Annotated in this window: 53 protein-coding genes (2 of these 53 only partly in view); 19 read left to right on the forward strand and 34 right to left on the reverse strand. The window is 65.9% G+C overall.

All coding sequences use genetic code 11. From position 1 onward, the window contains the following. Positions 1-63: the 5' end (the start) of a preprotein translocase subunit SecA gene (gene secA, locus ACP7AR_RS06465; protein ID WP_426183912.1), read on the reverse strand. Its footprint begins 2,748 nt before the window's first position; the window shows 63 of its 2,811 coding nt (coding positions 1-63); it begins with the start codon at positions 61-63; its stop codon lies beyond the left edge, outside the window. 170 nt (positions 64-233) lie between these two features. Between secA and ACP7AR_RS06470 the strand changes: the two genes are divergently transcribed. Together ACP7AR_RS06470 and ACP7AR_RS06475 are read left to right on the forward strand one after the other, a co-directional pair. Beyond that, on the forward strand, positions 234-848 hold the full coding sequence (locus ACP7AR_RS06470) for a PadR family transcriptional regulator (protein ID WP_426183914.1): 615 nt from the start codon (positions 234-236) through the stop codon (positions 846-848). Positions 849-908: 60 nt separating this feature from the next. Next, positions 909-2,249 carry a hypothetical protein gene (locus tag ACP7AR_RS06475; protein WP_426183916.1) on the forward strand — a complete coding sequence of 447 codons (1,341 nt, stop codon included), beginning with the start codon at positions 909-911 and terminating at the stop codon, positions 2,247-2,249. 48 nt (positions 2,250-2,297) lie between these two features. Here ACP7AR_RS06475 and hpf read toward each other — a convergent pair whose 3' ends face one another. The 5 genes from hpf to mtrA all read right to left on the reverse strand — a co-directional run bounded on the left by hpf (position 2,298) and on the right by mtrA (position 7,912). Further along, the gene (hpf, locus tag ACP7AR_RS06480; protein ID WP_426183918.1) at positions 2,298-2,954 is read right to left on the reverse strand and encodes a ribosome hibernation-promoting factor, HPF/YfiA family; all 657 of its coding nucleotides are present in this window, start codon (positions 2,952-2,954) and stop codon (positions 2,298-2,300) included. A gap of 98 nt (positions 2,955-3,052) precedes the next feature. Beyond that, entirely contained in the window at positions 3,053-3,721 is a 669-nt protein-coding gene (locus ACP7AR_RS06485) for a ComF family protein (protein ID WP_426183920.1), read from the reverse strand. Positions 3,722-3,809: 88 nt separating this feature from the next. Further along, a complete protein-coding gene (locus ACP7AR_RS06490) occupies positions 3,810-5,522 on the reverse strand; it encodes an LpqB family beta-propeller domain-containing protein (protein ID WP_426183922.1) in 1,713 nt (570 codons plus the stop codon). After that, positions 5,519-7,222: an MtrAB system histidine kinase MtrB gene (gene mtrB / locus ACP7AR_RS06495; RefSeq protein WP_426183924.1), complete on the reverse strand. Its 1,704-nt coding sequence runs from the start codon at positions 7,220-7,222 to the stop codon at positions 5,519-5,521. Before mtrB ends, ACP7AR_RS06490 begins: the two co-directional genes overlap by 4 nt. 9 nt (positions 7,223-7,231) lie before the next feature. Further along, on the reverse strand, positions 7,232-7,912 hold the full coding sequence (mtrA, locus tag ACP7AR_RS06500; RefSeq protein ID WP_426183926.1) for an MtrAB system response regulator MtrA: 681 nt from the start codon (positions 7,910-7,912) through the stop codon (positions 7,232-7,234). A gap of 174 nt (positions 7,913-8,086) precedes the next feature. On the opposite strand from mtrA, the gene ACP7AR_RS06505 reads away from it, so the two are divergent. The 8 genes from ACP7AR_RS06505 (at position 8,087) to aqpZ (ending at position 16,548) form a co-directional block, all read left to right on the forward strand. Then, positions 8,087-9,439 carry a glycerophosphoryl diester phosphodiesterase membrane domain-containing protein gene (locus ACP7AR_RS06505; protein ID WP_426183928.1) on the forward strand — a complete coding sequence of 451 codons (1,353 nt, stop codon included), beginning with the start codon at positions 8,087-8,089 and terminating at the stop codon, positions 9,437-9,439. Then, positions 9,436-10,086 (forward strand): DUF4129 domain-containing protein, encoded by a 651-nt coding sequence (locus tag ACP7AR_RS06510; protein WP_426183930.1) that lies wholly within the window; start codon positions 9,436-9,438, stop codon positions 10,084-10,086. The genes ACP7AR_RS06505 and ACP7AR_RS06510 overlap by 4 nt, the downstream gene beginning before the upstream one ends. After that, positions 10,083-11,291 carry a DUF4350 domain-containing protein gene (locus ACP7AR_RS06515; RefSeq protein WP_426183932.1) on the forward strand — a complete coding sequence of 403 codons (1,209 nt, stop codon included), beginning with the start codon at positions 10,083-10,085 and terminating at the stop codon, positions 11,289-11,291. The genes ACP7AR_RS06510 and ACP7AR_RS06515 overlap by 4 nt, the downstream gene beginning before the upstream one ends. A 59-nt stretch (positions 11,292-11,350) precedes the next feature. Beyond that, a complete protein-coding gene (locus ACP7AR_RS06520) occupies positions 11,351-12,274 on the forward strand; it encodes an AAA family ATPase (protein ID WP_259062196.1) in 924 nt (307 codons plus the stop codon). 1 nt (position 12,275) lies between these two features. Next, a complete protein-coding gene (locus ACP7AR_RS06525; RefSeq protein ID WP_426183934.1) occupies positions 12,276-13,583 on the forward strand; it encodes a DUF58 domain-containing protein in 1,308 nt (435 codons plus the stop codon). Positions 13,584-13,654: 71 nt separating this feature from the next. Further along, positions 13,655-14,086 carry a Fur family transcriptional regulator gene (locus ACP7AR_RS06530; RefSeq protein WP_426183936.1) on the forward strand — a complete coding sequence of 144 codons (432 nt, stop codon included), beginning with the start codon at positions 13,655-13,657 and terminating at the stop codon, positions 14,084-14,086. Further along, positions 14,087-15,586, forward strand: coding sequence for a catalase (locus ACP7AR_RS06535; protein WP_426183938.1), 1,500 nt, complete (start codon positions 14,087-14,089; stop codon positions 15,584-15,586). Positions 15,587-15,783: 197 nt separating this feature from the next. Continuing rightward, on the forward strand, positions 15,784-16,548 hold the full coding sequence (aqpZ, locus tag ACP7AR_RS06540; protein ID WP_426183940.1) for an aquaporin Z: 765 nt from the start codon (positions 15,784-15,786) through the stop codon (positions 16,546-16,548). 64 nt (positions 16,549-16,612) lie between these two features. Here the strand turns inward: aqpZ and ACP7AR_RS06545 are convergent, their stop codons facing one another. After that, positions 16,613-17,605, reverse strand: a complete 993-nt coding sequence (locus ACP7AR_RS06545) for a stage II sporulation protein M (RefSeq protein WP_426187664.1) — start codon at positions 17,603-17,605, stop codon at positions 16,613-16,615. Between the two features lie 16 nt (positions 17,606-17,621). Here ACP7AR_RS06545 and ACP7AR_RS06550 point away from each other — a divergent pair, with 16 nt between their 5' ends. Beyond that, complete coding sequence (locus tag ACP7AR_RS06550) at positions 17,622-18,431, forward strand: RDD family protein (RefSeq protein ID WP_426183942.1); 810 nt, start codon at positions 17,622-17,624, stop codon at positions 18,429-18,431. Positions 18,432-18,474: 43 nt separating this feature from the next. Here the strand turns inward: ACP7AR_RS06550 and ACP7AR_RS06555 are convergent, their stop codons facing one another. Genes ACP7AR_RS06555 through ACP7AR_RS06570 form a run of 4 tightly spaced genes read right to left on the reverse strand, consistent with a single transcriptional unit; the run spans position 18,475 to position 21,681 of the window. After that, positions 18,475-19,689, reverse strand: coding sequence for an ABC transporter permease (locus ACP7AR_RS06555; protein ID WP_426183944.1), 1,215 nt, complete (start codon positions 19,687-19,689; stop codon positions 18,475-18,477). Further along, entirely contained in the window at positions 19,686-20,423 is a 738-nt protein-coding gene (locus tag ACP7AR_RS06560; protein WP_426183946.1) for an ABC transporter ATP-binding protein, read from the reverse strand. Before ACP7AR_RS06560 ends, ACP7AR_RS06555 begins: the two co-directional genes overlap by 4 nt. Beyond that, on the reverse strand, positions 20,420-21,346 hold the full coding sequence (locus ACP7AR_RS06565; RefSeq protein ID WP_426183948.1) for an efflux RND transporter periplasmic adaptor subunit: 927 nt from the start codon (positions 21,344-21,346) through the stop codon (positions 20,420-20,422). Before ACP7AR_RS06565 ends, ACP7AR_RS06560 begins: the two co-directional genes overlap by 4 nt. Positions 21,347-21,405: 59 nt before the next feature. After that, positions 21,406-21,681, reverse strand: coding sequence for a DUF3499 family protein (locus ACP7AR_RS06570; RefSeq protein ID WP_426183950.1), 276 nt, complete (start codon positions 21,679-21,681; stop codon positions 21,406-21,408). On the opposite strand from ACP7AR_RS06570, the gene ACP7AR_RS06575 reads away from it, so the two are divergent. Further along, positions 21,680-22,111 (forward strand): hypothetical protein, encoded by a 432-nt coding sequence (locus tag ACP7AR_RS06575; protein WP_426183952.1) that lies wholly within the window; start codon positions 21,680-21,682, stop codon positions 22,109-22,111. The two genes, ACP7AR_RS06570 and ACP7AR_RS06575, sit on opposite strands and share 2 nt — an antisense overlap. Here the strand turns inward: ACP7AR_RS06575 and ACP7AR_RS06580 are convergent. The 4 genes from ACP7AR_RS06580 to manA form a co-directional block, all read right to left on the reverse strand. Then, positions 22,102-23,490 (reverse strand): DUF5719 family protein, encoded by a 1,389-nt coding sequence (locus tag ACP7AR_RS06580; protein WP_426183954.1) that lies wholly within the window; start codon positions 23,488-23,490, stop codon positions 22,102-22,104. The genes ACP7AR_RS06575 and ACP7AR_RS06580 overlap by 10 nt on opposite strands. After that, positions 23,487-26,531, reverse strand: a complete 3,045-nt coding sequence (locus ACP7AR_RS06585; protein ID WP_426183956.1) for a glycosyltransferase — start codon at positions 26,529-26,531, stop codon at positions 23,487-23,489. Before ACP7AR_RS06585 ends, ACP7AR_RS06580 begins: the two co-directional genes overlap by 4 nt. Positions 26,532-26,605: 74 nt before the next feature. Next, the gene (locus ACP7AR_RS06590; RefSeq protein ID WP_426183958.1) at positions 26,606-26,923 is read right to left on the reverse strand and encodes a WhiB family transcriptional regulator; all 318 of its coding nucleotides are present in this window, start codon (positions 26,921-26,923) and stop codon (positions 26,606-26,608) included. Between the two features lie 224 nt (positions 26,924-27,147). Then, positions 27,148-28,272, reverse strand: coding sequence for a mannose-6-phosphate isomerase, class I (gene manA / locus ACP7AR_RS06595; protein WP_426183960.1), 1,125 nt, complete (start codon positions 28,270-28,272; stop codon positions 27,148-27,150). Between the two features lie 68 nt (positions 28,273-28,340). Between manA and ACP7AR_RS06600 the strand changes: the two genes are divergently transcribed. The 5 genes from ACP7AR_RS06600 to ACP7AR_RS06620 all read left to right on the forward strand — a co-directional run bounded on the left by ACP7AR_RS06600 (position 28,341) and on the right by ACP7AR_RS06620 (position 34,670). Beyond that, a complete protein-coding gene (locus ACP7AR_RS06600; RefSeq protein WP_426183962.1) occupies positions 28,341-29,762 on the forward strand; it encodes an O-antigen ligase family protein in 1,422 nt (473 codons plus the stop codon). Further along, positions 29,759-31,060, forward strand: coding sequence for an O-antigen ligase family protein (locus ACP7AR_RS06605; RefSeq protein WP_426183964.1), 1,302 nt, complete (start codon positions 29,759-29,761; stop codon positions 31,058-31,060). Before ACP7AR_RS06600 ends, ACP7AR_RS06605 begins: the two co-directional genes overlap by 4 nt. Before the next feature lie 81 nt (positions 31,061-31,141). Then, positions 31,142-33,115 (forward strand): glycosyltransferase, encoded by a 1,974-nt coding sequence (locus ACP7AR_RS06610; protein ID WP_426183966.1) that lies wholly within the window; start codon positions 31,142-31,144, stop codon positions 33,113-33,115. Beyond that, positions 33,112-34,074: a glycosyltransferase family 2 protein gene (locus tag ACP7AR_RS06615; RefSeq protein WP_426183968.1), complete on the forward strand. Its 963-nt coding sequence runs from the start codon at positions 33,112-33,114 to the stop codon at positions 34,072-34,074. The genes ACP7AR_RS06610 and ACP7AR_RS06615 overlap by 4 nt, the downstream gene beginning before the upstream one ends. Further along, complete coding sequence (locus ACP7AR_RS06620; protein ID WP_426183970.1) at positions 34,074-34,670, forward strand: hypothetical protein; 597 nt, start codon at positions 34,074-34,076, stop codon at positions 34,668-34,670. The genes ACP7AR_RS06615 and ACP7AR_RS06620 overlap by 1 nt, the downstream gene beginning before the upstream one ends. Before the next feature lie 49 nt (positions 34,671-34,719). On the opposite strand, the gene ACP7AR_RS06625 is transcribed toward ACP7AR_RS06620, so the two are convergent. Genes ACP7AR_RS06625 through ACP7AR_RS06655 form a run of 7 tightly spaced genes read right to left on the reverse strand, consistent with a single transcriptional unit; the run spans position 34,720 to position 42,130 of the window. Beyond that, positions 34,720-35,460: an ABC transporter ATP-binding protein gene (locus ACP7AR_RS06625; protein WP_426183972.1), complete on the reverse strand. Its 741-nt coding sequence runs from the start codon at positions 35,458-35,460 to the stop codon at positions 34,720-34,722. Next, on the reverse strand, positions 35,460-36,260 hold the full coding sequence (locus ACP7AR_RS06630) for an ABC transporter permease (RefSeq protein ID WP_426183974.1): 801 nt from the start codon (positions 36,258-36,260) through the stop codon (positions 35,460-35,462). The genes ACP7AR_RS06625 and ACP7AR_RS06630 overlap by 1 nt, the downstream gene beginning before the upstream one ends. A gap of 10 nt (positions 36,261-36,270) precedes the next feature. Next, positions 36,271-37,407 carry a UDP-galactopyranose mutase gene (gene glf / locus ACP7AR_RS06635; RefSeq protein WP_426183976.1) on the reverse strand — a complete coding sequence of 379 codons (1,137 nt, stop codon included), beginning with the start codon at positions 37,405-37,407 and terminating at the stop codon, positions 36,271-36,273. After that, the gene (locus ACP7AR_RS06640) at positions 37,407-38,702 is read right to left on the reverse strand and encodes a nucleotide sugar dehydrogenase (protein ID WP_426183979.1); all 1,296 of its coding nucleotides are present in this window, start codon (positions 38,700-38,702) and stop codon (positions 37,407-37,409) included. Before ACP7AR_RS06640 ends, glf begins: the two co-directional genes overlap by 1 nt. A 5-nt stretch (positions 38,703-38,707) precedes the next feature. Continuing rightward, complete coding sequence (gene wecB, locus ACP7AR_RS06645) at positions 38,708-39,793, reverse strand: non-hydrolyzing UDP-N-acetylglucosamine 2-epimerase (protein ID WP_426183980.1); 1,086 nt, start codon at positions 39,791-39,793, stop codon at positions 38,708-38,710. A gap of 34 nt (positions 39,794-39,827) precedes the next feature. After that, the gene (locus ACP7AR_RS06650; RefSeq protein WP_426183981.1) at positions 39,828-40,973 is read right to left on the reverse strand and encodes a hypothetical protein; all 1,146 of its coding nucleotides are present in this window, start codon (positions 40,971-40,973) and stop codon (positions 39,828-39,830) included. After that, the gene (locus tag ACP7AR_RS06655; RefSeq protein ID WP_426183982.1) at positions 40,970-42,130 is read right to left on the reverse strand and encodes a glycosyltransferase; all 1,161 of its coding nucleotides are present in this window, start codon (positions 42,128-42,130) and stop codon (positions 40,970-40,972) included. The genes ACP7AR_RS06650 and ACP7AR_RS06655 overlap by 4 nt, the downstream gene beginning before the upstream one ends. Before the next feature lie 678 nt (positions 42,131-42,808). On the opposite strand from ACP7AR_RS06655, the gene ACP7AR_RS06660 reads away from it, so the two are divergent. Then, complete coding sequence (locus ACP7AR_RS06660) at positions 42,809-43,558, forward strand: glycosyltransferase family 4 protein (protein ID WP_426183983.1); 750 nt, start codon at positions 42,809-42,811, stop codon at positions 43,556-43,558. After that, positions 43,555-43,974, forward strand: coding sequence for a hypothetical protein (locus ACP7AR_RS06665; protein WP_426183984.1), 420 nt, complete (start codon positions 43,555-43,557; stop codon positions 43,972-43,974). Before ACP7AR_RS06660 ends, ACP7AR_RS06665 begins: the two co-directional genes overlap by 4 nt. Before the next feature lie 3 nt (positions 43,975-43,977). Here ACP7AR_RS06665 and ACP7AR_RS06670 read toward each other — a convergent pair whose 3' ends face one another. The 12 genes from ACP7AR_RS06670 to ACP7AR_RS06725 all read right to left on the reverse strand — a co-directional run. Then, positions 43,978-45,297 (reverse strand): glycosyltransferase, encoded by a 1,320-nt coding sequence (locus ACP7AR_RS06670; protein ID WP_426183985.1) that lies wholly within the window; start codon positions 45,295-45,297, stop codon positions 43,978-43,980. A gap of 421 nt (positions 45,298-45,718) precedes the next feature. Continuing rightward, positions 45,719-47,503: an ABC transporter ATP-binding protein gene (locus ACP7AR_RS06675; protein WP_426183987.1), complete on the reverse strand. Its 1,785-nt coding sequence runs from the start codon at positions 47,501-47,503 to the stop codon at positions 45,719-45,721. A gap of 5 nt (positions 47,504-47,508) precedes the next feature. Next, positions 47,509-48,495: a Gfo/Idh/MocA family oxidoreductase gene (locus ACP7AR_RS06680; RefSeq protein WP_426187666.1), complete on the reverse strand. Its 987-nt coding sequence runs from the start codon at positions 48,493-48,495 to the stop codon at positions 47,509-47,511. Continuing rightward, on the reverse strand, positions 48,492-49,589 hold the full coding sequence (locus ACP7AR_RS06685; RefSeq protein ID WP_426183989.1) for a DegT/DnrJ/EryC1/StrS family aminotransferase: 1,098 nt from the start codon (positions 49,587-49,589) through the stop codon (positions 48,492-48,494). Before ACP7AR_RS06685 ends, ACP7AR_RS06680 begins: the two co-directional genes overlap by 4 nt. Beyond that, a complete protein-coding gene (locus ACP7AR_RS06690; RefSeq protein WP_426183991.1) occupies positions 49,586-50,197 on the reverse strand; it encodes a DapH/DapD/GlmU-related protein in 612 nt (203 codons plus the stop codon). Before ACP7AR_RS06690 ends, ACP7AR_RS06685 begins: the two co-directional genes overlap by 4 nt. Beyond that, positions 50,194-51,426, reverse strand: coding sequence for a glycosyltransferase family 4 protein (locus tag ACP7AR_RS06695; protein ID WP_426183993.1), 1,233 nt, complete (start codon positions 51,424-51,426; stop codon positions 50,194-50,196). Before ACP7AR_RS06695 ends, ACP7AR_RS06690 begins: the two co-directional genes overlap by 4 nt. Continuing rightward, positions 51,423-51,827, reverse strand: a complete 405-nt coding sequence (locus ACP7AR_RS06700) for a DUF2304 domain-containing protein (protein WP_426183995.1) — start codon at positions 51,825-51,827, stop codon at positions 51,423-51,425. Before ACP7AR_RS06700 ends, ACP7AR_RS06695 begins: the two co-directional genes overlap by 4 nt. Then, positions 51,824-52,552 (reverse strand): glycosyltransferase family 2 protein, encoded by a 729-nt coding sequence (locus ACP7AR_RS06705; protein WP_426183997.1) that lies wholly within the window; start codon positions 52,550-52,552, stop codon positions 51,824-51,826. The genes ACP7AR_RS06700 and ACP7AR_RS06705 overlap by 4 nt, the downstream gene beginning before the upstream one ends. Positions 52,553-52,584: 32 nt before the next feature. Continuing rightward, positions 52,585-54,525: a DUF6541 family protein gene (locus tag ACP7AR_RS06710; RefSeq protein ID WP_426183999.1), complete on the reverse strand. Its 1,941-nt coding sequence runs from the start codon at positions 54,523-54,525 to the stop codon at positions 52,585-52,587. Continuing rightward, on the reverse strand, positions 54,522-55,259 hold the full coding sequence (locus tag ACP7AR_RS06715) for an ABC transporter ATP-binding protein (protein WP_426184001.1): 738 nt from the start codon (positions 55,257-55,259) through the stop codon (positions 54,522-54,524). The genes ACP7AR_RS06710 and ACP7AR_RS06715 overlap by 4 nt, the downstream gene beginning before the upstream one ends. Then, on the reverse strand, positions 55,256-56,194 hold the full coding sequence (locus ACP7AR_RS06720) for an ABC transporter permease (protein WP_426184003.1): 939 nt from the start codon (positions 56,192-56,194) through the stop codon (positions 55,256-55,258). Before ACP7AR_RS06720 ends, ACP7AR_RS06715 begins: the two co-directional genes overlap by 4 nt. Before the next feature lie 108 nt (positions 56,195-56,302). Beyond that, positions 56,303-57,671, reverse strand: partial view of a hypothetical protein gene (locus ACP7AR_RS06725; protein ID WP_426184005.1) — the 3' portion only. Its footprint extends 116 nt past the window's final position; 1,369 of the gene's 1,485 nt are visible here — the last part of the coding sequence; its start codon lies off the right edge, out of view — the gene reads right to left on this strand; the stop codon is at positions 56,303-56,305.

Genomic DNA, 57,671 nt, shown 5'->3' on the forward strand with positions numbered 1-57,671 from the left:
GTTCAGGCGGCGAAGGACGCGGCCCTCGCCTGCACGCAGCAGCTTCTCAAGAGGATTCGCCACTTAAGTCATCTCCCTGTTGTGGGTCAGAACCCCGGCCACCCAGATCGGGCTTCAGTACCGGGCATACCTCGCTATGTTACCGGCCGGTGACCTTTGCATCGTCTGGATATCACAACCCCTTTCGCGTTGCCGGGTATGCATATACTGAGAAACCGCTTCAGGAGGTCGCCATGTCGGTACGTCAGAGCCTGCTCGCCATCCTCGATCAGGGCCCCTGCTACGGGTACCAGTTGCGCAGTGAGTTCGATCGCCGCACCGGATCGACGTGGCCGTTGAACGTGGGCCAGATCTACAACACGCTCGAGCGCCTTGAACGCGATGGCCTGGTCGAACGTGGAGACGCGGACGAGAAGGGTCACGTGTACTGGCGGATCACGGATGCGGGATCCGCCGAGGTCGCATCGTGGCTCACGTCTCCCGTTGTGCGCAGCGGTGCGACGCGAGATGAGCTCGCGATCAAGTTGGCCGTGGCGGCGACGCTGCCCGGCGTGGACGTCGCCGCTGTGATCCAGACGCAGCGGACGGCTTCGCTTCAGCGGATGCGGTCGCTCGAGAGCACGCCGTACGCAGGCGCCGAACCCGGCGGCCCGGAAGAGCTCGCCTGGTCGCTCGTCGCGGACTCGATGACCTTCGCGGCCGAGGCCGAGGTGCGGTGGCTGGATCACATCGAGAAGCGGCTCGCACTGCATCCGCGTCACGCGCTCGGTCTCGAACTCGCCACCGAGCGCCCCAAGCGCGGTCGCCCCTCACTGGTGAAGGGCGACGCCCAGGCCGCAATACTATGAGCCCATTGGTGTCGGCTGATGCACAGCCCGCACATGGCGTACGGAAAGTAGGATCGATCCATGGCCGGATTCTGGGGTAAGCGCAAGCGCGAAGAAGAAGCTGCGCGAGCAGCACAGGACGCCGATCTCGCTCGCAAGGCGGAGCAGGCCCTGGTCGCGGCAGATGAGCGCATCCGCACCGCCGGCGACGAACTCGCCTTCGCCGAAGCCGAGTTGGGCCTCTCGCTCACGAAGGATCTGAAGGCGGCGCTGGACGCTGTGCGCACTCATCTGCGCGAAGCGTTCCAGCTGCATCAGCTCAACCACGACGAGATCCCCGACACCGATGAGGAGCTTCGCTCTCGCAACGCCCGCATCGTGCAGCTGTGCGAATGGGCCGAAGACCTGCTGGATGAGAAGACGGCGACGCTGGCCGAATCGATCTCCAAGGTTCGCCGCGCACCGGAGGTGCGGGAGAAGGTGCTCTCGGACGCCGAGACGCTGTCCGCACGCCTGCCGCAGGCCCGCAGCATCATCGAGCGCCTCTCCACCCGTTACGCCGACAGCGCGCTTCACCAGATCCGCAACAGCGCCGATGAGGCCGAGCAGCTCATCGCGTTCGCCACGCACGGCGCCGAGGTCGCGGAACGCCGTCGCGCCGCCAGGCAGAACGAAGAGGCGAATCTCGCCCTGGAGACCGCGACCGAGGCGATCCGTCGCGTCGGTGCGCTGCTGGATGCAGTGGAAGACTTCGAGATCGAGGCGCTGCGCGCCGAATCCACCCTCGCAGAGGTGGTCGCGGATTCCCGAGGCGACATCATCGCGGCACGCACTGCACCCAAGATTCCTGCCGTGACAGAGGCGACAGCCGAGCTCGAGAGTGCATTGGAGTCTCTGGCGCCCGCGGGATCCCGCAACGATCCGTTCGCCGAGCTGTCGCGGTTGCGCACGGCGAACACGGCACTCGACGATGCGATCGCCAAAGCGCACTATCGCCTTCAGAATCCGCTGCCGAGCATCGCTCAGGTGCAGCACTCCCTCGACGACGCCGATCGTCAGCTCGGGGTCGCACGCGGGCTCATCTCCGGGCACCGCGGCTGGATCGGCGCCGATGCACGTACGCGCTTCGCCGAGGCGGAGAGACTGCGCATCGACATCCCCGAGCTCATCGAGGCAGAGGACACGCGTGAGCAGGCACTCGCCGGCGCCCGCCGCGTCGCTCAGCTCGCCGCTGAAGCGCTGCAGCTCGCGCAGCGCGACATCGACTCGGCACGCCCGCAGCAGCAGGGCTGGGGCGACGGCGGTTGGGGCGGCGGAGCTCCCGGTTGGGGCGGTGGACGCCGTGGCGGCGGTGGCGATGTGATGGGCGGCATCATGGGCGGCCTCGTCATCGGCAGCATCCTGGACGGCATCTTCGACTGACACCCGACATGGAAATGGCCCGGCATCAACGATGCCGGGCCATTTCTGTCAGGACGCGAGGGCCTCTGAAGGCGGCGCCTGGGCCGTGAGCGAGATCACGCCGTAATCCCATCCCTTGCGCCGGTACACGACGCTCGGGTGGTCGGTGCGGACATCGACGAAGAGGAAGAAGTCGTGTCCGACCAGTTCCATCCGGTCGACCGCCTCCTCGACCGTCATCCACTCCGCATCGAAGTTCTTGGTGCGGATGACGACGGGCGAGTATGCCGCTTCCTCGTCATTCTGGACCGGCACCGTTCCCGTCGCGACAGCATGCAGGATGTCTGCGGATGCGGGTTCGACGTCGATCCCCTCCAGCGATCCGCTGACCTTCTCGAAATGCGCTCCTCGGGGATGCTGGCGTCCGTCGACGCGCTTCTCCTTTGCACGACGCAGCTGCTCCGACATCTTGTCCACAGCGAGATCGAGAGCCACGAACTTGTCGCCGTCGACGGCCTCAGCACGCACGACCGGCCCTTTACCGACGAGAGTGAGTTCCACTGTCTCATCGGGAACACGTCCGCCTCGATAGGCGCGATGCGTGACCTTCACGTCCAGTCGCTGCGCCTTCGCGGCAAACGGCTGAACCCGGGCGATCTTCTCCTCGACAACGGTTCGGAAGCGATCAGTGATTCCCACTCCGACGCCAACGATGCTTGTTTCCATTGCTGCCTCCTTGTCCCGGTCCTCCCGGCCAAGGGCGGACCGTGGTCGCCTTGTGAACCCCTACCGTAGTCTCCGTTCGGATGGATGTCACCACTCATTCACGATGCGTTTCCCGGGAATCGGCTATGCCGCGGGGTCGCAGCGAGCGTCACAGCTCCGCACACGCGGAATCCCGCTGTTGTGAGAGCGCGCGCGGCTTCGTCGAGAGTGGCGCCCGTGGTGACGACGTCGTCGATCAACAGAGCCTCGTCCGCATCCCGGGCGTGTCGCCCGCGCATGCTGCCCGTCACATTCCTGCCGCGCTCCTCGATTCCGAGTTCCCTCTGATCGGCGGTGGCTCGCACGTTCAGCAGCACCCTGCTCGCCTGAAACCCCGCACGGCGGATCAGCAGCTCCGGCACGCGATACCCGCGGCGACGGAACGCTGACCGCCCCGTGGGAACCGGGACGAGCAGCGGTGCTGGGGCGTCATCGGCGACAGCGTGTGCGATGGCCGCAGACAGCGCCCTGCCGAGCGGTCGGGCCAGCAGCGTCTCACCGTCCTCCTTCAGCCGACGGATGCATCGAGCCGCCACGCCTTCGTAGGCGAGCGCAGCGACCACCGGCAACCCACCCGGCGTCTCTCTGCGCACCGGCTGCGCGACCAGTGCTCGATCGCATTCCTCGCACAGCAGAGTGCCGAGCGCGTCACAACCTGCACAGCATCCGGACATCACGAACGAACCGAGCTCGTCCACGAGAGAGGACCACGCACTGGCATTCGGCATGAAGCAGACTCTGCACCGCTCAGCGCTTCGACGGCAACCGATCACCGCGATCGGTGGAGATCCGGATCAGGTCCTCGATCGTGCAGGGTCACTGACCGGCGTGCGTACCCAGCACCAGCACGTCTTTGAGGCCCATCTGCCAGGTGGTGCCGCGCTGGGCGAACAGCACGCCGTCAGCGTCCAGGATGCGCACCGCCGATGCCGTGCTCCCGCCCGAGATCGAGATCGACGCCCCGGGGGCGGCGGCGAACAGGCCAGTGCCGCCGACGCTCTGCGTCAGCACCACGCGGTTGCCGTCGGAATCCTGCAGAACGCTGAGGTCGTCTTCGGCGACCCAGCTCATCCCCAGAGCCGCACCGTCGAGCTGAGCGACCGTGTGCACTGGTCCGAGTTCGACCGGCGCACGGTCTTCATCCCTGACGATGGCAGCCACAACGAGCCACCTCTGCCCGCCGATCGTCGCCACTGCGGCGATGCGGACGCCGTCCGGAGCGACGCGCAGATGGGAGATGGAGGTCGCGTCCGGGAACGCGTTCGCGATCTTGACCCCTGTCACCTGCGGTTGCCAGGCGGTGAGTGCCCGAGGATTCGACGACGGGACAGACCAGGTGTACCCGTAGGGATCCATTGTCGGCTCGATGAGTCCCGCCCTGGTGTCCAGCTGATCGACACGCCCGTCCGCCACGGTGTAGACCCCGCCGTCGTCCAGCTGTACGGCGGCTCGGGAGTCATCGGCCGCGACATCGACCGAGACCACGGATGCAGAGAGCTCGACCAGCTCGCCGGAGATGCCGGCGTACGGTGCGATCTCATCCCCGAGGTAGAGCCCGAATTCCGATTCGGTGAGCACGACCGTGCCCGTCTCCGCACGCGGTGACTCGATCGTCGCTCGTCCGGCGTTCAGGTCGCGGCCGTTGACGAGCAGTCGAACCTCCGTGATGCCCGCCGGTCGCAGCGTCTCCTCCAGTTGAGTGCGCATACGCGACAGCGCGGTGGCGTCCAGCGACGAGGCGCCGGGAGTCAGTTCGACCGTGGCCACCTTGTCCGTGTCGACCGGAACGGAATCGCGAGCGAGCGAGACGTCGCTGGGGAACGCGCTGCGCACGGCCGGTGCCAGCCAGGCGATGGGCGTTCCGGAGAGCAGCGATTGTGTGAGCGTCGTCACTATCTGACCACGCCGCGGATACCACCTCACATCGGGAAGCAGGTGTGACCAGCTCTGGTCATAGAACTGCAGCGCATAGCTGCGGTAGACCTGCGGGAACGCTTCAGCGTCGAGGATGATGCCGTCGGCGGCGACCGTGATCCGCCATTCCCCGTCGTCGTTCCTGGCGACTCCGAACGACACGACCGATGTGTCCCCTGAAAGCTCTGTGTAGGCGCCCGTCTCATCCACACGAGCGGTCTGATCCAGCAGGACGCGCACATCGCCTTCCTGCGCCGCGTCTTCTGCACCGGTGACGTCGGCCGTGAACTCCCTGGCGGCGGCGCTGGAGTCGACCGTCACCTGGGCGTTGGGACGCCATGTCTCTGCGAGGTCGGGGCTCAGGAACTCGCGCGCGGTCTTCCATCCGTCGGCCGGAGTGAGAGCGGCGTCCATGAAGCCCTCCACGATCTCCTCCGGGCTCGCCCCCTCAAGCGGGCCGGCCGCGATCTGACTGATGTCGGGCGGGAGATCGACCTCGTCCAGAGAGAGCCCTGACTTCACCTCACCGGACGTGGGCAGCCCGGAGCATGCCGAGAGCAGCAGGGAGAACACTGCGATCAGGCCGAGAAGGAGACCACGTCGTGCGCGCATCATGAGCGTTCTTCCTCTCCGGTGGAGATGGAGTCGGTGAAGTAGAGCTCGCGCAGCTCGGTGAGCTGAATCGGCACAGTGGCGGAGCTGACGTCGCCCAGTGCCTCTTCCGGTTCGAGTGACACAGGTGACGGGCCGTCGATGTCTCCCGACTGGCGCGGCAGCGTCAGCACGAAGTTCGTGCCGACGGCGAGCTCCGACCAGACCGCGAGCGTGCCACCGTGCAGCCGCGCATCGCCCAGTGCGATCGACAGGCCGAGCCCGGTACCGCCGAGGGTGCGCTGGCGTGACGGGTCGGCCCGCCAGAACCGGTCGAAGACGCGCTGGGCATCTTCGGGCTCCATGCCGAGACCGAAGTCGCGCACGCCGACGGCGACCGCGTGCTGATTGCTGTCGACGGTCACGACGATCGGCCGTCCCTCACCGTGCTCGATCGCATTGCCGATGAGGTTGCGCAGCACGCGACGCACTCGTCGTGGATCCATGTCGACGGGCGTGTATCCGCCGGGTGCGATCAGGCGCAGCTCTGAACCGCGCCCCTCCGCGAGCGGGAGCATCTGCTCGATGACATCCTCCGCCAGCGTCGCAAGGCTTGTCGCCTCCAGCTCCAATTGCACGGATCCCGCGTCGTACCTACTGATCTCCAGCAGATCCGCGAGCAGTGTCTCGAATCTCTGCACCTGGGTGTGCAGCAGTTCCGCAGTGCGGTTCGTGGTCGGGTCGAACTGGTCGCGCTGGTCGTTGAGCATGTCAGCCGCGAGCCTGATCGTCGTGAGGGGGGTACGCAGCTCATGGGACACATCCGAGACGAAGCGCTGCTGCACGAGCGACAGTTCGCCGAGCTCCTTGATCTGCGACTCGATGCTGTCGGCCATCGCGTTGAACGAACGTGCCAGAGTCGCCAGCTCGTCTTCGCCGTGTACGGGCAGTCGCACTTCCAGATCGCCCGAGGCGAGTCTGGCACTGGTCTCGGCCGCTTCGACGATGGGCTTGGACACGGTGCGCAGCACGACCCAGGAGATGCCGATGATGATCGCGACGAGGATGAGGCCCGCCGCCCACAGCGTGCTCTGCACGAACTGCAGCGTCTGCTCGGAATCGGCCAGGTCGTAGGCGATGTACACCTCGAATGCACCTACGTCCGGCACGAGCAACTGCTGTCCGACGATGATCCCTGGCGCCGTAGACCCGTCCGCCATCGGCAGCGCGACGGACTGCCAGGCCTGACGATCGGCGAACGAGACGACCCGCTCGCGCAGCCCGGGGCTCAGCAGATCGGCGCTCAGACCGCCGATGGTGAATCCGCTCACGCCGGTGCCGACCGGTGGCTCATCGATCGGGAAGGCCGCGATCAGAGCCGACGATGAGACGCGGGGAATCGCCTCCTGCACGTCGCCCCACAGCGCCCTCAGCGCTGATGAGTCGTCCGAGACCTCGGCAGAGTCGAGGGTCTTCTGCGCAGCGCCCACTGCGCTCAGCGCATCGCTGAGCACCTCATCGCGACGGGACTCGAAGAGATTGTTCTGGATGACGAGAGCCATGGTCAGACTCGTCACGAAGATCGAGAATGAGGTCAGCAGCAGTGTGATCGAGATGATGCGAAAGCGCAGCGACCGACGCCAGAGAGTCGCGATCGTCTCCGGCCACCCCCGCCAGTCGCGCCACAGTGCGACGGTCGTGGGCGTCGCGCTCGTGGCGGCCAACGCAGTCCCCTAGCCGATGCTCCCGGCCCGGTAGCCGACGCCACGGACCGTCATGACGATCTTCGGCAGATCGGGGTCGAGCTCGACCTTGGCCCTGAGCCGCTGCACGTGCACGTTCACCAGGCGGGTGTCCGCCTTGTAGTGGTAGCCCCAGACCTGCTCGAGCAGCATCTCTCGCGAGAAGACCTGCTGCGGCTTGGATGCCAGAGCGACCAGGAGCTGGAACTCGAGCGGCGTCAGCGGGATCGGCATCGTGCCGCGACGCACCTCGTGCGCGTCGACGTCGACGACGAGATCGCCGATGCGCAGCACCTCGCTGGTAGCCGAGGTGACCGGACGCAGGCGGGTGCGGATGCGAGCGACGAGTTCCTTCGGGTTGAAGGGCTTGACCATGTAGTCGTCGGCGCCGACCTCGAGCCCCCGGACGACGTCCGCCGTGTCGCTGCGGGCGGTCAGCATGATGATCGGGATGCCGGATTCGGCTCGGATCTGCGTGCAGATCTCGATCCCGTCCATTCCGGGCAGCATCAGGTCGAGCAGCACGAGATCGGGACGCTGTGTGCGCCACTGCTCGACAGCCTTCGCGCCGTCAGCGCAGAACACCGGCTCGAAGCCTTCGGTGCGCAGCACGATGCCGATCATCTCGGCGAGCGCGGTGTCATCGTCGACCACGAGGATCCGTGAGGTCATCTGATCCCAGCCTCATCTTTCTCAGCATGTGCGCGGCGCCCGCGGGTCGCGGTGGAGCGCAGCACTTCTCAGCGTACTTCATGACAACGTTTCGATCACGGTAGCGCCCCCATGGCGTCTTCGATGGGAGGCCGGGGTGTGACACGATGGTTTCGCACCGTAGGAGGGAGCGCTGTGAGCGCACAGGGTTGGACGAACGCGCAGAGCTGGACACCTGCCCTCAAGCGTGGGCTCATCCCACTGCATCCGCTCACCTTCGGCGTACTGCTCGGGAAGCCCTTCGCCACGCTCAGGCACAACCCGAAGGTGCTGTTCGGGTTCGCGATCGTCATCCAGCTCGTGGTGGCGGTCATCACCGCCCTGGTGGTGGGAGCGGTCCTGTTCGCGACCTTCCTGCGGATGGAGTCCCTCTCCCCCAGCTCGCCGGATTTCCTGCCGGTGATGTGGGGCGCGATCGCCATCAATGCGCTGGTCGTACTGGCGATGGGATTCGTGAGCCTCGCCTTCACCGCGATCATGCAGGGCGTCGTCGCCGCGAACGTCGGTCACGCCGCGCTGGGTGAGAAGCCCTCTCTCGGCAGACTATGGCGGTTGATGCGCCCAGCGTTCTGGCGTCTGGTCGGCTGGAGCGTGATGCAGGCCCTTGCGGCACTGGCGCTCATGGCCGTGATCGGCGGCATCATCGCACTCGGGTTCATGGCAGGAGTCGGCGGATCCGCAGAAGGCGTCGGCCTCACGGTCGTCATCGGCATCCTGCTCGTGCTCGGCATGATCCCGCTCTGGGTCTGGCTGAGCACCAAGCTGCTGCTCGTGCCGTCGATCCTGGTGCTGGAGCGTGCGGGGATACGCGTCGCGCTGGTGCGGTCTTGGCGCCTGACCCGAGGCCGGTTCTGGACCGCGTTCGGAGTCATCCTGCTCGTCAACCTGATCATGGGCACCGCAGTGAGTGTGGTGAGCCTGCCGCTGTCGCTGCTGGGTTCGCTGTTCGGAACGGTGATCGCGCCTACCGGCCCCAACGACACATCGGGAATCGCGCTCTACCTCATCACCGCGCTCGCTCCTCAACTGCTCATCTACGTTCTGCAGGCGGTCACCGTCGTCGTGCAGTGCGCCGCCGGTGTCTTCATCTATCTGGATTGCCGGATGCGGTACGAAGGGCTCGATCACCGCCTCATCAGCTACCTGGAGCGTCGCGACCTCGGCGCGAGCGAGGACGAATTGGGCGACCCGTTCGCCGTCGACCCCGCTCGGGCAGTGAGCAGCACCCCACCGCCGAAACCGGTGCCCTCGTACCAGACGGCGCCGGTCGGCTGGGCTCAGTACCCACCGCAGCCGTACCCCGATCAGCAGCCCTATCCCGCGCAGCAGCCCGCGCAGCAGCCCTCGTACCCGCCGCCGGCTCCGTATCTCGCCCCACAACCGCCGGCGGTTGCGCCCCGGCCCCCGCAGAACGCGCCGGCTGCCGCTCAGCCGATCCCGCCGGAGAGCGAGAGCCCCTGGGCTGCTCCCGGATCAGGCAGTGCATGATCCGTCTCGTCATCGACCCCTACGCGCCCGACGGTGACGAAGCGCGGCGATGGGCGGAGCAGGAACTCCAGGACCCGCGCTACGCCGACGCCAAGCCGACCTGGTTCGACTACCTGGCGGAGGACGTCGCGGAGTTCATCGGCAGCCTGTTCTCCCCCGACACCGGTCAACAGGTGGGAAACGTGGCCCTCATCATCGTCACGGTGGTGATCGTCGCAGCGCTGATCACCGTGCTGATCCTCTGGGGGCGACCGCGTGCGTCGCGGCGGGTCAAGCGGCGAGAGACCGACCTCCTCGGAGAGCGCGACCGCCGCACGGCGGCGCAGCTTCGAGCGGATGCCGCGCGGAGCGCGCGTGACGGAGACTGGGATGCTGCGACCGTGCTGCGCTTCCGCGCGCTCGCGCGTGCACTTCTCGAACGCGACATCATCGACCCGGCTCCCGGCGCGACCGCGCAGGCGATCGCACGCGACGCAGCCCTCGTCTTCACTGCGCACCGCGTCGACCTGACCGCTGCGGCCGGGGCCTTCGACGATGTGCGCTACCTCCGCCACCCGGCATCCGAGCAGAGCTACCGCGCGCTCGCCGACCTCGACGATCGACTGGCGTCGCTGCACCCTGCCGTACCCGAGGCAGTGCCGGCATGACGGCGACGGCCCAGACGGATGCCGCGGCACCGGACGAGATGCCCGGCACAGCCGTGCGAGAGAAGGGACGCCTGCGCTCTGCGCTCGGGTGGATCGCGATCGCCGCACTGGTGATCGCGTTCGCGCTCTTCGTGGCGAGCATCACCATGAGCACGCCTGCCTCGCGCGGCGCACTCGACCCGGAGAGTGCAGACGAATCGGGTGCTCTGGCACTCGCCGAGCTGCTGCGCGATGAGGGCGTCGACGTCACGATCGCGCGCACGCGAGTCGACGCGACGGCGGCGCTCGGCGCCGACAGCACGCTCGTGATGGCCGACCCGTTCGCGCTGTCAGACGAAGCGGTGGACGACCTGATCGCACCGGCTGACAACGCGGTCATCCTCTCCAGCGCGAGTCGTCTGCTGCGGATCCTCGGGCTGGGCGAGAATGCGATCGCGACTTCGGACGCCGCGCTGGACGCGCAGTGCGATCTTCCGGAGCTCGCGAACGTCGGCACAGTGCACCCCGACCGCTTCTTCACCCCCGCCGCCGGCGTCACCGGCTGCTACACCGACTCCGACGGTGCCGCCGCCCTGCTCGTCGATGACAGCGACGACAGTCGCGTCGCGCTCATCGAGGGCAGCACGCTGTTCAGCAACGAGCACCTCGCCGAGAACGGAAACGCCGCCCTCGGACTCGCGCTGCTCGGGCAGGGCGAGCACATCGTCTGGTACGTGCCGTCCTTCGAAGACAGCGACATCGAGGCGCAGAGCACCGATACCCTCGCCACTCTCACCCCACCGTGGGTGACCCCGGCCATCCTCCTGCTGCTGCTCGCCGGGATCGTCGCCGGGATCGCCCGCGGCCAGCGCTTCGGCCCTCTGGTCGCGGAGACGCTACCGGTGACCGTCAGGGCCTCGGAGACGATGCATGGCCGTGCCCGACTCACCGCGAAGGCCGGCGACGCCGCACACGCCGCACACGCGCTGCGCGACGGGTCCCTGCGCCGCCTCGCTGCGCGACTCGGGCTGACGGCGAGATCGACCCCGAACGAGATCGCTGACGCAGCCAGCGACCGCCTGCGCATTCCGCGCGGCTCGCTTCACCGACTGCTCGCCGGTCCGCTGCCGGCGAGCGACCCCGAACTGATCGACACCGCGCGGCGACTCGCCGAACTCGAAGCGGCGGTCGAGACCGCCGTGCACGTGGAAAGGAACACACCGTGACCGACACCTCACCCTCCCCCGCCGCCGTCACCACCGATGAGGCGCAGCTGCGAGCGGCGATGCACCGCGTGCGCGCCGAGGTCGACAAGGCCGTCATCGGTCAGGCCGGCACTGTCACCGGTCTGCTGGTCTGCCTGCTGTCACGGGGGCATGTGCTGCTGGAAGGCGTTCCCGGCGTCGCCAAGACGCTGGTCGTGCGCTCGTTCGCCCGGGCGCTCGGCTTGGACACCAAGCGCGTGCAGTTCACCCCGGATCTGATGCCGGGCGACGTGACCGGTTCGCTCGTCTACGACGCGCGAACCGGTGAGTTCGAATTCCGTCAAGGGCCCGTCTTCACGAACGTCCTGCTGGCCGACGAGATCAACCGCACGCCTCCGAAGACGCAGGCCGCGCTGCTCGAGGCGATGGAGGAACGCCAGATCTCCGCAGACGGAACCAGCCGAGACCTGCCCGACCCCTTCCTGGTGGCGGCCACCCAGAACCCCATCGAGCACGAAGGCACGTATTCCCTCCCGGAAGCCCAGCTCGACCGATTCCTCATGAAGCTCGTGGTCGGAATGCCGGAACGCGACGCCGAGGTCACGGTGCTGCGACTGCACGCCGGCGGCTTCTCTCCCCGCGAACTCACGGGTGTCGAGGCCGCAGTGACGGCCGACGAGATCCGCGCGGCACAGGACGCGGCATCCAGGGTCGAGGTCACGGACGAGGTGCTCGGCTACGTCGTGGATCTCGCCCGCGCCACTCGCCAGTCGCCCTCGGTGCAGCTGGGCGCGAGTCCCCGTGCCTCGACCGGACTGCTCGCTGCCGCGAAGGCCTGGGCGTGGTTGAACGGATCGACCGCCGTCACGCCTGACCATGTGCAGACCATGCTCGTGCCTGTCTGGCGTCACCGTCTGCAGCTGCGGCCGGACGCAGAGATGGAGGGAGTGTCGGCGGATGCCGTGCTCGCCAGCGTGATCCAGCAGACTCGGGTGCCGATCTAAGGTGTTCATCTCCGGACGACTCGCTGTTGCTCTCGGGCTCGGCGTCATCCCCCTCGTCGCCTTCACCGCGGCGGGGGCGCCAGTGTGGGCTGTACTCTCCGGATGGCTGCTGCTCTGCACGATCCTGCTCGTCGTGGACGTCGCCTCTGCTGCCAGCGCGCACACAGTGACGGTGACCAGGCGCGTCCCATCGCGCGCCAGGATGGGTGAGCCCGTGGAGGCGAGCATCGCCGTGCACAACCACGGATCGCGAACCTTGAACGCCCTGCTGCGCGATGCCTGGCAGCCCACTGCCGGCGCGAGTCACGCTCGTCTGCGCGCGACGATCCCTGCCGGAGAGAGACGTCGTGTGACCGTGCCGCTGCTCCCCCGCCGTCGCGGCGAGCTGATCAGCGAGTTCGTCTTCATCCGCTCGCGCGGACCACTGGGGCTCGGCGGTCGACAGGCACGTCACGATGTCAGAGGCGCGGTCCGCGTGCTCCCGGCTTTCGCATCGCGCAAGCATCTGCCTTCCCGGCTCGCACGGCTCCGAGAGCTGGACGGCAACACCAGCATCCAGGTGCGGGGGCAGGGCACTGAGTTCGACTCACTGCGTGAGTACGTCCGCGGTGACGACGTCCGATCGATCGACTGGCGTGCGACAGCCAGAGCAGGCACGACGATGCTGCGCACCTGGCGTCCTGAGCGCGACCGTCACGTGGTGATCCTGATCGACACCGGACGCACTGCCGCGGCTCGCGTCGGAGACGGCACGCGGCTCGACGCGGCGCTCGAGGCCGCGTTGCTGCTCGCAGCCCTCGCGACCAGGGCGGGCGATCACGTTCATCTGCTGCTGTACGACCGCGTCGTACGTGCCCGCGTGACCGGCATCGATGGGGCGGCGCTCCTCCCGGCCATGACCGATGCCATGGCACCCGTGCACGCGCGGCTCGTGGACACCGATTGGTCCGGCGCGTTCGCGGCGATCCGCACGCTCACGACGCGGCCCTCGCTCGTCGTCGTCCTCACCGCCCAGGATGCCGCAGAATCCGCCAGAGGATTCCTCGGTGCGTTTCCCACCCCGTCGAGGGCGACGACCGTTCTGGTCGGCTCGGTCACAGACGACGCCGTCGGCGAACTGGCCACGCGCAGAGGCTCGCGTGAGGAGATCTACCTCGCCGCAGCCGCGGAACGCACCCTTCGAGACGCCGAGAACGTGGCGGATGCCGTCCGACGTGCCGGTGGAGAGGCGATCACGGCAGACCCGGAATCCCTGCCTCCGAAGATCGCCGACCGTTACCTGGAGCTGAAGGCCGCCGGGCGGCTCTGAGGTCATCGAATGAGAGATGTTCTGACTGATTTCTTTTTGCGAATGATTCAGAACAATGCCAGACTGGACTCATGGAGATGACGACAGCAGCACCCGAGCGCTTACGCGCTGCAGGGCTGCGCGTCACGGTTCAGCGGGTCGCAGTGCTCGAGGCCCTGAATGCACGCCCGCACGCGGCGGCTGAGACCGTCTACTCCCACATCCGCGACGATCTCAGCGGCGTCGCATTGCCGACCGTCCACGGCATCCTGAACGACCTCACCGCCGCCGGCATCGTCCGCCGTGTGAGTCTTCCCGACGCCGGAAGCGCCCTCTACGAAGTGCAGCATGAGCGCGACAACCACCATCACCTGCAGTGCGTGGAGTGCGGTCGCGTCGAAGACGTCGCCTGCGCCGTGGGGGAAGCGCCGTGCCTGCACCCGTCCCACGATCACGGGATGCGAATCCTGGAAGCCTCTGTGACCTACCGAGCCATCTGCTCCGATTGCGAAAGGAAGAAGTGAATGACTGACAAGACTTTCACGACCACCCAGACCGGCACGCCCGTCGCCAGCGACGCTCAGTCGCTGACCACAGGCACCGACGGCACCACCGCGCTCCACGACCGCTATCTGGTCGAGAAGCTCGCCTCGTTCAACCGCGAGCGCGTGCCGGAGCGCAACCCGCACGCCAAGGGCGGCGGCGCATTCGGCGAATTCGTCGTCACCGAAGACGTCTCGCAGTTCACCCGCGCGGCCGTCTTCCAGCCGGGCGCCAGGAGCGAGACGCTGATCCGCTTCTCCTCCGTCGCCGGCGAGCAGGGCTCGCCCGACACCTGGCGCGACGTACGCGGCTTCTCGCTGCGTTTCTACACCACCGAGGGCAACCTCGACGTCGTCGGCAACAACACCCCGACGTTCTTCCTGCGCGACGGCATGAAGTTCCCCGACTTCATCCACTCGCAGAAGCGCCTGACCGGCTCGGCCCTGCGCGATGCAGACATGCAGTGGGACTTCTGGACCCTCTCTCCCGAGTCCGCCCACCAGGTCACCTATGTCATGGGCGATCGCGGCCTGCCGCGTTCGTGGCGCCACATGAACGGCTACGGCTCGCACACCTACCAGTGGGTCAACGCCGCGGGCGAGCGCTTCTGGGTGCAGTACCACTTCCTCTCCCAGCAGGGCGTAGTGCCGATGTTCGCCGACGAAGCAGAGCGCATCGCAGGTCAGGACGCCGACTACTACCGCCGCGATCTGTACGAGGCCATCGAGCGCGGTGAGAACCCCTCGTGGGACGTCTACGTGCAGGTCATGCCGTACGAAGAGGCCAAGGCCTACCGGTTCAACCCGTTCGACCTGACGAAGATCTGGTCGAAGAAGGACTACCCGCGCATCAAGGTCGGCACGTTCACGCTGAACCGCAACCCGAAGAACTTCTTCGCCGAGATCGAGCAGGCCGCCTTCTCGCCCGGCAACCAGGTCCCAGGCACGGGCATCTCGCCGGACAAGATGCTCATGGCCCGCGTGTTCTCGTACCCCGACGCCCAGCGCTACCGCATCGGCACCAACTACAACCAGTTGCCGGTGAACCAGCCGCACGCCGCCCACGTCAGCAACTACATGCACGAGGGCAACATGCAGTACCACTTCAACACCGCAGAGCACCGTGTCTACACACCGAACTCCTATGGTGCAGCCGGTGGGCCCGAGGCCGATCCGGCACGTGGCGTCGAGGCGAGCTGGGAGAACGACGGTGCACTCGTGCGCTCTGCGGCGACTCTGCACTCCGAGGACGACGACTTCGGCCAGGCGCGCACACTCATCACCGAGGTGTTCAACGACGAGGAGCGTCAGCGCTTCATCGAGACCCTCGCGGGGCAGTACCAGGCCCTCACCGTCCCCGCCATCCAGGAGCGCTTCTTCTGGTACTGGGGCCAGGTGGACCAGGAGACCGCCGACAAGGTGCGCGAGTTGGCGTTGAGCACCGCGGACGCCTCCGCGGATCCGGTCGGCGTCGGCGAGTGACGACACGGTTGTAACGACACGGTTCAGGTGGGGTCGGATGCTTCGGCATCCGACCCCATTCGTTTCCCACCGGGCGGGAATGCGCTGGGAGAACGCTGAGTGCGCGTCGGCGCGCCTCGCGCACCGCACGCATCGGAGCGTGGAAGATGTGCCGTGAATTCGGTCGTCTCCGACTCGAACTGACGAGAGGGAATCCCATGAGTGAATCACTCGCCGAAGCAGCGCCTCCGACGCCGTCGGTCGGCTCCAAACTCACCGCCGAGGCACTCGGCACGTTCCTGCTGGTTTTCGGGGGCGTCGGCACCGCGCTGTTCGCCTCCAACCTTTACACCGACCCCGGATCCGGCTCTGCCGTGTACGTGGCCGTCGCCTTCGCGTTCGGCCTCACCGTGGTCGTCGGCGTCTACGCCTTCGGCCCGATCTCCGGTGGCCATTTCAACCCCGCGGTCAGTCTCGGCCTCGCGGCGGCCGGTCGTCTTCCGTGGCGCGACGTGCCCGGCTACGTCATCGCTCAGATCGTCGGCGGGCTCATCGCCAGCACCGCACTCGTGCTGATCGGCCTGTTCGGTCCTGAGGGATGGCTCACCACCGCGCAGGATGCCGGCTTCGCCAGCAACGGTTGGGACGAGCACTCCCCGGGTGGCTTCGGCATCTGGGCGGCCATCATCATCGAAGTGATCCTGACCGCGATCTTCCTCTTCGTGATCCTGGGTACGACGCACAAGCTGCGTCCCACCCCGTTCGCCGGACTCGCGATCGGATTCACTCTGACCCTCATCCACCTCATCAGCATCCCTGTCGACAACACCTCGGTCAACCCGGCCCGCTCGATCGCCGCGGCGGTCTACGGGGGCGTCGGTCCGCTTTCGCAGCTGTGGGTCTTCCTGGTGTTCCCCATCGTGGGAGCGCTGATCGCCGGGTTCGCGTACAAGACGCTGCTCGACGGCACGAAGAAGTTCTGACCACCGCATCCGTCACGACGCACGATCAAGAACCCGCCTCCGGTTCATCCGGAGGCGGGTTCTCTCATCCTGCGACGAGCTGGGGCGTTCCCGCTTCGTATTCGAGGAGGTCGCCACGTTCTCCGCGGCGGTAGGCGCGACCGCCGACGAGCAGCATGTAGATGAGGAAGACGGCGAGCGCGGCGGCGCCGATGCCGATCTTGATCGGCCAAGGGAGCGACCACCCTGTGACGAAGCCCTCCACCAGGCCGGACAGGAACAGCGCGAACACCAGACCGATCGCCACAGTGGCGAGGGATCGCCCCTCTTGCGCGAGAGCGGTCGCCCTGGTGCGCCGTCCCGGCGCCACCCATGCCCAGAACAGATGCAACCCTGCGGCGGCCGCGACGAAGATGCTCGTCATCTCCAGCATCCCGTGCGGAAGGATGTACAGAACCATCACATCGAGCCTGTCGTGCGCAGCCATGACGGCGGCCGAGACACCGAGTCCGAACGCGTTCTGGGCGATGACGTAGACGGGCCAGATCCCGGTGACGCCGAAGAGCACGCACTGCGCGGCGATCCACGCATTGTTCGTCCACACCATGCCGGCGAAAACGGCGGCGGGGTTCTCCGTGTAGTACTCGGTGAAGCTCTCCTCGGCGTACTGCTCGAGGAAATCCGCCGGCCCGAGCGTCGCGACGAGCGCAGGATCGCCGGATATCCATGCGGCGACGCCCGCGGTGATCGCGATGAAAGCCAGTGCGATCACCAGCGTGGTCCAGCGCAACCGGTACAGCGCTGCCGGCAGCTGATCGGTGAAGAAGCGCGCGATCTGCGTGAGGATGCTGTCGGACGTGCCGGTCAGCCTCAGGCGCGCTTTCGCCACTATCGACGACACGTATGCACCCTGGGGCGATTCCCCGACCGATGTCTTCAGCTCGGCGAGATCAGCGGAGGCCGCGCGGTACCGCACGATGAGCTCATCGACGCCGTCGCCGTCGAGCCGCTGGCGGCTGAGTTCGTCCAGCCGCTCCCACTCGGCACGGCGGGCATCGCTGAGAGCATCGGCATCCACCTGATTTACTGTACTCATGTCCACGCCGATCGACACCGCTGACGAAGTGCTCTCGGGCGAAGCCGTCGCGATCGATGTGCAGCCGCTGAGCTTCTTCATGCGTGCGCTCGGCGCCCTGATCGACATGATCGTCAGCTGGACGCTCTTCCTGCTGTTCCTGTGGCTGCGCATGTGGCTTCTGGGCAGCGGGATCATCGACAGCTCGATCGACGGCATCATGAACGTGACGGCGATCGTCGTGTGCTTCGTGGCGGTGCCGATCGTGATCGAGCTCGCCATGCGAGGCCGCAGCCTCGGGCGACTCGCCGTGGGCGGACGGATCGTGCGACTGGACGGCGGGGCCGCAGGGTTCCGGCACGCGTTCATCCGTGCGCTCATCGGCGTACTGGAGATCTACATGACCTTCGGTGCCGTCGCGATCCTCGCAGGCGCTTTCACTGCCCGTTCGCAGCGCCTTGGCGACATGGTGGCGGGAACGTACAGCCAGCGCGTGCGCACCCCGAAGCTCATTCCGCTCGCCCCCGTGATGCCCCAGGCCCTGGCAGGCTGGGCTCAGATCGCCGACGTCGCGCGGATGCCGGATCGCCTGGCCAGACGCATCTCGCAGTTCCTGCAGCACGCCGAGCGGATGTCGCCACCGGCCCGCGCACGCATCGCGCAGGAGCTCGTCGTCGAGAGCAGCAGATATGTCTCGCCGCAGCCTTCCGCTCATCCTGAGCAGCTGCTGATCGCCATCACCGTACTGCGCCGGGAGCGCGAGCGCCGCGCTCTGGCGATCGCCGACGCCCGCGCGGAGAAGCTGACAGGACGACACGTCGGAGTCTGAGGCCTCTCCGGCTCGAACTCGTTCAGTACGTCTTCAGTGATGCTCAGAACCTGATCGCGTCGATCACCTTCACGCGCAGCGCCACGAGTGCGGGAATGAAGCCAGCCACAGCGCCGACGATCACGGATGCCACAAGGCCGGTGACCGCTGCGCGCATGGGGAACGGCGGCACATCCTGCATCCCCTGGAACATCGCCGGCACCACCCAGTCGGAACGGAGCACAGCGACGACGATCGCGATGCCGATGACACCGGCGACGGTGGTCGCGACCAGACTCTCCAGCAGGACGGACACGAACACCCGCGCGGCGGTCGCCCCGAAGGCGCGGCGCACGCCGATCTCCCGCACCCGCTGTCGCATCGCGACGAGCTGGATGTTGATCAGACTCAACGCGCCCAGAGCGAGGATGAGCGCGGCGATGCCACCGGTGATGAGCTCGAATGTCTTCATGGATTCCGCCATGCCCGGCGTCGCCGCCCAGTCGGAACGGGTCACTGAGACGACCTGACCGTCCGGGAGGCCTGCACGCAGATCCATGGCCAGCACGGGGCCGATCTCGGCGGACTGATCGGCGCCGACCCAGATCTCGTACTGGGGCCACGCGCCATCAGGCAGACTGTCGACGCGCGCGCGATACGAGTCGTAGAGCACGTCGACCCGCAGCTCCTCGTCACCGAATCCCTGACGCGGGACGACACCGATGACCTGGTAGGTGCCGCCTGCGTCGCCGGCGATCGCGATCGTCGGATGCTGATCCATCGGAACACGTCCGATCCGCTCCCACAGCGCCTCTGTCACGATGACCGGAGGCGCAAGGGCCGCCGCGTCGGCCTCCTGGAACCAGCGCCCTTCCAGCAGCTGCTCGCGATGGATCTGCGAGTAGGCGGGGTCGAGCAGGCGCCCGCCGACTTCGACGAGGCCGTCAGGCAGCTGGGCACGGAACATCACGCCCTGCGCGACTCTGGCGGTGTGGCTGAAACCGAACCGCTCGGAGACCCGCTCGAATCGGTCTCCGAAGGCATCGAAATCGACCGGATCGCCGTTCTCAGTGCTGACGCTCACGACGATCGTCGCGGTTCGGCCACCCCATCGGTCGGACTGCTCGGTCTGATACTGCTGCTGGTACTCGGAGAAGGCGATGACGGCAGTGAGCGCTGCGACCGATACGGCGATTCCGATGAGGCTGAGCAGAACGCGCAGCTTGTGCACCCGGATCTCCGCCCACGCGTCGGCCAGCGCACCCAGGAAACCGCTCATGCGCCGCTCCCGAACCCCTGGACGAGCGTGGAGGCCTCGAACGCGCGGCTGAGGTCGGTGGGTGCCAGATGCCCGGCATCCAGTCGATAGTGCCTGCGGGCGCGCGCGGCGACGTGCAGGTCGTGCGTGATCGTCACCAGCGCGGCGTCGGTCTCCGTCGCCACCTCGTCCAGCAGCGCCATGATGGATGCGCCGGTGTCGATGTCCAGCGCACCGGTCGGCTCATCGGCGAGGATGAGCACCGGCTGGCGCACCAGGGCCCTCGCGATCGCGACCCGCTGCTGCTCACCGCCGGAGAGTCGATCGGCGATCTGCTCGGTTCTATGGCCCAGCCCGACGCGCTCGAGCATGTCAGTGGCGATCGCCCGCCGTTTCCAGAACAGGCGGCCCTTCGCGTGTCCGAGCGGCATCATCACGTTGTCCAGCGCGGTGCGACCGGCGAGGAGGTTGAACTGCTGGAACACGAACCCCACATTGTCGCCGCGCACCCGATCGAGTCTTCCGCTGCGCATCTTCCGCACAGGGCGCCCCTCGAACGAGACCGAGCCCGTGGTCGGCGCATCCAGCATCCCGAGGATGTTCAGAAGAGTTGATTTGCCCGAACCGGAGCGCCCCACGATCGAGACATGATCCCCCGCACTGACCGTCAGGGTGATGCCGCGAAGGATCTCGAGTCGTGAGTCGTCGGCGAGAAGGACGCTCTTGGTGACGTCTTCCAGGGCGACCAGAGTCACCAGCTGGTTCCGCTCTCGCACTGCTCGACGCCGGGTTCGACCTCGTAGCAGAACTCTTCGACCGGAGCCAGGAACCCTGGCACGAACTGGCGGATCATCTCGCCCTCTTCCAGCCCTTCGACCACTTCCACCATCGCGCCGTCGTTGACTCCGAGGGTAACGGCACGTTCTTCGGCTTCACCGCCGTCTCCTGCATCCACCCACACGCTGCCGGTGCCCGAGCCGCCCTGCACCGCCGTGACGGGGATGACGAGAGCATCGTCGACCTGGCCGAGCGCGAGGTCCATCTGAGCGGGGAGGCCTGCGAAGACCACCTGATCGGAGGGGATAGCGCAGCGGACGCTCGCCGTGCCCTCTGTGGTGACCTGCACGCGCACGCCGGTGCACGCGAAAGGTGCGGGCCCTCCGGTGATCGTCACTGTTGCATCGGTCGGTGCCCCCACGAGCCGGTACAGCTGCACCGGCTCGACTGTCGCGAGCAGGTGATATCGGGCCGGGGTGAGGGTCGCGACCTCGGACCCGACCGCGAGAGCCTGCCCCTTGACGAGAGCGATCTCGGAGAGCTCCCCCGCCTCGGGGGCGACGATGTCGATGCGCTTTCTCGGATAGTCCTGCTCGACGGTGAACAGCACCTGGCCTTCCTTGACCGCAGCACCGTCGGCGACGTGCACGGCTGTCACCGTGCCGTTGATCTCGCCCCTCAACGGAAAGGAATCGTCTCTTGCGATGTTGCCGCTCAGGGTGAGCGCGTTGACCACGGATCCCCGCTCCACCGCGAGCACCGGATCTGTGACGCCGGCGTCGGGGCTGACGACCGCGTCGGCGGTGTCAGGGAAGAACGCCAGCTTGACGAGAGCAGCCGCGCACAATCCGAAGACGACAACGAGGAGCAGTGGGAAGACCCAACGACGCCAGACGATCACGAAGGCCTTTCCGGTTGCGCCACCGTGACGCGTCCGGGATCAGCATAGCCAGGCGGAACTCAGGCCCGCATCGCCTCGTGACGCACGACGATCCAACCGGTCGGCACGGAGACCCGCTGCGCGTGCTGGGCGCAGAGATCATGCGCGTTCGGGTGGTCGGTTCCCCCCAGCGGACCCAGCGCCGCCATCTGGTCGCCGTAGTCGTAGGTGAGCGTCGCCACGGCCTCACGGGCGCAGGTGACCTTCGAGCAGAGTCGTTCGTCCATCTGGGCCAGCGTAGGACGCCCGGCGGGCCAGGGCCGGTTGCCGCGCGGAACACCATAGACTTTCGTCATGCCCCATCGTCGGTCCGCACGAGGTGCCACGACGCCCCGCCGTGGCGCACGGCACGGGCGCCACGGCCGTCTCGGCCGCAGCGAGGTCGTGCGTCCGCCTCTTGCGCCGCTGGAAGGGCGCATAGATCGCTTCGATGTCACGATCGGCACCGCCGTCGAGTTCCTGCGCGGTACCTGGCCCGAACTGCAGGAAGTGCGCTTCGAGATCGGAGCGCTGCCGATGAGCCCCGATCCGACCGGCATCCCCCGCTGGCAGATCGATCGAGAAGGTCGCCGCATCGTGCTGTTCCGCATCCCGATCGAACGTCTGCTCCCGCCGGGACACGATGACGCGATGCACCGCCGCATCGCGATCGAAAGCGCTGTCTTCCGCGCCGCCGCCGAGTACGTCGGCAAGGACCCGTGGGAGTTCGGTTCGGATCAGGGGTAGACGGTGATGGCGGCCTGAGCGGCTGCACCTGGCCAGATCGGCCAACCGGCCATCTCGTCCGTGCCTGCCAGGGCGATCGCAGCGTGCAACGGAGTGTCGGTCGCCAGCGCGTACGTCGTGCCGTCGCTCACGTCGGCCACGATCGAGCCGCCCGCGGGGACGGTGATCGTCTCCCCCTCGCCCCCCGTGGTGGGAGTGAGGGTGACAGATGCCTCTGTGGCGGCGGAGTTGACCAGGTGGATGCGCGGGTCCGGCCCGTCCGGGACGGCGAAGACGACCTCCCCCGAAAGTTCCGGGGCCGGTGTCATCCACCCGAAATCGGCGCCGGCGCCGATGTCCGTGATCTGTCGGACGGCGCCGACCACAGGCGTGTCAGCCGTGACCTCGACACTGTAGACGCCCGGATCCAGCGCGTCGAGGCTCACTTCTGCGGGGATCGCGGCATCCAACGGCACTGTCAGATCCTGCACCCGTTCCCCCTCGGAGCTGATCGTGATGGTGGCCTGAGCGGCCTGATCCGTCGCCATCAGTCGCAGCACGGTGACGGCGGAGTCGGGGCTCTTGGTCAGCACCTGCACACCGGCGAACGTGAGATCCGTCCGCGGAGCACCCGCGGTGTCCTGCACGTCGATTCCGGACGGATCGAGCGTGCGGATCAGCGAAGACTGCAGCACCGCGCGCAGCGGGGCGCCTGCGGCCGTCACGCGCACGACGGGCTCCTGGAGACCTGCAGCCACAGAAGACAGCGGAACCGCGAGCTGAGTGCCCGCCGGCACGAGGGTCTTCGTCGATGACTGCTCGATGCCGAAGACGGTGATCGTGGCGGTGGCCGGGACGTCGCCCGGGTTGGACAGGATGATGAGGTCGCTGGTGCCGGTCTCCACGGTTCCACCGACCAACCAGGATTCGGTGCTCGGTTCACGACATGCGCTGGCTGCCAGACCGGAGAGGTCATCCGCAGCCAGCGAGACCGATTCGGCCGCGGCGATGGACACGGCCGAACCAGGATCGGGACTGCCGACGAGCTTCAGCGGTCCGGCCGCAGGGCCGCTCAGGTCGACCGTGAGCAGATCGGATGCTGCGAGCTCGGATTCGTCGCTCGCTCCGCTGTGCTCGGCGGTGAGGGAAGGATCGCCGGCCGATGACATCTGGCCCGCGTCCTGGGTGTTCCTGCCGATCGCGCGGAACGAGCCGGTGCACACCAGCGTCGTGTCGCCCGCGGTCGGGGTGACGGACACCTGGGCGGGTTCATTCACGATCTCCGGCCACGGCAGCGCGACGGCAGCCGTGACGCCGACGACGCACCCGGCGGCGATGATCGCTCCCGCCAGCAGCCTTGCGCTCGTGGCGACGACATGGATCGCCCGATTCTGAGTCATCGCTTCTCCTCGGCGTCGGTCGGCTGTTCATCGTCCGGATCATCCACCGCGTCGGGTACCGGCTCCTCGACGTCCACTTCCCGCTCCCGCGGAGCCGAGTCGTCATGTTCGTCTGGATCGTCGCCCTCTTTCGATCCCTCGCGAGCGCGGGTCTCGCCGTCCTGGTCCGCCAGAGACCGTCCGGCCGGATGCTCGTCGTCGAATCGGTCGTCCGCGCGCCTGGGGAGCACGATCGGCTCCTCTGCCGAGCGTCCGACGATGCGCGACTGCGCGCGGGCGGCACGTCGAGAGGCCCTGGTCGGAATCGACAGCAGGAGGGCAGCGAACAGCACGATGAGCTGCAGCGCGGTGACCGCCCTGGCAGTCCCCTCTTGCACGTCATCGAGCGGTGCGCGCTTCGAGGGAGTCGCCTCAAGGCGCCACAGCACGCCCTTGTCCGTCTCACCGACCTTCACGAAACCGGAGCGCTGGTCGAGCGCCGTGATCGCAGCCACTCTGAACGCCCTCGCGGCATCCGACTCTTCGGTGTCGAGCTGATCGAGCAGCACGAAGTGGATGCCGTGCGCGGCGAGTTCGCGCGGTGCGTCGAAGGTGCGCGTCGAGAGCAGATCGACCGAAAGCGCGCTGATGTCGGTTCCCTGCGGCTCTGTCGCGGTGCTGAGCATGGTCGACTGCGCTCCGAGTGTCTCGCTCGCACCCCACACGACCTCTGCTGCCACGCCGCCGTCGTTCTGTGGAGTGAGCACAAGAGTCGCGATCTCTCGGTCGCCCTTCGCTTCGGCGGCCACGAACGCAGGAAGGGTGCTCTCCGGCCCGTCGGTGAGCACTGTGCGGTCGGTGGGGAGGGCGGTGAGGGCAGGAATGGCGCATATCGCGAGTGCGAGGCCGGCGACCGTGACGGCTGCCACACGAAGTCTGGGAAGCGTCACGGCCGTGTCGAGCGTGACGAGCGCCGCGCCGACGATGCCGATCCAGGCCAGGCTCAGTCCGGTACCCGGCCAGATCTCCACCGGCATGCCCTGCGCGAAGCTCACCACCACTCCCACAGCCGCGAAAGCTGTCGCGAGACCCGTCATCGCGACACCGAGCAGCGTGATGCCCGCTCCCCAACGCGGCGCGACCGCCGCGGCAAGCGCCAGCAGTGCGAGCGGAGCGATGAACAACGGAGCCCATGCCGCGATCGCAGGGTCGATCACATCCATCCACCCCGCGAGGTCTGCGGTCGGGAACCCGGTCGCCAACAGTATCCGTCCTGCGCCGTCCGCCGCGACCTGCGGGCCAGCCCACGCCAACCCTGGGTCGGCGAAGAGCGCCCACAGATTGCCCTTGCGCACCTGCCAGATCGCCAGCGGTGCGAAGAGCACCACCGCGGGGGCGAGCATCCAGAGCAACCGGACTGCGCCGTGGAACCACCCGCGGGTCAGCACGATCGCAAGCGCCACGGCCCAGAGCAGGCCGAGACCGGGGGCGAGTACCGGTGCGCACGCGAGCACGGCCGCGAGCACGATGGAGGCGGCGCCGGCAGCACCCCAGGATCGGTGCGCGACGACAGCGGTGTGGAACAGCCACGGCAGCAGCAGATGCAGCAGCACGGCAGCAGGCCGGCCTTCGATGAGGGCGGTGAGGAAGGTGGGCGAGAGCGCCCACGCCACGCCACCGAAGATGCGTAGCCCACCACGATCGGTGATGCGCGTCGCCGCGAACCAACCGCCGAGCACCGCGAGGGGCAGGGCGAGCAACCAGACCAGCACGAGCGCGAACGATGGGGCGCCGCCCCACAGAGTGCCGAGGGCCGCTATCACGCCGGAGAACGGGTCAGCAGGACCGATGACCCCCACGCCGATGCCGCGCTGGCCCCACGCCGCGTCCTCCCAGAGCGCCGCGACGGTGGTGCGCAGCGGAAGCAGGGCTCCCCCGCCGATCGCCGGCCATGCCAGCAGAGTGAAGAAGGATGCCACGCCGACGACAAGAGCGCCCAGCACCGCCCACGCGCCGCCGCCCGAGAAGAAGTTCAGCTCGCTGACGGCACCGCCTTCGCTGCCGTGGCCGTCGTCGAGGCGCCGATGCAGTTGCGCCCGAGTGATGCGCAGCGGGGTGATCCTCGACCAGGACGCCGCACGCGTGGCACGGATGCTCCGCCGCGAACGCGCCACGGCACCGACGCGCACCATCGCCATGATCGCTGCGCCCCACTCGGGGAACACGGATGCCGGACGCTTCGCGATGAGGTGGACGATGGTGCGCCAGAGTGCAAGAGGCAGCAGTGACAGCCAATGCAGCGGCACCGCCGCGGCAGGCGCATACGCGAGGCGCCTGTGCAGCTGCGCGAGCCGTGAGACGTAGGCGCGGTGAGACGCGTTCCTCGGCAGGGCGGCGGGGCCGTCCGGACGCACTGACACTCGAGCGCTCGGCGCCAGCACCACCCGCGCGCCGGCGAGGCGAGCGCGCACGCCGAGATCCAGTCCCTCATCTGCTCCGTGCAATGCGGGATCCGGACGCAACTGCTCGCGCATCTCGCCACGGATGAGCATGCCGCGTACGTCAGCACCGAGGGCGTCGTCGTTTCCGTCGTGCTGACCCTGATCGAGCTCTCCGGCGGCCAACTCGACAGAGCGGCCGAGCGTCGTCATGGTGACACCCAGCGAGACGATCTCACGCTCGTTGTCGGCGTTCACGAGCTTGGGGGACGCGATCGCGGCAGACGGTGAACGCTCGAGCGCACCGGCGAGCTGCGCGAGCGCCTGCGGGTGCGGGGCGGTGTCGTGGGCGAGCAGCCATATGGCTGCGCCGTCGGCCACACGCGAGCGGGCGAGGTCGACGGCTTCCGCGTACGAGGTTCCACCGCGCGCCTGGATGATGCCCTCGACGAGCCGCCCGACGACGTCGCTGGCACGGTATTCGGAGCCATCGCCGCAGACGACCAGGGTGATCGCGTCGGCTCGGCGGGTCTGCAGGGTCAGGGCGTCAAGCGTTCGCAGGAGCTGTGCACGCGCCGACGATCCGGAGCGCGCGACGATGATGGCATGAACTGGGGTAGGCATGGCCTGGTCAGCCTATGCGCTGACTTCGTGGGCCACCGTCAGCGCGCCCGGCGAGCCTGCCAAGCTATGAACGATCAGCCCGCGCTGCGCTTGAGCTTGCGGCGCTCGCGTTCGCTCAGGCCGCCCCAGATGCCGAAACGCTCGTCGTTGTTCAGCGCGTATTCGAGGCATTCGCCTCGCACGTCGCAAGACGAGCAGATCCGCTTCGCGTCACGGGTCGAACCGCCCTTCTCAGGGAAGAACGCCTCGGGGTCGGTCTGAGAACACAGTGCATCTGTCTGCCATGACAGGGCGCTGTCTTCATCAGGCTCCACACGCCTGACCCCGGGAACCCCGAGATTGACCGGATCAACAAACCAGTTCTCGGGAACGTCGGAACGGTAACCCGTCATGTCGCTCTCCTTGCCCTTCAGAATGCCCCCCGCCGGGCCTTGCTGAACTAATTACACCCGTGTCATTCGCTGCGGTCAAGTCGCGGATAGTAAAGCCTCAATCGACTATTGAAGGTTCACGGCGTGTCGACGGCGTGTCGTGTCAGGAGGAACTCAGTACGGCCGACCGTCGGGCGTGTCGTCACTGGTCGAACCGCAGGTTGGATTTCGGAATCCATCGCCGCTCAGTCGCCTGGTTGCGCGATGAACACTTCGCCGCTGCCGCTCAGCGACAACGCCGTCTCATCCTCGGTGGCGAACACCGCTGAGCCGACGGCCACTGCGACAGCCGCCCCCTCTGCGCCCGACACAGTGACCTCTCCCGCAGTCGAGAGCACCATGGCGGGGCCCGCGACTTCAACGGTGACCAGGTCGCCGGTGAGCACGACGCGTCGCAGAGCGAAATCGGGCACGTCGACGTCGTACGTCGTCACCGCACCTGTCGCCGTTGGGGGCAGCACCGGCACCGCTTCGGGAGTGGTGTCGAGGACAGAGAGCAGCTCGGACACATCGATGTGCTTCGGTGTCAGCCCCCCGCGCAGCACGTTGTCACTCGCCGCCATGATCTCCACGCCGAGGCCGGAGATGTAGGCGTGCAGAAGCCCGGCGCGCAGGAAGATGGCTTCGCCACGACGCAGCACGATGTAGTTCATCAGCAGTGCGACGACGACGCCGGGGTCACCGGGGTACCGATCCGCTATCGCTCGCACCGCATCGAGCTCTGCGGCGAACTCCTCCGACGACGACGCGGCGAGCGCCGCGATGATCTCGTCCACCTCCCGCTGTGCGCCGCCGGAGAGCAGCCACCCGACAGCATCCCTCAGCACGACCTCATCGCTGCCGCCCTCGAGGCGCTCGCGAAGCGCACGCACGCCGGAGGTATCGCCCAGCGCTGTCAGGAGACGGAGTGTGTCGGCCACGGATCGCAGGCCGCCGAGCGCCTCGAATCGGTCGCTCAGGGCGACGATGAGCTCGGGCTTGTGGTTCGCGTCGCGGTAGTTGCGCGCGGGATCATCCGCGGCGAGCGCCTCTTCCCTCCCCCACCCGTCCCGCGCCTGTGCGATGGTCGGGTGCACCTGGATCGAGAGCGGAGAAGCGGCTGCGAGCAGCTTCAGCAGATACGGAAGAGTGCCGCCCGTCACCGAATCGAGAGTGGAACCGTCCGCGACGTCGGCGGGGTCGCCAGAGTGGTCACCGAACCACACCTCGGCCTCCGGTGCGCCGGTGGGTTCCCGGCCCTCCAGATCAGCGAGGAGCGAGGTCGACCCCCAGGCATAGTCACGGGGTGCGTTCGACAGACTCAGCAGCATGTAGCCAGCGTATCGATCCCGGCCGTGCCGCAGCGATCCGACGGCGTCGGCGCGGTAGCCTGAACCCGATGGCGCAGTACACGAAGCATCCAGTGAAAGCCCCGCCCACCGCGCCGGATCGCGAGTCGACGGGGCATCTGCTGCTGCGCGGCTACGTCATCCTCGTCTTCATCGTCGCGTTCGCCCACACCGCGCTGTACAACCTCGTCGGAGTGACCGTCGCCGGCGCCGTGATGATCCTGCTCACTCTGGCGGCCCTCGCCATCGGGATTCCGATGATCGCGCGCGCCGAGCCGCATCCGTTCCCGTGGCGGCGCCTGCCGTGGTCGGCGCTCGGATATGTGGGGCTCGCGTTGATCTCTGTCGCGTGGTCGCAGTGGCGGCTGCCGACGATCCTCACCTGGCTCCTGCTCGCCGCCGTCACCGTCAACGGCCTGCTGATCGCGCACGCCCTCAGCTGGCAGGAGATCGTGCGCGCACTCGCGACCGCGTTCAAATGGATCCTCGGGCTGTCGCTCGCGCTCGAGCTGTGGGTGTCGCTGGTCGTACACGGTCCCCTTCTCCCGAACTTCCTGACGCTCCCGGACGGCGACATCGACCCGCATTGGTACTGGGTGCGGGACAACCTGCTCGACGGCGGCCGCATCCAGGGCATCGTCGGAAACTCGAACGTGCTCGCGATCATCAGCCTGTTCGCGATCGTCACGTTCGGGGTGCGCTTCGCACTGCGCGCGCGCTGGCGCACCACCCTCGTGATGTGGATGCTGTTGGCCGCGTTCATGATGCTCAGGGCATCCTCTGCGACGACCTACGTGTGCGCGCTCGCGGCCGCCGTGGTGCTGATGGTGGCGCTGCTGATCCGCCGAGCGCACACGCCGGGGGCGCGAGCCCGGATCTACGCGATCTGCGGCGGGGCCGTCGTCGTCGTCGTGGCCGCGGTGATCGTGTTCCACAGGCCGCTGTTCGATGCGCTCGGTCGCAGCGCTGATCTCACCGGCCGCACCGACGTCATCTGGACGAAGGTTCTCGAGCGAGCTGCCGCTCATCCGGTGTTCGGCAATGGGTTCTCCAGTCCGTGGATACCCACCGACCCCTCGTTCGACGGCTGGATCACCGACCACGGCATCACCGTGTTCCACGCACACAACATGTGGCTCGATGTTCTGATGCAGCTCGGCGTGGTCGGGGTCGTGCTGATGGCCGCGGCATACTTCGGTCTGCTGTGGCGCGCATGGTTCTTCGCCGCCGACCGGCCACGCTGGAATCTCCGCGCCGACCGCCCCTACTCTCCGCTGACCTTGCTGCCGGTGCTGTTCACCGTCATTCTGCTTGTTCAGGGCCTCGCCGAGTCCACCCCGATCATGCTCTGGGGATGGTTGATGCTGGTGCTCTTCTCGTTCAAGATCAAATCAGTGCCGCTGGTCGGCGTCGGACTCAGCGAGCAGTCCCGCGTCACCGAACGCGGCAGCAGGGCCCGGCGCATCCCGTGACCTCTGCCAAGGACCGGCTGGGCCGGCTGCTCGGTTCCGTCGAGATGGCGCGCGCGTACACGCTGGCCGCACTCACCGCCACCTTCGGCTCGTTCATGATCGAGCGGATGACGTCGGCGACCACGTATGCCACGATCATCGTGCTGCTGTGCGCGCTGGGCGTCGCGATCCTGTTCGTCCGGCGTGAAGAGCTGTCCCTTCTGCGGCTGGCGCCTTCGTCGTTGTTCGCGTTCCTCGCACTCGCCCTCGCCAGCGTGTTCTGGACGACGGACCGCTCTGACACCCTCGTCGGATGGCTCTGGACGTTCGGCTTCGCGATCATGGCGATCACGATCGGCCACATCCGCGACACGTTGCAGACCGTCCGCGCGATCGGTGACACCCTGCGGGCGCTGCTTCTCGTCTCACTCGGGATGGAGGTGCTCTCCGGCATCCTCATCGACGTGCCGATCGCGTTCCTCCAGATCGAGGGGAACCTCGCGCTCGGCGGACCGGTGCAGGGCATCTTCGGCACTCGCAACATGCTCGGATTCGTCGCGGTGATCGCTCTCATCACGTTCTTCATCGAATGGCGCACGCAGTCGGTCGTGGCCCCCATCGCGGTCCCCTCGATCGCGCTCGCCGGGTTCCTCGCTCTGGTCTCCGCGTCGCCGACCGTGCTGGTGCTGGCCGTTGCCGTCGGGGTGGCGACGGCGGCCTTGACGATCGTCCGCCACACTCCGGCGGCGCACCGCAATCTCGTGCAATGGGTGCTGGGTGCCCTCACTCTCGCGTCACTCGCGGTCGCGTTCGCGTTCCGGCATCCGATCATCGCCTGGATGGGCGGCGGCTCCGATTTCTCCATCCGCGCCGATCTGTGGAATCAGATCCTCGATTTCGTGGCGATCAGGCCGTTTCAGGGGTGGGGCTGGTTCGGACCATGGCAGCGCGGCGAGTATCCGTTCACCTACATCAACTACCTGCTCGATGATCAGCACCAGACAGCGCTGAACGCGTTCTTCGATGTGCTGCTCCAACTGGGCATCGCCGGATTCCTGCTGTTCCTCATCCTGGGCGGAGTGGCTCTGATCAGGTCCTGGTTGGTCGCGAGCGTGCGGCACTCGGTGGTGTACGCGTGGACTCCCCTCGTGCTCGTCACCCTCGCCGTCGACTCGATGTTCGAGAGCTTCACCCTTGCGGGTGCCGGGTGGTTCATGCTCGTGCTGTGCGCACTCCGCGCCGGACAGTCGAGGTCCTGGCGCGAGAACATCGATGCAGCGAACACCGGGGTCATCCCGACGCTGCGCGCGCAGGAGTGATCCGGGGCCGAGCCGAGTTCCTTGCACAGCAGGATGGGCGCGGTCTGCGGCGTTCCACATGACCGGAAGGTAGGCTACTCCGTGCCCGCTGAACCAGCCGAGCGCCCAGCCGGGCGGGGCGAAGCAATTCCGGAGATCTCGCCCGTGACCCACGTCCTGCAGAACGTCGTCTTCCCGCTCGACCGCGACCCCGACCTCCTCCCGCTGTATGCCGATCCCGAGACCTGGTCCGTGATCGATGAGGAGCCCGTCCGCGTCTCGAACCGCGCGCATCTCGGCAACATCCTGAGCCGGCACAGCGCGCGTATCGTCGCCGGTCGGCGGGTCTCACTCGGCACATACTTCAACGCGTTCCCTGCGTCGTACTGGCAGCACTGGACGAGCGTGCGCCAGGTGCGACTCACTGTGCGCACGAAGGGTCCGGCGACCATCCTCGTCTACCGTTCGAACGGCTCCGGAATCCGCCAGCGCGTGGACACCAGAGAGGTCACGGGTGACGCTGAGACATCGTTCGATCTGGCTCTGACCCAGTACAGCGACGGCGGGTGGATCTGGTTCGACATCGTCGCGGACGAGAAGGCCGCCGTTCTGGAGTGTGCGGAGTGGACGACCGAGCAGGAGCCGAAGCGCACAGGCAAGGCGTCACTCGGCATCACCACCTACAACAAGCCCGATTACTGCGTCGAGACCCTCCAGGCACTGGCCGCGTCGCCTGACGCGCTGGAGTTCGTCGACCGGATCTTCCTCATCGATCAGGGCACGCAGCTCGTGGCCGAGCAGGAAGGCTACGCCGAAGTCGCCGCTGCGCTCGGCGAGACGCTGCAGGTGATCCGACAGCCCAATCTCGGCGGCTCTGGCGGCTTCGCCCGCGCCATGCACGAGACGCTGCAGCGGCCCGAGAGCGACTTCGTGCAGCTGCTCGACGATGACGTACGGCTCGAGCCCGAATCCGTGCGCCGCTCGATCGTGTTCGGCCAGTTCGCGACCAATCCGGTGCTCGTCGGCGGTCACATGTTCGATCTGCTCGATCGTCCGAAGCTCCACGGCTGGGCAGAGGTGCTCGACAAGGTTCCGTTCATGTGGCGCAACCTCTATCAAGAGAAGATGCCGCACGACTTCGGTGCGTCGAACCTGCGCCAGTCGAAGCTGCTGCACATGCGCATGGACGCGGACTACAACGGCTGGTGGATGTGCCTGATCCCTCTGGACGCCATCCGGAAGGTGGGCCTCTCCCTGCCTGCCTTCATCAAATGGGATGACGCCGAGTTCTGCCTTCGTGCCGGCGAAGCCGGCTTTCCCACCGTCTCGATGCCCGGCGTCGCGCTCTGGCACGTCTCATGGGTCAACAAGGACGATTCGATCGATTGGCAGGCGTACTTCCACGCCCGCAACCGCATCGTCGCAGGGCTGCTGCACTCCGAGGTCCCGCATGGCGGACGACTGCTGACTCACAGTCGCCGCGTCGACCTCAAGCATCTGATGATGATGCAGTACTACCCCGTCGCCCTGCGCGCTCAAGCGCTGCGGGATGTCCTGTCGGGGCCGGCGCACATGCGCGAGAACCTGGCGACGGCGATGCCTCGCGCTCGCGCGCTCGCGGCCGACTATCCCGAGACCGTGGTACACCGCGATCCGTCCACGGTGCTGCATTCACGGCATGGTCGTCGGGTTTACAAGCAGCAACCCCGAAACCAGTTTGACAGTCCGACAGGATTGCGACTGCGGGTGTTCACGCTATCGACCCTCATCGCGCACTGGCTGCACAAGCCGAATCCAGAAAACGTGGACCAGCCGGAAGTCGAGTTCGGCAAGGGCGATGCGCACTGGTGGCGCTTGCCCAACTTCGACAGTGCTCTGGTGAGCGCCGCGGACGGATCCGGCAAGAACATCTACACAAGAGATCGCAAGAAGTACCGTCAGATGCTCCGTGACACGGTACGTCTGCACGCCGAGTTGAGGCGCCGCTGGCCTGAACTGCAGAAGCAGTATCGGCAGGCACTTCCGGAGCTCGTCTCCCCCGATTCCTGGCAGCAGATCTTCGAGGAGAAGGCATGACCGCGGCGCCCGCTGCATTCGACCCCGCGTCGGCGACGATCGTCATCGTCACGTACAACCGTTCTCATCTGCTCACACGTTTGCTCGACAGCATCGCGGTCATGGACCCGAAGCCCGGACACGTCGTGATCATCGACAACGCGTCTGCTGACGACACCACAGAGGTCGTCGATTCCTTCCGTGCGCGCATCGGCACTGAGATCGTGTACCGCAGGCTCGAGACCAACACCGGCGGGTCCGGGGGCTTCAGCGAGGGCATGCGCACGGCGTACGAGCTCGGCTCGGAGTGGATCTGGATGATGGACGACGACGTCGAGGTCCTGCCGGACGGCCTCGCGCGCATGGGGAAGTGGACCCCTCGCTTCAAGAGCATCCAGGGACGCCGATACGACTACGACGGCAGTGAGTTCTACTGGCAGTACCGGATCGCCGAGCGGATGGGCATTCCGATCCCGTTCGCGCCGGCCGGGTTCGATGCATCGGGATTCAAGGAGATGAACAGCGGATGCTTCGAGGGGATGTTCATCCACCGCTCGATCGTGACGCAGATCGGCCTCCCCGACCATCGCTTCTTCATCTACTGGGATGACCAGATGTACGGCTGGCTCGCCTCGCGGCTCACCACAGCCGTGATCGTGAACGAGTTCGTGCTGCGCCGCACCCGCGAGATCAAGCAGTGGGACATGGGCGTGCGCCACATGAATGCGTCGAGCAACGCGTACCGGTACTACATCATGCGCAACCGAGCATTCATCAAGAACTATTACCGCGTGCACGGCGTCTATAACCCTGTGCTGTTCGGACTCGGCACCACTGCGACGTTCTTCAAAGAGCTCATCCGGTTGCTCTTCGTCGAACGAACGGTGCGAGGCACGAGCAATCTTTTCCGCGGCATCCGCGATGGTGGCAAGATCGGTCGAGACCGCACCTGGCAGCCCATGCCGGCATTGGAGAAGTGATGAGCGACGAGCAGCAGCCAAGGGCCGAGTGGGTATTCCCCGAGCAGAAGAAGACCAACAAGAAACGCATCTGGCTGATCGTCGGCCTGTCGGTCCTGGCGGTGGCCATCGTCGCGGCACTGCTGTTCTTCCTGCTGCCGCGAGGCGGCGAGCCCGAGCCGACACCCACGCCCACGGATACGGCGAGTTCCTCGCCCACCCCGACTGCGACGCCGACCGACACGCCTACGCCGACCGCCGCTCCCACGCAGGAGCCGGGGACCACGCCTCCGCCCGTTCCTGATCCCGACATACCCACGTTCGCCGCGCAGGTGCAGCCGCGTCTCGACGATGCGTCGACAGGGCTCACGATCGCCGCCGATCTGAGTGGTCAGGAGGCCGCTCAGGTCGTCGAATCGCTGCAGCAGGATGCCGGGCGTCTGTCGGATGCTGCTGCTCCGAGTTCGATCTCATCGGCGTGGTACGCGGGCGTCGGACAGTACAGCGCGCGGCTCGGAGAGCTCCGAAGCGCGTTCGAGAGCGGCTCGAACACGCAGAGCGCGATGGATGCCGCCACCGCCGCTCTGAAGGACCTCCGCGCGCTCGTCGGCCTCTGAAGCTGTCAGAGATCGCGGTTGCCGCGCGTTCTCGACGCGAGCTGCCCGCTCAGGCTGCCGGCATCGAATCCGCGTTGTAGCGGTCGAGCACCTCGTTGATGCCGGCATCCAGCACCAGCGCGCCCTTGTTGAGATAAAGGCCTCGGGTGCAGAAGCGCCGTAGATCTCGCTCGTTGTGGCTGACGAAGAAGAGTGTGCGCCCCTCGGCGAGCAACTCGTCGATGCGCTTGTAGCACTTGTCTCGAAAGGCCTTGTCACCCACAGCGAGAACCTCATCGACGAGCAGGATCGGCTCGTCCAGCTGCGACACGACGGAGAACGCGAGACGCACCTTCATTCCGTTTGAAAGATGCTTGTACGGAGCATCTTGAAAGTCTTCCAGCTCCGCGAATCCGATGATGTCGTCGTAGCGTCGGCTGACCTCCGCCTTCGACATGCCGTGAAGGCCTGCCGTGAGGCGCACGTTCTCTCGCACGGTGAGGTCGCCGACGAAGCCGCCGGTGATCTCGATGAGCGGTGCGACGCCGCCGTTGACCGTGACAGAGCCCTCGTCGGGCAGCAACACCTTCGCGACGAGACGCAACAGGGTGGACTTCCCCTGGCCGTTGCGCCCGACGACGCCGATCGACTCCCCCGGCTCCACCGTGAACGAGACGTCTCGGAGGGCCCAGAACTCTCCCGAAGTCCTGCGGCGTGAAGCGCCTGCGAACAGGTCTTTGAAATTACGCCGACCGCGACGGTTGCGGCGGAAACGCACTCCGAGTCCTGTCACTTCGATTGCAGCCGCCATCACAGCTCCTTCAGCACAGAGCGTTCGAGGGAACGGAACACCCAGAGCCCGAGGACGAAGATGCCGATCGTCATGACGACGCTGATCAGGATCGTCGTGGTGTGCCACTGGTCGGGGAAGAACCCGACCCGGTAGAGCGTGAAGATGCCTGCCAAGGGGTTGAACGCGCCGATCACATCGAAGGGAGCAGGGAGGTTGTTGACGCTGTAGATGACCGGGGACGCGTAGAACAGCGCACGAAGGATCAGAGCGGTGGTGCGCTCCAGATCGGCGTAGAGAACGCACAGCGGAGCGACGAGCAGGCCCAGCCCGACGAGCAGCAGGGTCTGCAGAAGGACCGCGACCGGGAACCACAGCAGCGACCAGCCGATGGTGACCTTGTCGGCGTTGGCGATGACGAACAGCGCGAGCACCGGGATGGCGAAGAGGAACTCCATCCCCTTACTCAACACGATGCGGTTGACCCAGATCGATCTCGGAATCGACGTCGAACGCACCAGTCTGGCGTCCTTGCGGAAAGCTCGGGTGAAGTCTGAGACGGAGGTGTTGAACCAGACCCACGGCAGGAGGGCGAGGATGAGGAAGACGATGTACGGCTCCTCGCCGATGCTGCCTCGCTTGAAGACCTGCGTGAAGACGAACCAGTAGATCGCGCTCATCACCAGCGGGTCCAGCACCGACCACAGGTAGCCGAGCCAACTGGTGGCGTAGCGGACCTTCAGATCGCGGGCCGAAAGCAGCCACAGCGAATGCAGATATCGCCGGGGCGTACCCGGCGCCCCGACAGCAGCGTGACTCACGGTTCCGAGTTTAGGCGAGTGTGTTGTTCCACATGGTCAGCGCCGAGCCGATGGCCATGTGCATGTCGAGGTACTGGTACGTGCCGAGACGTCCGCCGAAGTGGACGTCCGTCTCACCCTTCTGCAACTCTCGGTACGCGAGCAGGCCATCGCGGTCTGCGGGCGTGTTGACCGGGTAGTACGGTTCGTCGGCCTTCTCCGCGAAGCGGGAGAACTCGCGCATGATGACGGTCTTGTCATCCGGGTAGACGTCCTTGCGCTCCGGGTGGAAGTGCTTGAACTCGTGGATGCGTGTGAACGGGACATCCATATCCGGGTAGTTCATGACGGGCGTGCCCTGGAAGTCCCCGATGTTCAGGACCTCCCGCTCGAAGTCGAGGGTTCGCCAGCTGAGCTCGCCCTCGGCGTAGTCGAAGTACCGGTCGACCGGACCGGTGTAGACGATCGGCACCTGTCCGACGAGAGCCTTGCGGTTCAGCGGCTGCGAATCGTCGAAGAAGTCGACACCGAGCTTGACTTCGATGTTCGGGTGATCCGCCATACGCTCCAGCCACGCGGTGTAGCCATCGGTGGGCAGCCCCTCCCACGTGTCGTTGAAGTAGCGGTTGTCGTAGTTGTAGCGCACGGGAAGGCGGCTGACGATGTCGCCGGAGAGCTTGTGCGGATCCGTCTGCCACTGCTTGGCCGTGTAGTCGCGGAAGAAGGCTTCGAACAGCGGGCGCCCCACGAGCGCGATGCCCTTCTCCTCGAAGTTCTGCGCGGTCTTGACGTCGAACTCGCCTGCCTGCTCCTTGATGAGCGCGCGCGCCTCGTCGGGCGAATACGCCGCCTGGAAGAACTGGTTGATGGTGCCGAGGTTCACCGGCATCGGGTACACGACGCTCTTGTGGTTCGTGTAGACCTTGTGCACGTAATTGGTGAACGTCGTGAAGCGGTTGACGTACTCCCAGACCGTCGCGTTGGAAGTGTGGAACAGGTGCGCACCGTAGCGGTGCACCTCGATCCCGGTCTCGGCGTCTGCCTCGCTGTAGGCGTTGCCGCCGATGTGCGGGCGACGTTCGATGACGCTGACTTTACGGCCCGCTTCTGCGGCACGCTCAGCGATGGTGAGGCCGAAGAAACCAGAGCCTACGACGAGAAGATCCATCAGGCGGCCGTTCCGACGACGATGCGGGGCGTGCCGACCCAGCGGGCCGCGTCGGTGGCGTTGCGGCCATCGACAAGCAGTTTCACGCCCGGGAGACGGTCGGGCCCGAGGTCGCGGTATTCGGCGTGGTCGGTCTGCAGGATCGCGAGGTCGACGTCGCCACCGAGCGCATACGGCTCGAAGCCGAGTCCGCGCAGTTCCTCGTCGGAGTAGATCGGGTCGTGCACGACGACCTCAGCACCACGTTCCTTGAGCGCCTGTACGGTCGGGAAGACGCCCGAGAACGCGGTCTCCTTCACCCCGCCACGGTACGCCGCACCCAGCACCACAGCCCTCTGCCCCGTGAGGGAGCCGAGGATGCCCTCCGCCTGCGCGACGAGACGCTCAGGCATCGACGCGTTCAATTGACGGGCGACGCGCACGATGTCGGCATCGGGGTCCGTCGACAGATACAGACGCGGATACACCGGGATGCAGTGCCCACCCACCGCGATACCGGGGCGGTGGATATGGCTGTAGGGCTGCGAGTTGCACGCCTCGATCACCTTGTAGACGTCGATACCGTTCGCTGCCGCGAACAACCCGAACTGGTTCGCCAGCCCGATGTTCACGTCGCGGTAGGTGGTCTCTGCCAGCTTCGCCATCTCCGACGCCTCGGTCGTCCCGAGATCCCATACGCCGTTCGGGCGGGGCAGGTCGGGACGCTCGTCGAACTGCAACACCGCCTCATAGAACTCGCGAGCCAGACGGTTGCCCTCATCAGACAAAGCACCGATGAGCTTCGGGTACTTACGGAGATCCGCGAACACACGACCGGTCAGCACACGCTCCGGCGAATACGCGAGGTGGAAGTCCTCACCCTCGACGAGACCAGAGCCTTCCTCGAGCATCGGCTTCCAACGGTTGCGCGTGGTGCCAACGGGAAGTGTCGTCTCGTACGAGACCAGGGTGCCAGGAGTGAGATGCTCAGCCAGCGACCTGGTCGCCGCATCCATGTACTTGAAGTCCGGCTCCCACGTCTCATCATTGACGAACACCGGAGCCACCAGGACGACGGCGTCCGCACCGGGGATGGCTTCGGCGTAATCGGTGGTCGCGCGCAGACGACCCGCCGGGATCAGTTCGGCGAGGCGCTCTTGCAGGTGATCCTCGCCGGGGAACGGCTCGACACCAGAGTTGATCGTGTCGACCGCCCTCTGATTGACGTCGACACCGATCACGTCGTGACCGGATGAGGCGAACTGGACGGCGAGGGGAAGCCCGATCTTTCCGAGGGCCACGACAGCAATGCGCATGGGTTCTAGTCTATGGGCGCTTCACCTGAGGAAGCACCCAGGAGGGTCTCCACGGCGCGCTCCGCCGCGTGTCCGTCGCCGTAAGGAGCAGCGTCAGTGTCGGCGGGGCGCGGCCTGCTGACTCCTGCAGAGATCTCCTCCGCTGTATTCGCAAGCACGTTCCAGCCCAGCTCGATAGTCTCGACCCACTCGGTTTCGGTTCGGATCGTCGTGCATGGCACGCCGAGCAAGAATGCTTCCTTCTGCAGTCCACCCGAGTCGGTAACGACTCCCGCACTGGAGAGCGCGGCGGCGATGAGGTCGGCGTAAGCGAGCGGAGCATGGGCGACGAGCGATCCTTGGTTCAGATCGATCCCGTGCGACGCAGCTTTGGCGACCACGCGCGGGTGGGCTAGCAGGATCACAGGCTTATCAAGACCGGCGAGCCCTGCTGCGACCTCGGCGAGACGAGCGGGCTCGTCTGTGTTCTCGGCGCGATGAATAGTGGCCACGTAATACTCACCGGACTGGAGGCCGAGCTCCTCCATCAGCATCGACGGCGATCCGGAAATCTCGTCGCGGACTTCGAGCAGCACGTCTGTCATGACGTCACCGACGAGTACGGTGCGGTCGGCAAGACCCTCGGTCGCGAGGTGGTCAACCGCAACCTGGGTCGGTGCGAGGAGCAGGTCGGCCGCGTGATCGGTCATGACGCGGTTGTGTTCTTCCGGCATCCGACGGTTGAAGCTGCGGAGCCCCGCTTCGAGATGCGCGACCGGGATGTGCATCTTTACCGCGCTGAGGGCCGCGGCGACCGTCGAGTTGGTGTCGCCGTACACCAGCACCCAGTCCGGGCGGTGCTCGTCGAATACGGCATCCAACGCTGCCAGCATGGCACCGGTCTGCACGCCATGGGAGCCGCTGCCGACGCCGAGGTGCACGTCGGGCGCACCGATGCCGAGGTCTTGGAAGAAGACGTCCGAGAGCATCGGGTCGTAGTGCTGACCCGTGTGGACGATGACGTGCTCGACACCGGCGGCCTTCGCGGCTTTATGGATGGGAGCGAGCTTGACGAACTGCGGGCGCGCGCCTACGACGCTGACGATCTTCACGCCTGCCAGTCTATGGAACTTGCAACAGGAGGACTCACCCCCCGGTGAGCCTGCGCATGATCCTCTCCGCAACTGACACGTCGCCGTCCGACGACATCTGCTCGGCCACCTCATCCGCTGCACGCTTGAACCCCTGCACCTGTTCCGGTGTCGTCGCGCGCAGCGCGTCCACAAGGTCCCGTGCCTCATAACCGGGTGTGATCAGCCCCAACCCGTACTCGGTGATGAGCCGATCGGTCTCGATCGAGGTTCCGTAGACCATCCCCAGCCGAGCCTGAACAAAGTCGAAGAACTTATTCGGAAGCATCAAACGATGATTCGGCGTATGGGGCGGCAGTAGGAAGACGCCAAGATCGTAAGGATTGAGCGCCGTAGGCAGCTCGTCTGGTGGCACTGCCGCGTGCAAGGTTGTTCGCGGACTACGCGAAATTCGGTTCAGCAGTTGCTGCCAATAGGCATCGCCCTGACGCGACGGGATCAAGAAGAGGTCAAGCGAATAGCCTTCGCCTAGAGTGTCGACGGCGTCGATGATCGCCTCGATATTGCGTCCTGGGACCGCCCCTCCGCTGTGCACCAACCGAATACGGCCATGCTCCGCGGGGCTTGGAGACAGCTCAGGGACGAACGGCCGCGCGTTGCGCACGATCTCGGTGCGGACCCCGAACTGGTCAGAGTACATTTCGGCGATCGAGTTGTTGATCGTCGTCGCGGCATCCACGCGCGGGAGGTACTGCGCGCACACCCAATGCATGAATGGCGCCACCAGCAGGCGCCACGACAGGACGTGGGTCCGCTCCGCGGGTGCCCACTCGTGGAGATCGCACCAGATCTTCGGGGAACCGGCGACCTCGAAGGCGACGGGAAGCGCACGGGCTTCATTCGCGACGACCAGATCGAACTCGCGCTGACCGAGGAGTTCCTTCGCAGACTTCACAGCCGGTGCGTCAAGAACTACGGATGAAAATCTTCGCAGGGCCAGCTTCACGACACCTGGCAGCGTCTGGGGCAGAGACGGGAGGTTGTGATCGATCTCGAGGTGATCCACGGCTGCGTCAGGGCGCCCGCCATAAGACAACGTCGTGACGTCGCCATAGCGAGCCAAGACATCAAGTTGCCGAAGTACTCGCGCGTCGCTGCGGATGTCGGAGAAAGAAATGCAGAGAATGCGCGAACGGGTCATGTTGTCTCCTCGATCAAGTCGCGATAGTGCGCCGAAAGCTCCCGCGCACTTGTTCGCAGGCTCCGCTCGGCGACCACAAACTCGCGTGCTCTCGCGCTCATGGCAAGCCATTCGGTCCGGGGAAGCCGTATAACCGATCGGATGGCGTCGGCCAGTGCAGGAACGTCCCCCTCGCGCACCACGAGCCCGGTGCTTCCCTCATCCAACATCTCAGCGGCGCCGCCGGAGTCGTAGACGATGGCCGGAACTCCCGACGCCTGCGCCTCCAACGAGACAAGGCCCGCCGCTTCGCGGCGGCCGTGAAACTCTCGCGTCGGGAGAACGAAAACGGTCGCCCCGGAGAGCGCAGCACGAACGCCCGTGCGATCCTGGGAACCGCGGACGTCGATGTGCCGGTGTTCTGCCGCGGCCGCCTCTGCGACGGGTCGCAGTGGGCCGTCGCCGACGAGTGTGAGTTCGTGCGGAGTGTTCTCAGCGACGGCGACGGATGCATCCAGTAGATCGCGCACGCCCTTGGCATCAGATAGTGCACCGACGAAAACTACCCGGGCCAGACCGCTGCGTGCATCCGGAGCGGGACGGTACGCCTCGGTGTCGACGCCTTGGTAGTGCACCGCAATGCGACGCGCGTCAGCACCGGCGGCGACCGCCTTGCCTGCGAGGAATTCGCTCACCGCAAGGATACGCGCGGACGCATCGAAGGCCCTTCGTACCGTGCGCTGATGCCAGCGAAGCGTGGGCCGACCGAGCAGACTTCTGTCGGCCAGCGGCGTGAGAGGCACATACACATCCGCCCCGTGCAGGGTGAGCAGCAGCGGCGCACGAGTTCTCTTCGCTGCGGCCACAGCAGGCTGAGACCAATTCGCGAAGTGCTGATGCACGACCGCCGGCTCCCACCGATGGATCTCGCGCTGCATTCGCCCGAACAGCAGCGGCAGCGCGCGCTCCCGCTGCTGCCATGAACGACGCCCAGCGGCGAAGGATGTTCCGGCTGACGCATCGACGATGCGAATCGCGGCTGCAATCTCGGGATCAGTGACTTCGGCTGCCATCGTGAAGAACTGGAAGTCGAACTCGTCGGCGAGTTCCATCGCATGCTGAACCGCGAAATAGGTGGGCGGGATCTTCAATGACCCCTTGGTGATCGCGACGCGCATCCTTGACTCCCTGTCCGTCCATGGTGCTGAACGGCGATAAAGTTGATAGCTCTCATCTGATGCTGACAGGCGGGCGATCTGGAGAACTGGCTGACCATGACTGACACTAATCGACCGCATCTACTTTACGTTGCATGGGGCTACCCGCCGTCCAGGAGTGGCGGGGCATATCGCCTTCTGGCGACGGCGAATGAGTTCCACCGCGCTGGCTGGCGCGTGACGGTCCTCACGTGCGAGCGGGAGGTTTTCCTCCGCTCCACCGGAATCGATTCGTCGCTCGAGGCCCGAATCGACGAGGACATCCGCATCGTGCGGACCGAGTTCCCAGTTCGCGAGGTCGAATCGGATCTGCGGTCCTGGAGTTGGGCGCGAGCGGTTGCACAAGAGTTGTGGAACGGATGGGAGGCCCTTCGCACCCGGAGAGTCTTCCCAGAGCCTGGCTACGCTCTCTGGCGCCCGGTGCTCGAACGCGAGGCCCTCCGCATTCACACCACCGATCCAGTCGACCTCGTGATCGGCTCCGCGAATCCAAACGTGGTCCACACAGCCGGACTGCTCCTCCAGGAGCAGCACGGAGTTCCATTCGTCATGGACCATCGAGACACGTGGCAGCTCGATATGTACAGGGAACGGCGGACTCTGACTGATCGCCATCCAGGTGCTGTATGGGAACGCCGAATGATCTCGGCCGCTGCCGAAGCCTGGTTCGTCAATGAACCGATCGCCCAGTGGCACCGCGAACTCTATCCGGACGATGCCGCCAGGATGCGCGTCGTCCCCAACGGATTCGATCGCGAGTTCGTGGACGCACCTGTGCCGCCCTCCGGATCCTCAGATCGTCAGATCGTCTTCGGGAACATCGGCACGATGACCTCACAGACCCCGATCCCAGAGTTGATCGACGGATGGACCGCGGTGCGCGCACACGGTGGACTGGACGATGCGCGCATCGATCTCTACGGATATCTCGGCCATCAGGGCAACGACGACGGCGGAATCCTGGCTCGCGTCGAATCGGTCCAGGACGAATCCGTCCGTTACTTGGGCCCCGTTCAGAAGGCGCAGATCGCCCAGACGTACGCACAGTTCGACGTTTTGGTCCTGCCGCTCGGCACCAGCAGGTTCATGACCAGCGGAAAGGTCTTCGAGTATATGGCGACCGGCCTCCCTATTGTCTCGGTGCACGACCCGATCAACGCTGTCAGCGATACGCTTCGCGGGTACCCCGGGTGGTTCCCCGTTTCGTCACTCGATGCAGACGAGATCGGGCGGGCGCTCTTATCCGCCGCGCAATACGCCCGTGCACAGACGTTCGAGGACCGCATGGCCTCCAGGGCGTGGGCAGATCGCTACGATCGTCGCAACCTACTTCGACCAATCGCGACGGGCTGGCGCGATCGAGTCGCTAACGCGGGACGCCTGGCATGAGCATTGTTGTGATCCTGATCTCCCGTCCAGGCACCGCGGCCGCGATCGGGGACCTCCACGCCGACACGATCACGGTCATCGGTCCAGGTGCAGTAGGAGTCGATGTCGCGCTTCGCCCGCTCCCCCGCTCAATCGACCGCCTACGGGCACTGGCATGGCGCAGTCCGCTCGGACGCAACCTCGTCCGCATCTCGCCGTTCGACGTTTCCCGCCGACTCTGGCGGGCGCTGCGTCGGAACACCTCGATAGCGGCACTGGTCCACGATGCTGATGTCGTCGTCGCGGGCGACCGCGATGCCGTCTTCAGCGTTTGGCGCATGGCGAGGAAGCCACAGGCCTTTGGGTATGGATGGACTGCTGTGTACGGCTTTGCCGCGGCGCGCTTTGCACTCGACACCAGCCGACCGGAGGACTGACTTTCAGCGTGAGCGTTGAGCCGATCGGTTCTCAACGAGGTCACGAAGATCCGCAATTCGAGGATTAAGTTGTGCGCGTCGCGCGTACCGCGAGCCCCATGCCTGAGCAACAAGTCGTTCCTCCGGCGTCTGCGCGGCCGCTACCGCCGCTGTCGCGGCGAGCGAATCCGCGATATCTCCAGGGTCCAATGAGCGCGCCCCGTGCCAACCAGGCGCGTCCTTCACAACGTCCGTCGCCGCATTCCCGGGATCGTGCACGGACACGATCGGTATGCCGGTCGCGAGGTACTCGAACACCTTCCCGCTCGTGACGTACCGCCCCGTACCAAGTGCCAGGACGAGTGCGTCAAATCCCGCGTACACCTCCCCAATGCGCGACTTGCTCACCGGACCGCGGAACGAAACTCCGTCCTCCGCGGCGGCTTCCAGCATGCGTGCCGCCTCTCCTGTTCCCCAGTGGCCGACGTAACCATGGATCACGAGTCGATCGACCGCTCGGATCCGTCCATCTCGACGGGCCCGGCGCCATGCGGCGACGAGCGGCTCAACAGGTACCTGATCCGACATCGTCCCGATGTACCCGAACACCAGTCCCTGCGCTCTGCCGGAGCGGACCGGTACGGCTAGAGGTGCTTCGTACTCGTCGAATCCATTGGCCACGACATGCATACGATCCGCCCCACCATACCGCTGCGCGTGCCATGCCCGGATCGGCTCGTTCACGAACCACACCTCAGCAGCGCGCCCAAGCAGCCGCCGCTCAGTGCGGACCACGCCTGGGATCCAGTTCGTGACAGGCCTGCCGCTAAAGACGTCGAGCGACCACGCGTCGCGGTAATCCATCACGTAGGGAACGCCGAAGCGCCGAGCAAGATATGCTCCCGTGGCGAAGTCCACGTTCGGATTGGCGGTGCCGATCGCGAGATCGACAGGTCGCGAATGATGGACCCGCGCCGCCGCGCTCTCCAGCGGACGTCGCCAGCGCCCGTATGTGAGTTCAGGAAAACCGCGCAGGTCCCGTAATCTCTCTAGCCCGCGCCACAGCTCGATGTTCCTTGCTCGCAATCGACTCCACTGTCGCAGATCGGTCACATGGGCTTGAGCGCCCGGATCGACTCTGACGATCTCCACGCCGGGAGCCAGTTGGTCTTCCAACGACGAATCTACTCCGGCACTCGCTTCGAAGATGTCTCGCGGAACGGTGAGCACGGTGACATCCCAGCCATCAGCAGCGAAGGCATTGGCTGTCGCCAGTGCGCGGTACACACCACCGGCACGACTGGGCGGGAAGCTCCAGGCGGTGTAGAGCAGATGCGGATTCATCCTGCAGTCCTTCGCAGAACTTCCTTTGTACCGGCGGCGTAGCCGCTCACGGTAGCGATTGGCACCCGTCGAGCTAAATGCCAGCACGCGAAATTGGCGTCACGGTCTCCTGAGACCAGAACATCGGCGCTCGCCAGCAGTGCAGGGATCCGCCCGTCTCGGCGAACCGCGTGCCAAAATCGTGCACCACGATCAAGTGGCGACAGACGCTGGACCATCCGCAACACCGGTCCCCGCTGCAGCACCCGAGACAAGCGTTCCGCCAACCGTGAAAGGAGTCCTTCCGAAACTGCGATGACGAGCACGGCGTCATTCTCGGCCATGGGCTCCCCCCAAGTCACGTGTTGTATCCGGACACCGTCAGGGAGCGGCCCGAGCGGCTCCGCCGTCGCCTCGGGTGTTGTGGTGACGATGACGACGTTCATGCAAGCCCCGCGAGACGCGCCTGATGCGCAAATGCAGGGTTCGTGGCAACGACTTCGTTGAACGTGCCTTGACCTGCGACTGTCCCATCTTGCATAAAGAGGATCTGGTCCGAATCGCGGATGGTGCTCAGACGATGCGCAACAGCGATCACGGTCACATCACCGCGAAGATCACGAATGGCCTCAGCGACGTCGGCTTCCGTCTTGGTGTCCAGCGCGCTCGTTGCCTCATCGAGCACAAGGACTAGTGGGTTGCTGTACAGCGCTCTAGCGATGCCGAGACGCTGGCGCTGCCCGCCGGACAGGCTCAGTCCTCGCTCTCCCACGCGAGTCTCCAGGCCCTCGGCTCTTGTCTCTATCACGCTCCAGAGTTGTGCGCGTCGAGCCGCGTCCTCGACACGTTCACGGTCGAATTCAGAGCCCCAGGAAAGCGCGATGTTCTGAGCGATCGTGCCGTCGAAAAGAGTGACCTCCTGCGGCACGTAGCCGACGTGCGTGCGCCATGCGCCGAGGACGTCTTCCAAGGGCCGTCCGTCGACTCGGATGCTGCCGCCAGTCGGAGTCAACAATCCGAGGAGTAGGTCGACGAGCGTCGACTTCCCCGCGCCGGATGCCCCGGCAATGCCGACGGTGCTGCCGAGCGGGATTCGCAACGACACGTTCTGCACAGCAGGTACATCGCTCGCAGGGAAGGTGAAGGCTACATCCTCAAGCTCAAGAACCCGCGGATCCTCAGGTAGCGCCTCCCTGCCAAGGACTTCCCGATCTGCGAGGAACTTTTTCGACGCTTCGATGTCAGCGATCACCGTCTGCACGTACGGCGCGGAGGTGATCGTGCGGGTGATCACTGATTGAAACCCTGTGAGCGAGGGAACGAGTCTGAACCCCGCGATGCCGAAGAGCGCGACCGCAGATATGGTCGCTTCCATATCGCCACTGTTCGTGACGTAGGCAGCACCTCCCACGACGATGAAGCCTCCGATGATGGCTGCATCGAAGATGAAGCGAGGAACCGCCGAAAGAAAGCTTGAGTTCGCACGTGCCTGCGACGTTCGTGTTCTCGTCTGACGAACGACCTCACTCACCTCGTCCGCCTTATCACGAAGAGTGATCTCCTTTAGAGATGCCACCATGCCGGAGATCAACGCAGCGACGCGGAGCGAGGAGTCTCGCGCCACGCGCGCGGCCTGTCGCGACTTCCCGCTGAGGACGAAGTACTGCAGGATCGCGATACCGCCGAGATACACGATGGTGACCAGTGCGGTGAGCGGCTGGGTGACGACGATGACGGCAACGACTCCGACAGACGTGACCAGCAGCCCGGGCAATGTCGTCACCGGTAGGAGGAAGCCAGCGATGACGCTGGCGATGCCGGTGTCGGACATCTGGACGATCTGTGCACTGTTGCGCGAGATCCGATCGGTCCATGACGACCGTATGTACGCACCGAACAGTTCTTGGCCGACGGCAAGTTCGTAGGATGCGAACCGGCGGGTCGCTATCCACTGCAACCACACATTGGCCGCTGACTTCGCGACGACCACGGCGGCCAGAACAAGGATCAACCAGAGCAGCTGATCTTGTGGGATGGAGCCGATCACGGGGAGATCCACGCCGGATCCCGAAATGGTGCTGGCGAGTGCAAGCGCCAAAAGCATCAGGGCGATGACGTCGACGATCGCCAACAGCGCGGAGACGATCCCGAAAACGATCAGAAACGTCCGCGCAGATGCCGGAAGGAACGGCAGAAGCCGTCTAAGGGTGCGGAAGATATGGAGCATCGTTCTCAGATGACGACGGAGTTGCCGGTACGCGCGGATTCCAGGGCGGCCTCGATGACCGCGAGAGTCCGCTGCCCCTGCGCCATAGTGACGACGTCCGTCTGCTGTCCGAGCACTGCGTCGCGGAAGGCCTCCTGCTCGACGCGCAGCGGCTCACGCTTGGCGAATGCATAGCGCGTGACGTCTCCTTCTGAGACTCCGCGAAAGGACGACACGGATTCCCACTCCAGCGGGATCGTGCCATTGGCGTAGAAGGTGAGATCTCCGGTCGAGGTGTCGGCGACGAACGCGCCCTTCTCGCCCGTCACCACCGTAAGACGCTCCTTCATGGGGCTCAGCCAGTTCACGATGTTGTTCACGATCACACCAGATGCCGTGCGTCCGGTGATCGTGATCATGTCCTCGTATTCGCGACCGCTTTTGAACGCTGTCTGTGCGAACAGGCGCTCGTAGTCGCTCTGCACGACCCAGGCCGTAAGGTCCACGTCGTGCGACGCAAGATCTTTGGCGACTCCGACGTCCGCAATCCGCGCCGGGAAAGTGCCCTGTCTTCGAGTCGCGACCTGGTAGACAGCACCCAACTCCCCCGCCTCTATCCTACGACGAGCTTCCTGCAGCGCAGGATTGAACCGCTCGATGTGGCCGACAGCGCCGATGAGACCGGCGTCAGCGAAGGCATCCACCATTCGCTGACCCGCCTCGAGCGTGTGGGCGATCGGCTTCTCCACAAGCGTGTGCACTCCAGCGGCAGCCAGCTTGAGCGCAGCATCCTCGTGGAACCGAGTGGGGACGGCTACCACGGCGATGTCGATGCCTGCGGCGATCAGCGCATCGATGTCGGGAAGGATCTGCAGGTCGCCGGCGACGCCGTGCGGGTCGCCACCGGGGTCGGCGATCGCTACGAGGTCGACGCCGTCGATCTCGCGCAGCACCCGCGCGTGGTGTCGGCCCATCATGCCGACGCCGAGGAGTCCGGCGCGCAGAGTCATCAGGCCCCCGCCCCTGCGACGGCGTTCACCGCGGCGACGATACGAGCCAGGTCGTCCTGGCTGAGCGACGGGTGCACCGGAAGAGACACGACCTCGCGAGCCGCGCGCTCGGTCTCCGGGAGGTTCAACCCCGGCGCGTACGCCGCCAGGGATGGCAGGCGGTGGTTCGGGATCGGGTAGTACACGCCCGCACCGACGTTATGTTCATCCTTGAGAGCCTTGACGAACCCGTCGCGGTCCTCGAGGACACGTACCGTGTACTGGTGATACACGTGCACCGCGCCTTCTGCCACCGGCGGGACGACCACACCATGCAGGTTGGCATCGAGGAACGCGGCATTGTCCTGACGCGTCTTCGTCCAAGCATCGACCTTGGTCAGCTGCACGCGGCCGATCGCGGCGTGGATATCCGTCATGCGGGCGTTGAATCCGACGATCTCGTTCTCGTATTGGCGTTCCATGCCCTGGTTGCGCAGCAGCTTCACGACCCGCGCAAGCTCATCGGTCGCCGTGGTGACCATTCCGCCTTCGCCACTGGTCATGTTCTTCGTCGGGTACAGGCTGAACATGGCGAAATCGCCGAACGAACCGACCGGGCGGCCGTCCAGCGCGGCACCATGCGCCTGCGCCGCATCCTCGTACAGCGCGATACCACGGGCTGCGGCCAACGCCTCGAGTTCACGCATCCGCGCCGGGTGCCCGTACAGATGCACGGGCAGGATGCCCTTGGTCTTCGGTGTGATCGCCGCGGCGACCGCCTCGGGATCGAGCGAGAACGTGTCCGGTTCGATGTCGACGAACACCGGAGTGCCGCCCGTCAGTGCAACCGAGTTGCCTGTCGCCGCGAACGTGAACGAGGGCACGATGACCTCGTCGCCGGGGCCGACACCCGCAGCCAGCAGACCGAGGTGCAGTCCGGCCGTGCCTGAGTTCACCGCGACAGAGGGGCGTCCCGGCACGAAATGCTCGGAGAACTCCTTCTCGAACGTCGCGACCTCCGGCCCCTGCGCGACCATGCCGCTGCGCAGGACACGATCGACCGCCTCGCGCTCCTCGTCGCCGATGATCGGCCTTGCCGGGGGGATGAACTCGCTCACACGATCTCCTTGCTCAATGTTCCATCTGTCTCGACGTAGCGTGCACCCGTGGAAGGGCAGACCCAGACGGCGTCCTCTTCTGCGGCGACGAGAGGAATTCCAGCCTCGCCTACCCATCCGAGGCGCCGTGCCGGAACCCCTGCGACGAGTGCGTAGGCGGGCACATCTTTGACGACCACCGCGCCAGCAGCGACCGTCGCCCACGTCCCGATCGTGACGGGGGCCACGCACGTGGCGCGCGCGCCGATCGAGGCGCCGCGCTCGATCGTGACCCCGACAGGCTTCCAGTCGTGCGCGCTCTTCAGCGAGCCATCGGCGTTGATCGCACGCGGGTAGGTGTCATTGGTGAGCACGACCGCAGGGCCGATGAAGACTCCGTCGCCGAGGGTGGCAGGCTCGTAGACCAGCGCGTAGTTCTGCACCTTGCAGTTGTCGCCCATCACGACGCCGGTGCCGATGTATGCGCCGCGTCCGACGATGCAGTTCTCGCCCATCGTGACTCCCTCGCGCACCTGGGCAAGATGCCAGATAGATGTGCCGTCCCCGAGGGTGGCTTGGGGCGAGACATCGGCAGAATCGACGATGCGCACGGATGCGGGTTGAGTCACGTTGAGGGCCTTTCGCGTCCGCTTGAGGTGGCTCCGGAAGCGCCTTTCAGCTTACCCGTCCTGCCATGCACGACCTGAGAGATCGCCTCAGCGACACGGTCGGCGACGGCGTTCAAGGACACATTCTCGCGCGCCCATGCCGCTCTGCGGGGACGCATGAGATCTCGCGTGCCGTCCTCGACTTCAGCCAACAGTTCGCGCATCCCGGCCGCCACTGCATCCGGGGAGAACTCAGCAGCACGGCCCAGCGTCGCCATACGGACGAGATCGGCGCCGGTATCAGGCCCGGCAAACAGCACTGGCGTGCCGACCGCCGCCGCCGCATACGTCTTGGTCGGCTTGGCGAAGTCGTACCCGATGCCCGGCACGATGCTCACCAGAGATGCCACCGCTCCCCGGATCCAGCGGGCGGACTCTGCAGGGCTCACGACTCCGCCGAACTCCACACGTCCGGGTACGAGCTCGTCCGCGATCCGGCGGAGATCCGCTTCGACTGCGCCCTGACCGAAGAAGCGCAGCCGTACGTCGGGATGTTCGTCTGCGATCTGGGCAAATGCGCGCACGAACACCTCCGGCTGCTGCCACTCGGACATCGTGCCCGTGTATACGAAGTAACGACCGGATGCAGCGGGGATCGTGTCGGGGGTGAACACGTCGGTGTCGATGCCGTTGCCTACGGTCGTGATCCGTGCCCGATCCGCGCCGAGCGCCTTCAGGCGCTCGGTGACTTCATCAGACACGGAGATGATTCCGGAAGAGCGAGCGAGCACCGTGCGCTCCAGCATCCGCATGATTGAGATGACGAAGCGCGGGGCTCCCATTGAGATCACGCCGTCTGTCCATACGTCGGCGGCGTAGTAGACGACCGGTCTACGACGCAGCGCACCGACCAGCACGGCGATGAGGCCCGTCGTCGGTGGCGATTCGGCGACCAGCACGTCGAAACGCCGACCGATCAGACGGAAGAGCAAAGGCACGTCGAAGCTCATGTACTGCACGTACCCGCGGACGTTCCCACCCTTGTCGCGAAGCACCGGCCACCGACGGATGTCGACGTCACGCGGGTCGGCCGCATCCGGAGCGTGTTTCGGAGGCCGGGTCGTCAGGACTGTCACCACGGAATCTCGACGCGCAAGCGCTCGCGCGAGCGCCCCGAGACGGAAAGCGCCCGCGCTCACCTCGGGTGGAAAGAGGCGTGAGGCGATCAGCGCCCGGACCGGACGGGTCACGAAGCCTCATCCTCGTCGCCCGCGCCCTGCTGGTCTGGTCCCGTGCCGTAAATGCGCCGCTCCAACTCGGCGATGCGATGTTCCTCGAAGGCGGAGCGCTCTGCCAATGTCCGCAACTTCTCCTCGATCCTCGTCAACTCGGCCCCGTACTGCAGACTCACCAGGAACAGCAGGCCGATAGCGATGAAGAAGACCAGGTTCGTCGGAACGCTGATCCCGAGGATCTTTGCCGCCCACGTGAGAGTCTGCGGAAAGACCGCGATCACCAGTGCCAGAACGCCGCCTATGAACCACCAGACGGCGTGGCGTTCGCGCAGGGTACCGCGCCGCATGAGCTCGACAATCGCAACGAGCGCCAAAATCGCCGCAACGATGCCGAACGCATAAGTGACAGGATTCACGACAGATCCTCCAGACGGGCCCGCGGGCGCATCATCGCAAGGCCGAAAGCCGCGCACGCGCGGGTCAGGTATACGGCTGCCTTGAACGGATGATGAGACGGAGCGCCGGCCTGCCGCGCTCGCATCTCCACGGGGAGTTGTCGGATGACCAACCCGGCGCGGGCCGCGATGACGAGCGCTTCGATGGTGTCACCGAGATACTCGGCGGGGAACGTATCGGCGAACAATCGGACCGCGCGAGGGCCCGCGGCCTTGAACCCGCTGGTCACGTCCGTCAATGGGGTCCGCGCGACCTGGCTCATCACCCCGGCGAGCGCACGCATCGCCCACCGTCGGGGGCCACGCACGCCGTACTCCCCGACGCCAGCGAACCGCGCGCCGATCATGAGATCGGCGCGGTCTAATCCCGCGACCAGGTCACGGATCACGGCAGGATCGTGCTGCCCGTCCGCGTCGACTTGCACTACTATCTCGAACCCGTTACTTCTCGCGAAGCGGTATCCGGCTCGCATCGCACCGCCGACGCCGAGGTTGTACGGTAGCGACAGCACGACGGCTCCCGCCGCCTCGGCCCTCGCTGCCGTGCGGTCACTGGAGCCATCGTCGACCACGACCACTCGGGCGTTCGGGATCGCGAGGTGCACATCACGGACCACGTCCGCGACGGAATCCTCTTCGTTCAGCGCCGGAATGACGACGAGAACGGGCAGATCTACCGGACGCATCGTCTGAGATCTTACAGATACCGATTGTCCGGTCACGGTGCGCATCCCGTAATCCGCCACAAGGAGGCGTCACCTCGTTCGGCAATCAAATCGAAACCATCCTGACCGGCGAACTCGGTCATGCCCGGCATCAACCATCGTCCCGCACGCGCTTCCCCGGGCCCGAAGTCGAGCACGTATTGCGGAGAGCCATAGGTCTCAAGCGCATCGCACACCTCGGGGTTCTCGGCCGCGTCGCGAAGGCTCTCCCCAATCAGTGCCCACTCCTCGGTGTTGGGCGGCGACCAGGTCTTCGGGAACACGTCATAGCCGCTGAGCATGTACCCGAAGCCGCTGCCTGTCCCCGGATTGCCAATCACTCGCTCGCCCTCGGGAACGTACTCGCTCAGCGACTCAAGCAGTTCACGCTCGTCCGGGTCGAGGAAGCCGTATCGCTCCGGGTCGGCGGCATATCGCGAATCGAGTTCGAATGTGTTGTCCATATACTGCGGCATCGCCACTGGACGAAACAGCACAAGCACGAGCATTGCAGCGACCGCCACTGTAACCGCGATGACTGTCAACGAGGTCGCGTCGTTGGCGTTCGTCTTCCGCCGCTGGCGTGCCGCCAACCGGACGAGCGCGTCGAATCCGATCGCGGCAAGCGGGATCGCCACGATGGGAGCGAGCGCGGCAATCCGATAGGGATCCGCGTACCAAGCGCCCAATACGTAGTCACGAATGAACTGGTTTTCAACCGCCGCGACCAGGATGTACAGCCCGGAGATCCCTACCCAGGCCACGGCGAACCATCGATAAGCTGCATGCCTGACGGCGACAACCAATCCGAGCACCATCAGCGCGCTCACGCCAAAGGCGAACGGCATCGTCACTTGCCCGTTCAGAATCACGTCAAGGAACACCTCGAGGTTTCCGCGGAACGGATCCCAATGGGATCCACTGGTGCCTTGCGCTAGGTAGGCCCAGATGCTGACGAGCGCGATCCATGTGACGACCGCAACAGTGATGGCGCGTCGCCGCGACAAGCCGCTCGATGGGCCAAGCAGATGGAATGTGAGCCACACTGCACAGACCGCGGCCCACGGTAGGAACGCCGCGGGCTGCGAGAGGAGTAGAGCGGCTACGACGAGCATCACGAGCAGACCGCCGCGGATACTAGCGCGCACGCGGTCGCTGTTCTGGCTCCATCGGGGCAGAGCGATCACCATCGCGACGCCAGCAGGGATGAGCGCGGTGGACAGGGCGTTCGGGAAGAGCACTCCCCACTGAAACATCAGCAACGGGAACGCTTGCAGCGCCCCGGAGAACACCGCCGCGTACGCAGCAACCGTTCGGGACCCCGTGATCTCCCTAGTCAGCCAGGTGATTCCGAGCGGCCAGATCAGCGCGCCGATCACAAGCGTGAGCATATTGGCGGCGACCGTGATCTCAGCACCGGTGATCATCACGATGAGCGACGCAACCCCGTGCCATGCTGCCGGGTAGAAACTGCGTCCACCGATCACGGCATTGATGTGCAACGAAGATGCGTCGGCCGTTTCCAGGGCGAACTGGACGGCGTTCATGTGGAACACCGCATCGTTCGTCTGGGAGATGGCGGAGGGGTCGGAGATATACGCGGTCAGACGCCAGAGTCCGAAAACGATACCGATTGTGAGTGCGACGGGAAGCAACCAACGGGCGCTGCTCGATTTGCGTTCAGGAAGCCGGTGCCCGAGCAGTCGACCGAGCAGCCAGGCGACGACGGCGAGAGCGAGCGCAGCGGCCGCCCAGCTCAGCGGAGACCAGGCGATTCCGAGCGCCCCGAACACCAACGCCGCCACGCCGACGACAGCGACACCGAACACGGGTGCGGCGGCGAGCAGCGCAAGCCCCCTCAGCCCCACGCCCCACAGCGCGAAAACCCCGGGGAGGAACACCACGAGGATCGCAGCAAGCAGCACTGGAGCCTGCGCGAGCCACTCGACGATCATGCGTCCACCAGCGCGATCGCGCCCTGGACCTCACCGTCGTAGATGACTCTGCCCTTGTTGATCACGACGCCGCGGACGCACAGCTCGCGCACCATCTCCATGTCGTGACTGACGACGACGAGGGTCTTTCCCTGCGAGATGAGCTCTTCGAATTTCAATCGGCACTTCTCGCGGAACGGAGCGTCGCCGACCGAGAGGATTTCATCCACGAGAAGAATGTCGAGCTCAACATGGATGGCCACCGAGAACGCCAGGCGCATGAACATGCCAGACGAGTAATGCTTGACCTCCTGATCGATGAACTGCTCGATCTCGCTGAAGGCGACGATCTCGTCGTAGCGCGCCTCGATCTCGTGCCGCTTCATTCCGAGGATCGCGGCATTCAGGAACACGTTCTCGCGCCCGGACAGCTCGGGGTGGAAGCCTGCACCGACCTCGATGAGTCCCGCGACGCGTCCGCGGGTGAGTACCTGGCCGTCGTCCGGCTCCATAACGCCCGAGATGAGCTTGAGCAGCGTGGACTTGCCCGACCCATTCAGCCCGAGGATCGCGACGGACTCTCCCTCTCCGATCACGAGGTCGATCCCCTTGAGCGCCTCGAATTCGCTGGTCAGCTTGCGCCTCTTTATCCATGCGACGACGGTGTCCTTCAGGGAGAAGGCGTGGTTCAGTGTGAAGCGCTTACGAACGCCGTCGATGATGATGCTGGGCTTGACCGCCGTGTGCTCACTCATAGGTCTTGCGCGAACCTTCCTTCGAGGCGCCGGAACACGAGCTGACCGATCAGCAGCGTCGCGACGGCGATGAGCAGCGTCCACAACGTGTTCCAGGCGAGCCCGGGCGGAAGATCCATCAGCTGCACGCCGTCATAGTCTGACGCGGAGATCATGCCTTCGGTGGCCGGACGCCAGAATGCGTAGTGGAACAACTCGACGCCTTGCGTGATCGGGTTGAGCATGTACACCTCGACCAGCCATTGCGGCCATCCCAGCGTCTTGACGACTGCTTCCTGCACCTGAGTCCAGGAGTACAGGACAGGCGATGCCCAGGTCGCCAGCAACAGCATCAGTTCGACGATGTTCTCCGCGTCGCGGAAGCGGACGTTGATGGCTCCGAATAGCAGCCCGAGTCCGAGCGAGAAGATCATGACGATCGCCATGCCCGCGACGATCGCGAGGACTGAGACGATCGTGATATGAGTGATCCAGCCCAGCAGCAGACAGACCACAAGCAGCAGTCCCACCTGCGGGAGGAAGTGCACGAACGCCACGATCACCGCGGAAACCGCAAACAACTGCCGCGGAAGGAATACCTTCCGCACGAGCGGTGCGTTGCCCACGATCGACGTGGTGGCGTTCTTGAACCCCTCGGAGAAGAGGTTGATCACGACGATGCCCGAGAACAGGTAGACCGCGTAGTTGGGGATGCCTCGGTCAAGATTCATGAAGAGACCGAGCACTACCCAGAAGACGAGGAACTGTGCGGCGGGGCGCACGTAGGACCAGGTCCAGCCCAACACTGAGTTCCGGTATCGCGTCGTCACGCCAGTGCGGACGAGGAGGTTCAGCAGATACCGCCAGCGCACCACGTCGATAAGCCCACGGCTCTTGCCAGGGGTATCGAACTCGGAACGCGGGACGTCGGCGAAAGGATCTCGGGTATCAGTCACAGGCCCACTCAATCGGCGCGCGGCGATGGGAGCCTACGCGGGAACATCACCATTCTAGGTCAGCAGGACCTGAATGCCTGGTAGACGCCCCCGTGTCACCGATCCGCATCACTGCCCGCTCCGCTCACGACGACGCTCAGCGAGCCAGCGGGTATACGCCGCGACCGGCTCCGGTGCCCAGATGTTCGGATCAGCAGTGAAAACGGAGCGCTCGTCGGTAGGGGTCTCCCGCAGTCGCGCCACTGTCTCCGCTACGCCTGAGACGCGCGGCCCGAATGCATCGCCGATCACACTCTCGGCGAAGGCGCTGTCTCGAGCGATGACCTGACAGCCGAAGGCCCGCGCTTCGAAAAGAACGGTGCTGGCCTCTCCGATGACGACTGCGGTCCGCTTCAGAGACTCATATACATCGGGTGCGGTGTCGATCGTGATGTCCGGCGTCGCGGAGATCTGCGGATACCTCCGCGATGTCTCCGCGCGCTCACCCGGATGGGGCCTGAAGGAGATCGACCACTCGTCTCCCACGGCCCGGAGGAGGTCGGATACGAACGCGTCGGTGCCGTCAGGGTCAACTCGGGAAGACACCACGAGCAGGCTCTTGGGCCGAGTCGGCGACGCCGCGGCGGCCTGTCGCTCCAGATGCGGCTTCCCGATGGCGGTCAAGCGGCCCGGGTGGCGGATGGACTCCGACCAGTAATTGCCGAAAGTCAGCACTTCGTCTGGGAGGGCGCGCCGCAGCGACGGGTCGTCAAAGACGCGGCCGAAGTTATACGCCGCGTGCGACGGGCCAATCCACCCATGCTGAGGTTCCACGACGTACGCGCCGGCGTCTTTCATCGCTCCGAGCGTCTCCCCGTTGTACGTGTAGGAACCGTTGTCGTAAAACACGATCTTCGGCCGCATCCGGTCCAGCATGTGCCGGAGTTCGTCGAGCTGGAAGGGACGAAGGCGCTCGTTGCGTATTGCGCGCTGACCGATCGCAGCGAATGTGTCCGGCGCTTGATTCAGCCTCTGCGCGTAATCGGCGAGCAGCGACTGCGCCGCCGACGCGAACCCCGCCGCGACGGGCCTGCCCCTCTCACGCCAGCGGGAGCGTGCGGTCGCCGATTCCATGCTCAAAGTGGGACGGAAGATCGGCAGTCCTACCTGTGACGGCAGAGGTCGCGCCTGCACGACGACCGCGTCATCCGTCGCCTCGGCGAAGGCGTCGACGAGCCAGTTCCTTGCACGTCCGTTGTCCTCTGAGAGAGTGCCACCGGAGACGTAGAAGCAGACATCATGCGGCGCGGCCCTGCGGACCGCATCCCAACGGCTGGGAAAGTAACCGCGCGCCACGCGTTTCGCCTCACCCCAACGCGTCCAAGTCGATTCGGATGCGACTGTGACGCTACCGGTGTGCTGCTCTGCCAAAGCCCAGGCGATCTGCACGCGAACCTGCGCCCAGAACGGGACCGTCGTGCCCGGGAGGACTTCGAGG

Origin of the sequence: Microbacterium sp. TWP3-1-2b2 (assembly GCF_049896145.1) — a bacterium.
Classification (GTDB): domain Bacteria; phylum Actinomycetota; class Actinomycetes; order Actinomycetales; family Microbacteriaceae; genus Microbacterium.

What these genes read in the sequence shown, in the direction of transcription:
- ACP7AR_RS06510 (WP_426183930.1), top strand. Translation starts at nt 9,436, where the DNA reads ATGATCCGTCTCGTCATCGACCCCTACGCGCCCGACGGTGACGAAGCG.
- manA (WP_426183960.1), bottom strand. Translation starts at nt 28,272, where the DNA reads ATGCTGCTGAGTCTGTCGAACGCACCCCGTGACTATGCCTGGGGGTCG.
- ACP7AR_RS06575 (WP_426183952.1), top strand. Translation starts at nt 21,680, where the DNA reads ATGCCCCATCGTCGGTCCGCACGAGGTGCCACGACGCCCCGCCGTGGC.
- ACP7AR_RS06715 (WP_426184001.1), bottom strand. Translation starts at nt 55,259, where the DNA reads ATGAGTGAGCACACGGCGGTCAAGCCCAGCATCATCATCGACGGCGTT.
- ACP7AR_RS06475 (WP_426183916.1), top strand. Translation starts at nt 909, where the DNA reads ATGGCCGGATTCTGGGGTAAGCGCAAGCGCGAAGAAGAAGCTGCGCGA.
- ACP7AR_RS06535 (WP_426183938.1), top strand. Translation starts at nt 14,087, where the DNA reads ATGACTGACAAGACTTTCACGACCACCCAGACCGGCACGCCCGTCGCC.
- ACP7AR_RS06485 (WP_426183920.1), bottom strand. Translation starts at nt 3,721, where the DNA reads ATGCCGAATGCCAGTGCGTGGTCCTCTCTCGTGGACGAGCTCGGTTCG.
- ACP7AR_RS06710 (WP_426183999.1), bottom strand. Translation starts at nt 54,525, where the DNA reads ATGATCGTCGAGTGGCTCGCGCAGGCTCCAGTGCTGCTTGCTGCGATC.
- ACP7AR_RS06660 (WP_426183983.1), top strand. Translation starts at nt 42,809, where the DNA reads ATGATCTCGGCCGCTGCCGAAGCCTGGTTCGTCAATGAACCGATCGCC.
- ACP7AR_RS06650 (WP_426183981.1), bottom strand. Translation starts at nt 40,973, where the DNA reads ATGACCCGTTCGCGCATTCTCTGCATTTCTTTCTCCGACATCCGCAGC.
- ACP7AR_RS06585 (WP_426183956.1), bottom strand. Translation starts at nt 26,531, where the DNA reads ATGCCTACCCCAGTTCATGCCATCATCGTCGCGCGCTCCGGATCGTCG.
- ACP7AR_RS06490 (WP_426183922.1), bottom strand. Translation starts at nt 5,522, where the DNA reads ATGATGCGCGCACGACGTGGTCTCCTTCTCGGCCTGATCGCAGTGTTC.
- ACP7AR_RS06515 (WP_426183932.1), top strand. Translation starts at nt 10,083, where the DNA reads ATGACGGCGACGGCCCAGACGGATGCCGCGGCACCGGACGAGATGCCC.
- ACP7AR_RS06670 (WP_426183985.1), bottom strand. Translation starts at nt 45,297, where the DNA reads ATGAATCCGCATCTGCTCTACACCGCCTGGAGCTTCCCGCCCAGTCGT.
- ACP7AR_RS06580 (WP_426183954.1), bottom strand. Translation starts at nt 23,490, where the DNA reads ATGACTCAGAATCGGGCGATCCATGTCGTCGCCACGAGCGCAAGGCTG.
- ACP7AR_RS06620 (WP_426183970.1), top strand. Translation starts at nt 34,074, where the DNA reads ATGAGCGACGAGCAGCAGCCAAGGGCCGAGTGGGTATTCCCCGAGCAG.
- hpf (WP_426183918.1), bottom strand. Translation starts at nt 2,954, where the DNA reads ATGGAAACAAGCATCGTTGGCGTCGGAGTGGGAATCACTGATCGCTTC.
- ACP7AR_RS06705 (WP_426183997.1), bottom strand. Translation starts at nt 52,552, where the DNA reads ATGCGTCCGGTAGATCTGCCCGTTCTCGTCGTCATTCCGGCGCTGAAC.
- ACP7AR_RS06570 (WP_426183950.1), bottom strand. Translation starts at nt 21,681, where the DNA reads ATGACGAAAGTCTATGGTGTTCCGCGCGGCAACCGGCCCTGGCCCGCC.
- ACP7AR_RS06590 (WP_426183958.1), bottom strand. Translation starts at nt 26,923, where the DNA reads ATGACGGGTTACCGTTCCGACGTTCCCGAGAACTGGTTTGTTGATCCG.
- ACP7AR_RS06520 (WP_259062196.1), top strand. Translation starts at nt 11,351, where the DNA reads ATGCACCGCGTGCGCGCCGAGGTCGACAAGGCCGTCATCGGTCAGGCC.
- ACP7AR_RS06600 (WP_426183962.1), top strand. Translation starts at nt 28,341, where the DNA reads ATGGCGCAGTACACGAAGCATCCAGTGAAAGCCCCGCCCACCGCGCCG.
- ACP7AR_RS06625 (WP_426183972.1), bottom strand. Translation starts at nt 35,460, where the DNA reads ATGGCGGCTGCAATCGAAGTGACAGGACTCGGAGTGCGTTTCCGCCGC.
- ACP7AR_RS06655 (WP_426183982.1), bottom strand. Translation starts at nt 42,130, where the DNA reads ATGCGCGTCGCGATCACCAAGGGGTCATTGAAGATCCCGCCCACCTAT.
- ACP7AR_RS06555 (WP_426183944.1), bottom strand. Translation starts at nt 19,689, where the DNA reads ATGAGCGGTTTCCTGGGTGCGCTGGCCGACGCGTGGGCGGAGATCCGG.
- ACP7AR_RS06615 (WP_426183968.1), top strand. Translation starts at nt 33,112, where the DNA reads ATGACCGCGGCGCCCGCTGCATTCGACCCCGCGTCGGCGACGATCGTC.
- ACP7AR_RS06665 (WP_426183984.1), top strand. Translation starts at nt 43,555, where the DNA reads ATGAGCATTGTTGTGATCCTGATCTCCCGTCCAGGCACCGCGGCCGCG.
- ACP7AR_RS06530 (WP_426183936.1), top strand. Translation starts at nt 13,655, where the DNA reads ATGGAGATGACGACAGCAGCACCCGAGCGCTTACGCGCTGCAGGGCTG.
- ACP7AR_RS06470 (WP_426183914.1), top strand. Translation starts at nt 234, where the DNA reads ATGTCGGTACGTCAGAGCCTGCTCGCCATCCTCGATCAGGGCCCCTGC.
- mtrA (WP_426183926.1), bottom strand. Translation starts at nt 7,912, where the DNA reads ATGACCTCACGGATCCTCGTGGTCGACGATGACACCGCGCTCGCCGAG.
- ACP7AR_RS06640 (WP_426183979.1), bottom strand. Translation starts at nt 38,702, where the DNA reads ATGCGCATTGCTGTCGTGGCCCTCGGAAAGATCGGGCTTCCCCTCGCC.
- aqpZ (WP_426183940.1), top strand. Translation starts at nt 15,784, where the DNA reads ATGAGTGAATCACTCGCCGAAGCAGCGCCTCCGACGCCGTCGGTCGGC.
- ACP7AR_RS06550 (WP_426183942.1), top strand. Translation starts at nt 17,622, where the DNA reads ATGTCCACGCCGATCGACACCGCTGACGAAGTGCTCTCGGGCGAAGCC.
- glf (WP_426183976.1), bottom strand. Translation starts at nt 37,407, where the DNA reads ATGGATCTTCTCGTCGTAGGCTCTGGTTTCTTCGGCCTCACCATCGCT.
- ACP7AR_RS06675 (WP_426183987.1), bottom strand. Translation starts at nt 47,503, where the DNA reads ATGCTCCATATCTTCCGCACCCTTAGACGGCTTCTGCCGTTCCTTCCG.